The following is a 57,149-nucleotide window of genomic DNA, read 5'->3' on the forward strand; positions in this document are numbered from 1 at the left end:
ACGCGACCTGATCTGCACGATCCCGGGTATCTCCACCACCACCGCCGATGTGATCATCGCCGAGACCGGCGGCCAGATGGCCCAGTTCCCCACCCCAGGCCATTTGGCCTCGTGGGCGGGGGTCTGTCCCGGCCAGCACCAATCCGCCGGCCGGGTCAAGAACGTCAAAACCCGCCCCGGTAACCGTCACCTCAAAGGTGCTCTCGGTGCTACAGCGTTGTCGATCGCCAGCCACAAAGGCACGTTCCTCAACGCCAAGTACCGGCGCCTGGTCCGCTCTCGCGGCAAACCCAAAGCGATCGTCGCCCTCGAGCACACCCTGCTCACCGTGGTCTGGATCATGCTCACCGACAACGTCGTCTACGACGAACCCGGCCCCGACTACCACCAGCAACGCCACCCCGAACGCACCAAGAACCGCGCCATTTACGACCTACACAAACTCGGATACGACGTCACCATCACACCCCACGGAGCGGCCTGAGCAGCCACCTCACCTAACTCTTCGGATTAGGGAGCGGGGGGCGGCGCTATCGCTCCTCGCACCTCAAGGACCATTGGGGCTGTCGTTCTCTCGGATCAGGGGACGGGGGTGCCCGGAAGGTCAGGAAAGGTTCTCGAGGCGAGCGCGTTTCGACAGCGAGGCGCGCAACTGACTGAACCGGAACAGTGCGGGCTCGCCGACGACGTCGGTGTAGCGATCGATGACCGCATCGACGAAATCGTCGACCGCGCTGTCCGGTAGGCGGCTCGTCCAATCCGACGCCCCGACCGCGAACCATGCCCGGAAGTCGTCGACCGAATCGAACTGCCAGTTCAGATCCTTCACCGTCAGGTCGTCCACGATGAACCCGGCGTCGGTGGCGAGTTGCCCGAACCGCGACGGTTCCACGTGGACGTAGGGCGCGTCGAAGCCGTCGAAGTAGCGCTTCCGCTCCGGTTGCGCCGCGACCTCCATCGCCACGTCTTCGATACTCGGTCTCTCGGTGGCGCACACCATCTGCAGCACCGCCCGACCGCCGTCGACGAGACTGCGCGCGATTCCTTGCAGCGCCGCCCCTTGGTCGTGCACCCAGTGCAGCGCGTTGAACGACACCGCGATGTCGAAGTCGTCGTCGAAGGGCAGGGCAAGCACGTCGTCGACGTGGAACTGGACGCGCAACAGGTCCGCCGGGACCCGGAGCAGCGCGCGTTCGATCATCCGGCGCGAGGCATCGACGCCGACGACCGAGCCCGACGGCAGCCGGTCGGCGAGCAGCATCGTGATGAAGCCGTCGCCGCACCCGATGTCCAGCAGGCGTTCGGTCCCGGCGAGTTCGAGGTCGCCGATCGACTCCTCGGCGACCATGCGCTGCAAGGCGCTCACGTCCGCGTACCGGTCACCGTCCCAATCGACCATCGCTCACTCCTCGGTTGTGTACCGACCCCGGGTCATTGTCCCGGCAAGCGCGCACGGTCGCCGGACGTTCGGCGTATCCGGGCCGCCGCAGTCCTACCGCCCCGCCGCGCGTTCCACCATGAGCGAGGCCTCCCGGTAGTGCGCGTACACCTCGGGCGTGGGCGTCCCGGTGAGCGTCTGGGTCGATGTCTCCCACGCGGGCAGTTCACCGGTCAGGGCCCACGCGGCCTGTCGCGCCGCACCGAGCGCCACGTGTTCGCCGTCGGCGGGGACGACGACCTCGCCGCCGAACAGACCCGGTGCGATGTGGCGTACCGCAGCCGACTTCGCGCCACCGCCGGTGAGCAGCACACGCTCGACGTCGATGCCCTGCTGTTCGATTCGTTCGCGGCAGAACACCAGAGACGAGACCAGGCCTTCGACGGCCGCGCGGGCGATCGCGGCCGGGGTGAAGTTGGCCGCGGTCAGCCCCGTCAGCGTGCCGGTCGCGTCGGGGAGGTTCGGCGAGCGCTCGCCGGCGAAGTAGGGCACCATCGTGACGCCACCCGCGCCGGGCTCAGCCGACATGGCCAACGGCGCGAACTCGGCCAGGTCCACGCCGAGCATCGACGCGGTCGACGCCAGCACCGGGGCGCCGTTCAGGGTGCAGACCAGTGGCAGGTGACGCCCGGTCGCGTCCGCGAACCCGGCCACCAGACCCGACGGATCATTCGGCGCCACGTCGCCGACGGCGCTGACCACGCCCGACGTGCCCAGGGAGACAACGGCATCCCCGGGGCCGGCGTGCAGTCCCAGTGCGGCTGCGGCGTTGTCGCCCGCGCCGGCGCCCACGACGACGCCGGTCGGCGTGACGCCGGCCCGTTCCGCGGGGCCGAGGACCCGGGGCAGAAGTGGTCGACGGCCGCGGAACGCGGCTTCGAGCAGATCGGTTCGGTACTCGCCGGTCGCCGCGCTGAAATAGCCGGTGCCGGAGGCGTCGCTGCGGTCGGTCGTCAGCTCGGCGAGGTCGTGACTGTCGCGCAGTCGCCAGGTCAGCCAATCGTGCGGAAGGCAGATCGCAGCCGTGGCGTCGGCGTGCGCCGGCTCGTGGTCGGCCAGCCAGCGGAGTTTGGTCGCGGTGATGGAAGCCACCGGCACCACCCCGACAGAGCGTGCCCACTGCTCGGATCCGCCGAACTCGTCGACGAGAGCAGCAGCGCTCGGTGCGGATCGGGTGTCGTTCCACAGCAATGCTTCCCGGACCACCCGGCCGTTCCCGTCCAGACAGACCATGCCGTGCTGCTGGCCCGCCACGGACACCGCGGAGACGTCGTCGAAGCCGCCCGCGGCGGCGACCGCAGTGCACAGTGCGTCCCACCAGTGATCCGGGTGTACCTCGGTACCGGCGGGGTGCGCAGCGTGCCCGGTGCGCACCACCTGCCCGGTGTCGGCGTCACAGACGACCACCTTGCATGACTGGGTCGACGAATCGATCCCGGCGACCAGCGTCGTCATGCGAGCAGGTCGATCAGTGTCGCGCGGGTTCCCTTGCTGCGCAACGACTCCAGCGCCGACAGATACGGAGTGGTGAACAGCGGATCCTGGGCGAGGGTACCGAACAGCTCGGGGTCGGCGACGAAGGCCAGCGGGTCGGTGCGGGACCGTTGCGCTCGCGGAACGAGTTCGGCCGCAAGGGGGTCGACGACGTCGATCGGTTCCCCTGCCTCGTCGGTGCCCTCGGCGTAGCGGGTCCAGCTCGCCACGACCGCAGCGGCGAGGTCGCTTCGCCGGCCCTGTTCGAGGCGCTCGCGGATCACCGGGACCAGCCACTTCGGGATGCGGTCGGAGGAGTCCTGGCACAGTCGCGCGATGGTGTCACCGATCGCCGGGTTGGCGAAACGTTCGAGGAGGGTGTCGATGTACTCCTCGACGTCGACGCCGGGAAGCGGACGGAGGGTGGTTGCGCCTTCTTCGGTCATGTAGCGGTGCAGCAGGTTCCGGATGTCCGGGTCGGACGACGCGTCGTGGACGTAGCGGTACCCGAGCAGATATCCGAAGTAGCACAGCGCCTGGTGACCGGCGTTGAGCAGTCGCAACTTCATGAGCTCGTACGGGGTGACGTCGTCGACGACCTGGACTCCCACCTGCTCCAGTGCGGGGCGTCCCATCGAGAACTCGTCCTCGAGCACCCACTGCGTGAAGGGCTCGGCGACCACCGGCCAGTTGTCGTCGACACCGGTGCGATCGGCGACCTCGGCGGCCAACTCGGGCGGTGTGGCCGGGGTGATGCGGTCCACCATCGAGTTCGGGAACCGGGTGTTGGTCTCGATCCACGCGGCCAGTTCCGGATCGCGTAGCTGCGCATAGGCGAGGAAGGTCGATCGTGCCATGTGGCCGTTGCCCTGGATGTTGTCGCACGACATGACCGTGAACGACGGGACACCGCGGTCCCGGCGCCGCGCGAGTGCCTCGGTCACCAGTCCGAAGACGGTGCGCGGCGGCGCACTGGCCTCGAGGTCGGCGACGATGTCCGGGTTCGTGGCGTCGAACTCGCCGGTCGACGGTGAGAAGTTGTAGCCGCCCTCGGTCACCGTCAGCGAGACGATGCGTGTCGCCGGGTCGCTGAGCCGCTCGATTACTTTCTCAGGATCGTCTGGAGCGTAGAGGTATTCGACGATCGATCCGATCACCGAGGTCTCGACGGCGCCGTCGGGGTGTTTGAGGGTGAGTGTGAACAGTCCGTCCTGCGGCCCCAGGGCGTCGCGCATCGCGGCGTCGGCCGTACGGACGCCGACCCCGCAGATGCCCCACCCGCTCGCCGACGCGTCGGTGGCGAGGAGATGGTCGAGGTACATAGCCTGGTGTGCACGGTGGAACGCGCCCACACCGAAGTGCACGATCCCGGGGGTGACGCCCGAACGGTCGTAGGTCGGGACGTCCACGCCGGCGAGGCCCGACATCGTCTCGTTGTTCAGGGGTGTGCTCATCGACGAGTTCCTTCCGTCTCGTTCGGGGCGGTATCGGCGGGCCCGGGCAGGTATCTAGAAATAGACGGGTAGACCACAGCTTTGATGGTGCCGGGTGTGCGATCGGAGTCGAGCGCGTCGGCGAGTTGGTCGAGTCCGAACCGGGCGGTGACCATCGCATCGAGGTCGACGGCGCCGCTCCGGACCAGCGCGAGAGCCGTCGGCCAGGTGTTGGCATAGCGGAACACCCCGGTCAGCACCAGTTCGCGGTTCTGAATGAGCGACACCGGCAGTTCCATCGAGTCGGCGCCCATCCCGACGAGGACGACGCGCCCGCCGGGACGCACCCGGGCCAGTCCATCCCGGACCGCACCCGCGACACCGCTGGCATCGACGAAGGCATCGACGGGTTCGCTCCCGGTTCCGGGCTCGATCACCGTGGTGGCACCGAATTCGATTGCGCGAGAACGTCGCTGCTCATCGGGCTCACTGACGACGATGCGCGCGAGACCGGACGCCCGGGCGACCTGCGCCACCATCAGGCCGATCGGACCCGCGCCGGCGATCAGGACCGAGCCGCCCACCGACACCTCGGCTTTGCGCATCGCGGCGATGCCCACGGAGAGCGGCTCGAACAAGGCGGCGGCCTCGTCGGAGACCTCGGGTGGCACGGGATGCGCGAAATCGGCTCCGATGGTCACGAACTCGGCGAAGGCGCCGTCCACCGGAGGCGTCGCGTAGAACCGCATGTGTGGGCACAGGTGGTAGTCACCGCGTCTGCTCTCCGCTGTGGTCGGGTCGGGACGCTGCGGTTCGATGGACACCCGCTCGCCGACCCGGCCCGGGTCCACCCCTTCCCCGACGGCGACGACGACCCCGGCCGCCTCGTGACCGAGGACGAGCGGTTCGCGGACCACGTACTCGCCGATCCGTCCGTGCCGGAAGTAGTGGGTGTCGGACCCGCAGACCCCCACCGCGCGTACGGCCACCGTGACGTCACCGGGCTCCGGGTGCGGAGACCTGCGACTTTCGGTGGTCACCGAGAGATCGGGATGCAGGACGGCGGCGCGCATGGCGTCGGGAACGTCCGCTATGGGGCGATCGGTTGTTGCGTGGGTCACACCCGGATGCTAGCTTATTGAGCACATTGACCGCCAGTGAGCAGATGCTCACCGTCGTTGGCTCAACGGGCGACGGCGACGACAGGGACGGGGCACGCGACCATGGCACCTCGGAAGTCGACGAGCGACGACGGCGAGCCGTCCGTCTCGACAGTCCGCGCGGCCTCGCGCGGAACTCCCGACTCCGGCCAGGACCTGCGTCTTCTCGTCCGCGCCGCGACGATGTACCACCTCGAGGGGCTCACCCAGGCCGAGATCGCATCACGCCTGGGCGTTTCGCGGCCGACCGCCGGTCGGCTGGTGGCGCGAGCCCGGGCGCAAGGCCTCGTCCGCGTGTCCGTGGCTGCGCCGGCGCACCTCTCGGCCTCGATCCACACCGATCTCGAGCGCGCGGTGGAGGAGACCCTCGGTCTCGACGAGGTGCTCGTCATCGACGAGGTGGCCGACGGCACCACCACCGGCAACGCCGCGCTCGGCCGCGCCGGGGCCTCGGTGCTCACCCGCCGCATCCAGGCGACCGACACCTTCGGATTTACCTGGGGGCCGGAGCAGGTGGCTGTCGCCGACGCCATGGCCGCATCGGCGTCATGTCAGCGGGTCGTGCAGATGGACGGCTCGATGACCTCGGTGGAGTACCACACCGGCGTCGACCATGCACTGTCCCGGTTCTCCGAACGTCTTCATGCCCGTCCGCTGCGGCTGGTCGCACCGCTCTATGTCGACCCGGAGACGGTCACCGCCGTGAACCGTGATTCGATTCTGTCGCAGGCGCTCTCGGCGGCGCGCGGTGCGCAGGTGATGCTCTTCGGCGTCGGGTCGGTGTCGACGTCGACCACATTGTTCGAGGGCTCGTTCATCGATGCCGTCGTCCTCGACGAACTCCTGGAACTCGGCGCGGTCGGAGAGATCGGCGGACGCTTCTACGACGCGCACGGCGTCGCGGTGCCCTCCAGTCTCGTCGATCGGACCGTCTCGGTGTCGCTCGACGCGGTCCGGGCCTGCCCGACATCGATCCTCGTGTCCGGTGGCACACACCGTCGCGAGTCCATCCTCGGTGCACTGCGCGGTGGCTACGCCACCATTCTCGTCACCGACCTCGCCACCGCCGAATGGCTTGTGGTGCAAGAGAAAGGCGAACAATGATGTTCTCCCGACACCGAGTGCGATGGGCGCTGGGTGCGATCATCGCGACCGTGACGCTGGTGCTGACCGGCTGCTCCGGCGCCGGTTCACTCACCGGCGGCGGTGGTCGCGAGATCACCGTCGCGATGGTCTCCAACTCGCAGATGCAGGACGCGGTCAAGCTGTCCACGCAGTTCGAGGAGCAGAATCCCGGCGTCACGGTGCGATTCGTGACCCTCTCCGAGAACGAGGCGCGGGCCAAGATCACCGCATCGGTGGCCACCAGCGGCGGTGAGTTCGACGTCGTGATGATCAGCAACTACGAGACCCCGATGTGGGGCGAGTACGGCTGGCTCGTGAATCTGAGCCCGTACATGGATGCGGATCCCGAGTACGACGCCGACGACTTCATCCCGACGCTGAAAACGGCTCTGTCTCACGATGGTTCGATGTACTCGGCGCCCTTCTACGGCGAGTCGTCGTTCCTGATGTACAACAAGAAGCTCTTCGCCGAGGCGGGGGTGTCGTTGCCGGCCCAACCGACGTGGCCACAGGTCGCGGAGGCGGCGGCCAAGCTCGACAACGAGCGCACCGCGGGCATCTGCTTGCGCGGCAAGCCCGGCTGGGGTGAGGTGCTCGCCCCACTCAACACGGTGATCAACGCCTTCGGCGGCCGCTGGTACGACGAGGACTGGAACGCGCAGCTCGACAGTCCGGAGGTCGCCGCGGCGGTGAAGTTCTACGTCGACACCGTCCGGAACCACGGCGAGGCCGGTGCCGCGTCGTCGGGCTTCCAGGAGTGCGGAAACCTGTTGTCGCAGGGCCAGGTCGCGATGTGGTACGACGCGACCTCGGCGGTGTCGGTGCTCGAGAGCCCGGACACCTCGTCGATCGCCGGGGACGTCGGCTACCTGCCGGCGCCCAGTATGGCCAAGGGAGACAACGGCTGGCTCTACACCTGGTCGCTCGGCATCCCCACCAGCAGCGAGCACCAGGACGAGGCGTGGAAGTTCATCCGGTGGATGACCAGCAAGAGCTACATCGAGTACGTCTCGGAGTCCCTGGGGCCCAGTCACGTCCCACCGGGCAGCCGCCTGTCCACGTATGAACTGCCGGCCTACAAGGAACTCGCCGCGCCGTTCGCCGAGCAGACACTGAGCGCGATGCGCGCAGCGAACCAGTTGAAGCCGACCCTCGAGCCGGTGCCCTACACCGGCGTCCAGTTCCTCGCGATCCCGGAGTTCCAAGACCTCGGAACCCGGGTGAGTCAACAGATCTCGGCAGCCATCGCCGGTCAGATCAGTGTCGACGACGCGCTCGCCCAGGCACAGGAGTACGCCCAGGTCGTCGGCAAGTCCTACCAAAGGGAGCAGTGATCATGGCCACCGCAGTCTCCACTCCACCACCCGACACGACCCCGAAGGCACCGCTGACGTCCTCGCGTGATCACGTCACGCGCGCCGAGGGCTGGCGGCGTCGCGGCCCGCTCCTGCCGGCCCTGATCTTCTTGATCGTGGTCACGCAGATCCCGTTCGTGTTCACGCTGTACTACTCCACCCAGTCATGGAACCTGGTACGTCCGGATTCGCGTGCGTTCGTCGGTCTCGACAACTATGTCGCGGTCTTCGGCGACAGTCAGTTCTGGCGGGTGACGGTCAACACGATCCTGCTGATCGTCGGCACGGTGCTCATCTCGGTGCTCCTCGGTCTGATGTTCGCCCTTCTGCTCGACCGGAAGTTTCTGGGCCGGGGCGTGGTTCGGACACTGCTCATCACGCCGTTCCTGGTGACCCCGGTGGCGGCTGCGCTGCTGTGGAAGACGAGCTTGCTCTCGCCGACCAACGGACTCGTCAACTGGGCGCTGAGTCCGTTCGGTATCGAGACCGACTGGCTGTCGGAGTTCCCGCTGATGAGCGTGATGGCCGAATTGGTCTGGCAGTGGACGCCGTTCATGATGCTGCTGATCCTCGCGGGCCTGCAATCGATGCCCCGTGACATCCAGGAAGCGGCACGCGTCGACGGCGCCACGAGCTTCCGGCTCTTCCGGGAACTCACACTCCCGCATCTGCGCCGGTTCATCGAACTGGGTGCGGTGCTCGGGGCCATCTACCTGGTGAACACCTTCGACGCGGTGTACATGATGACCTCCGGTGGTCCGGGTGTCTCCAGTTCGAATCTGTCGTACTACATCTACCAGCGCGCGTTCCTCGGCTTCGACATCGGCCAGGCCGCTGCGATGGGTGTCGTGACGGTGATCGGCACGATCGTCGTCGCCACGCTCGCCCTGCGACTGATCTTCAAATCATTCTCCGGAACAGAGGAGCCGGCCTGATGACCACCGACATTCGCTCCGACCGCACGCCGGCCGGGGAGGCAGACGCGCAGTCCGGCACCGAGATCCGCCGTCGTCGACAACCGCGCCAGGCAGCCCTCACCGCCGTCACCTGGATCCTCGCGATCGGGTTCTTCTTCCCGGTGCTCTGGATGGTGCTGACGGCGTTCAAGCAGGAGAGCGACGCCGCGACGAACCCGCCGACCTTCTTCTTCGAGCCCACGCTGCAGCAGTTCCGCGACGTCTTCGACGCGGGAATCGCCACACCCCTGTTGAATTCCTTGTTCGCGACGATCGTGTCGACGATCCTGGTGCTGTTGCTCGGCGTGCCGGCTGCGTTCGCGCTGTCGCTGCGCCCGGTACGCAAGACCAAGGATGCGCTGTTCTTCTTCATCAGCACCAAGATGCTGCCGATCGTCGCCGCAATCATCCCGCTCTATGTGATCGTCGGCGAGATCGGGATGCTCGACAACATCTGGACGCTGGTCATCCTCTACACCGCGATGAACCTACCGATAGCGGTGTGGATGATGCGGTCGTTCTTCCTCGAGGTCCCCGGCGAACTCCTCGAGGCCGCCAGCATCGACGGCGCCAGTCTGTGGACCTCGGTGCGTGAAGTCATCCTCCCGCTCATCTCGCCGGGAATCGCAGCGACAGCACTGATCTGCGTGATCTTCTCGTGGAACGAGTTCTTCTTCGCCGTCAACATGACCGCGGTCAACGCGCAGACGATGCCGGTGTTCCTGACCGGTTTCATGTCCGGCCAGGGCCTGTACTGGGCGCAGCTGTCCGCCGCATCCGTGCTCGCCGCGCTGCCGGTCGTCATCTGCGGCTGGATCGCCCAGAACAAGCTCGTCCGCGGCCTCTCATTCGGCGCAATCAAGTGATCCACTCCCTCTGACACGCACTCGCACAACACCTTTGTAGAAACCGGAGAACATCATGGCTTCCATCACCTACGACAAGGCCTGCTGCGTCTACCCCGGCGCGGACAAACTCGCCGTCGACTCACTGAACCTGGACATCGACGACGGTGAGTTCGTGGTCCTCGTCGGACCGTCGGGCTCGGGCAAGTCCACCGCCCTGCGCATGCTCGCCGGGCTCGAAGAGATCGACTCGGGTCAGATCCGGATCGGTGGCGACAACATGGTCGGCGTCGCGCCCAAGGACCGCGACATCGCGATGGTCTTCCAGAACTACGCGCTGTACCCCAACAAGACCGTCGGGGAGAACATGGGTTTCGCGTTGAAGATGCGGGGCGTGCCCGCCGACGAGCGCAAGCGCAAGGTCGCCGAGGCCGCGCGGTTGCTCGACCTGACCGACTTCCTCGACCGCAAGCCGGCGAAGCTGTCGGGTGGCCAGCGGCAGCGTGTCGCCATGGGGCGAGCCATCGTTCGCGAACCGCAGGTCTTCTGCATGGACGAACCGCTGTCGAACCTCGACGCCAAACTCCGCGTCCAGACCCGTACCCAGATCGCGGCCCTGCAGCGGCGTCTGGGCACCACGACCGTCTACGTCACCCACGACCAGGTCGAGGCGATGACGATGGGGGATCGTGTCGCTGTCCTGAAAAACGGGGTGCTGCAGCAGTTCTCCACGCCGACGGAACTGTACGACCGCCCGGTCAACGCATTCGTCGCCGGGTTCATCGGCTCGCCGGGGATGAACCTCTTCGTGGCGCCGGTCGTCGACGGCGTGATCACCGTGTCAGGTGCTGCCGTGGACATCGACGCCGAAGCGCAGGCCGCGCTGCGTCGTTCCGGTCTGGAGTCCGTGGTCGTGGGCATCCGTCCGGAGCACCTCGCGTTGTCCGACAGTGGCACCGGACTCAACGCCGACGTCGCTCTCCTCGAGGAACTCGGTAGCGAGACCTACATCTACGCCAACCTCGCCGACGACTCGGTCCGCAACCTCGACGGCGATCCGATGGTGATGGTCGCGCGGTCTGCCGACCGGGCCCCGGCCAAGCGCGGTGAGGGTATCCGCCTGCGCCAGTCCGACAGTGCGGTGCACCTCTTCGACCCGTCCACCGGAGACCGGATCAACTGATCGACCCGTCGACTGGGCGTCGTCTCGCGACGCGAGGTTCTCCGCTGGTTGAGCCCTGTTCTCCGCTGGTTGAGCCCTGTCGAAACCACCCCGGTGCAGCCGCTGTAGATCTCGGAGGGCACCCTCGGAGACTGTGACCATCTGGGAACTAGTCGTCGTACTCGTCGCCGGCGTCGGGGCGGGCGCGATCAACGCCCTCGTGGGCAGCGGAACCCTCATCACGTTCCCGACGCTGGTCGCGTTCGGCGTCCCGCCGGTCACCGCGACGATGTCCAACGCGATCGGCCTCGTCGCCGGCGGGGTGTCCGGAACGTGGGGATACCGGCGTGAACTCGAGGGCCAGTGGCCGCGACTCCGGTGGCAGATTCCGGCGTCGTTCACCGGTGCGATCGCCGGCTGCTGGCTTCTGCTCCATCTGCCGGAGACGGTGTTCGAGACCGTGGTCCCGATTCTGCTCGTCGCCGCGCTGATCCTCGTCGTCGCCCAGCCCTACATCCAGAGATGGGTGGGCACTCGCACGTCCCCCGGCGGAGACCTCACGCCATCGCACCTCGGTCCCCTGCGGATCGCGGCGATGACCCTCGGCACATTCGCCGTCGGTGTCTACGGCGGCTACTTCACCGCCGCGCAGGGCATCCTCTTGATGGGCATCCTGGGGGTGGTCGTCCCCGACCACCTGCAACGGCTGAACGCGGCTAAGAACCTGCTGTCCCTGGTGGTCAACGTCGTCGCCGCCGTCACGTACACGCTGGTCGCGTTCGACCGGATCGATTGGTGGGCCGCGGCGGCCATCGCCGTCGGCTCGCTCATCGGCGGTTTCCTCGGCGCCAGGTACGGGCGGCGCCTCTCCCCCCGCGCGCTTCGCGGGGTGATCGTCGTCGTCGGGCTCATCGGCCTCTGGCGACTGCTCGCGTGATCCCGGGGTGCACGGTCGACGTGAATCGACGCCCAGTCGACGGGCCTCGGGTCAGTGCGCGGCGGCGGTGTCCTTCTTGCGCCGCGGGATGACGTGCAGGATCGCCACGATGATGGCACCGACCACGAGGCCGACGACGGCGGAGAGCACGGTGCCGGCCGTCCAGGACAGCACGGCGCCGAAGCCGCCGTGGACCAGCTCTTCGAACCAGTGCTCGACGTCGTGGAGCCGATCGGCGGGCCAATGGAAGCCGGCCTCGCCGACGTTGACGATCAGGATGTGGCCGCCCACCCAGAGCATGGCCGCGATACCGACGACCGTCAGCGTCGACATGATCTTGGGCATGGCGCGGACCAGACCGCGGCCGATCTTCTGCACCGTCGGCGACTCGCGCTGCGCCAGTGCCAGCCCGACGTCGTCCATCTTCACGATGACGGCGACGACGCCGTAGACGAGCGCGGTGATCAGGAAGGCGACGACCACGAGGACCGCGAGACGGGTCCAGAACGGTTCGGACTCGACGGAGGACAACGAGATGACCATGATCTCGGCGGACAGGATCAGGTCGGTGCGGATCGCGCCGCTGACCATCGTCTTCTCGAACTCCGGACCGGCTTGGCCAGCGGTCTGCTCTTCGGCGTGGTGGCCGCCGCCGATCGCCTCCCAGACCTTCTCGGCGCCCTCGAAGCAGAGGAACAGGCCGCCGGCGATCAGCAGGTAGGGAAGCGCCTGTGGGAGGAACTGGCTGAGAATCATCGCCACCGGCAGGATGATCAGCAACTTGTTGCGGATCGAGCCCAGGGCGATCTTGCGCACGATCGGCAACTCGCGGTCGGGCGTGAACCCGTGGACATAGCGAGGTGTGACCGCGGTGTCGTCGACCACGACTCCCGCCGCCTTGACGCTGGCCTTACCGGCCGCCGCGCCGATGTCGTCGAGAGATGCGGCGGCCGCCCGGGTGAGGGTCACGATGTCATCGAGCAGGGCGACGAGACCACTGGCCACGTGAACCTCCGGGATTCGAGGAACTGAGTTCTCGAACAGTATGCCGAAACGGACGCGGACCACACCGTGCAGAGCGGTCCGCGTCCGTTTCGTCGGATTCGGTTGTCGGGCGCCGGATGACGCCGGGTCGGGTCAGGTACGCGCGGGAACGGCCGGGGTGTCGTCGGCAGCGCCGCCGGCGTCGCCGAGTCCGCCGCGCTTCCGCCGGATCGTCATCAGCGTGAGCAGACCGATCGCGCTCGAACCGATGAGGAAGTAGGCGGGGGAGAGCGAGTTGCCGGTGCGGTCGATGAGCCACGTGGCGATGTAGGCGGCGGTCCCGCCGGCCAAGACCGTCGAGAGGTTGAAGCCGAGCGCGACGCCGGTCAAGCGAACCTTCGTGTCGAACAACGACGGGAACAGCGGTGCGGTGGCGACCTGGATCAGCGGGGTACACAATGCGAACACCGCGAAGGCGATGGCGGCCACCGCCAGACCGTGCCCGGTCATCAGAGCCATCGCGGGGTAGGCGAGGGTGGCGGCGGTGAGCAGGCCGGCGATGAGGACGGGCCGACTTCCGAAGCGGTCCACCAGGATTCCAGCCAATGGCATACACGATGCGATGAAGACGATCACGCCGGCGGCGGTCCAGGTGACCGCGGTCTGACTGTATCCACCCTCGCGGACGAGGTGGATGCCGATGTAGGTGAGCACCATGTACCCGGTCGCGTTCTGAGCGATACCCAACCCGAGGACCTGCAGGACCTGGGCGGGCTGACTGCGCAACAGCTCTCGGAGCGGCGCCTTCGGCAGTTCGCGCCGTTCGGCGGTCTTGGTGAACTCGGGCGAGTCCTCGATGCGGGTTCGCAGCCACAGGCAGAGCACCAGCAGCGGCAGGCCGGCGACGAACGGGATGCGCCAGCCCCAACTGTCCATCTGGGCCTCGGAGGTCAGTGCCGAGGTGGTCGCGACGACGATCGCAGCCAGGGCGAAGCCACTGTTCGAGCCCAGTGCAACGATCGATCCGCCCAGACCGCGACGCTTCGGTCCGACGATCTCGTAGACGTAGGTCAGCGCGCCGCCGAGCTCACCGCCCGCCGAGAAGCCCTGGAGCAACCGGGCGATGACCAGCAGGATCGGCGCGAGGACCCCGACCGCGGCGTAAGTGGGCAGCAGGGCCATGAGCGTGGTGCCCACACCCATCAGGATCACCGACACCAGGAGCGCTCGTTTGCGGCCGAAGCGGTCGCCGAGACGTCCGAAGAAGATGCCGCCGATCGGCCGCATCAGATATGCCGACGCAAAGACGGCGAGGCTGGACAACAACGAGGCGGTCGGGTCATCGCTGGGGAAGAACAGCGGGCTGACCACGACCGCGAGGTACGCGTACACCGTCAGGTCGTAGTACTCGACCACCGTTCCGATGCCGGCCGCGACGACCGCTCGCCGGCTCCGTCGATCCTGGGATGCCATGAGGTCTCTTTCTGGGAATGGACTCGGGGAGCACTAATATGTACATATTTAGTGAGACGTGGGTTACTGTAGAACGCGTCACGAGCAATCGGCAAGAGCATCCGGAGGAATCACCATGCGTCCCACGCACTCTCCACGTCCCGATCTCGCCGTGCGCTACCGGGCGGCGGGGCATTGGCGCGACCAGACGGTCGACCACTTCCTCGAGCGGGCCGCCGCGCTGTATCCCGACACGGTCGCGGTCATCGACGGCGACCGGCGGCTGACCTTCGCCGATGTGGAACAGCAATCCCTGCGCCTGGCCGCGGCGCTCCACGACCGCGGTGTGCAGCCGGGCGACGTGGTGTCGTTCCAGCTCCCCAACTCGGCCGAGGCGGTCGTCGTCTTCCATGCGATCCATCGGGTCCGTGGTGTCGCCAACCCGATCGTGCCGATCTACCGGGAACGCGAGGTCGGGTTCATTCTCGGCCAGGCGGGCACCAAGGTCGCCTTCGTTCCCGGAACACACCGAGGATTCGATCACGTCGCGATGTATGCAACTCTCCGACAACGACTTCCGGAACTGGACCTGGTCGTCACGACCGACGGCCAGGCAACCGACGGCCAGACCGTCGGACTCGCCGATCTGATCGCGTCCGCGACGCCGGAGATGATCGAGGCGGTGCGCGCGCTGCCGCCCGCCGATCCCGACGACGTGTGCCTGCTGCTGTACACATCGGGGACCACCGCGGATCCGAAGGGCGCGTTGCACAGTCACAACACCCTCGTGTTCGAGAACATGTCGATGATCGACACGTTCGGACTCAACGAGCGCGACGTCGTGTTCAACCCGTCGCCGGTGACGCATGTGACGGGCGTGAACTGCGCCCTCACCCTGCCCTTCCTCCTCGGTGCGCCGGTGGTGCTCCAGGACGCGTGGGACCCGGAGGTCGCACTGACGAGGGTGCTCGAGGAGCGCGCCAGCTTCATGATCTTCGCGACCCCGTTCCTACGTGGCCTCTTGGACGCGGCCGTCGCGCGTGGCGTACGCACACCGTCGGTGCGCTACATCATCTGCGGGGGTGCCGACATCCCGGACTCGCTGGTGACCAGATCCACCGAGGTGCTGGGCACCGTGACGCGGATGTACGGCGCCACCGAGGGGCCGTCGGTGACGTCCGCCAATCGCTCCGACGAACCCCGCCTGCGTACCGGGACCGATGGCCGCGTGCTCGCCCCGACCGAGGTCATCGTGTCCGACGGCGCCGGGGGTATCGCTGCGACCGGCGTCGTCGGTGAGGTGCTGTGGCGCGGGCCCGACACCTTCCTCGGATACCTCGACGCATCGCTCAACGACGAGGCCTTCACCGCCGACGGGTTCTTCCGCAGCGGTGATCTCGCCTACTTCGATGCCGACGGTGGAATCCACATCGTCGGCCGGATCAAGGACATCATCAATCGGTCCGGCGAGAAGATCAGCACCCACGACGTGGAGAACGAACTGAGTGAGCATCCCGCGGTCGCCGAGATCGCGGTCGTCGCCGGGCCGGACGCCCGAACCGGGGAGCGGGGGTGCGCGTTCGTGGTCACCCGGGACGCCGTCGACCTCACCCTCGAAGAGGTTCGAGAGTTCCTCTCCGCGAGAGGAATCGCGATGCAGAAGGTCCCGGAGAGCGTGTTCGTCGTCGACTCCCTGCCGAAGACGGCCAGCGGGAAGATCCAGAAGTTCGCCCTCCGCGACTGGACCCGCGACCGCACGACCACACCGCCGCAGATGCAGGCCGTGACCATCTCCGCGGCGCACGAACGGTGAGAAATCCAGCAGGACAGCACGACCGAGCAGGACAGGAACGACGAGAATGACGACGACCGCACCGGGCGCGATCACGCTCGATGACTACGAAGAACAGGCGCGGGCCTGGCTCGACGCCGAACTGCCGGCCTGGGCTGCACAGGAGCACGACCCGACCTACGCCATCTTCCACAATCGGACGCACGACGAGGAGCGTGCGTTGATCGACGCGGCGCGAGCGTGGCAGGCCCGACGCGTCGACGCGGGCTTCGGCGCGATCACCTGGGGCCCGGAGTGGGGCGGACCGGGTCTCACCGCGGGCCACGAACGCGTTTACGTGAACCTCGAACGCGGATACCAGGCCCCCGAACGCCACGAGAACGTTTTGGTGACAGTCGAACTGGTGGCGCCGACCCTGCACGCACTCGGGACCGACGAGCAGCGGAAGCGGTTCGTCCGCCCCTTCCTGCGCGCGGACGAGCTGTGCTGCCAACTGTTCTCCGAGCCCGGGGCGGGTTCGGACCTGGCCGGCTTGTCGACGAAAGCCGTTCGGAGTGGGGACACCTGGCGGATCAACGGCCAGAAGGTGTGGAGTTCCGGCGCGCAGTTCTCCGAGTGGGGTCTGCTCATCGCCCGGTCCGACCGGTCGGCGCCGAAACACAAGGGCATGACCGCATTCATGGTCCCGATGGACACGCCCGGCGTGGAGGTGCGGCCGATCCGGCAGATGTCCGGTGGGTCGACGTTCAACGAGGTCTTCCTCTCCGACGTCGAACTACCGGACTCCCTGCGGGTCGGTGCCGAGGGCGACGGATGGAAGGTCGCGCTCACCACACTCGGTTTCGAGCGGAACTCCAGCGCCGGGATCGTCAGTGCCGGCGGTAACAGCGTCGACCTCGCCCGCCTGGCCGACCGTCTCGGACTGTCCGACGACCCGTTGGCCCGCCAGCAGCTCGGCGACGCCGCGATCTATGAACGGGCGGCGGCCCTCATGGTGGTGCGCTACGCCGAACGTGAACGGGCCGGTGCCGTCCCGGGTGTCGAGGGCTCCATCGGCAAACTCGTGTGGACGCAGAACCTGAAGCGCGTCGGCGACGCCGCGGCGTCGTTCCTCGGCGACCGGATCGTCGCCGACACCGGCGAGCCCGACACGTTCGCATGGTCGGAGCATCTGCTCGGCGCACCCGGGTACCGCATCGCGGGCGGCTCGGACGAGATCCAACGGAACATCATCGGCGAACGCGGCCTCGGACTGCCGCGCGAACCCCGCTAGGAGTACACATGCCCATCGAACTCACCGTGGAGCAGCGCGATCTGCAGGCCGCCCTCACCGATGCGTGGTCGGAACACGCTCCGGCGCAGGATGTCTGGCCGTCGATTCGGGAACTCGGACTGACCGAGATCCCGTTTCCGGAGGATCTGGGCGGGGCCGGGTACGGGGTGAAGGACGCGTCGGTCGTGATGACCGCCCACGGTCGCTGTCTCGGTTCCTCGCCGTACCTCTCGTCGGTGATCATGGCCGGCCTCACCCTGCTCCATGCCGCCGACGACGAGGGGCGACGGGCACACCTGCCGGCCATCGCGTCCGGGGAGCGGCGCGCCGCACTCGTCTGCGGCCCCGCCGTGGTCTCCTCGTCGATCGGTGCGGAGGTCACCGATGAGGGAACGCTCGTCCTGAACGGACGGCAGGACGTCGTCCTCGACGCGGCGTCGGCCGACGTGCTCGTGGTCGTCGCGCACACCGCGTCCGGTGTGGAACTCGCCGTCGTCGACGGCAGCTCTGCCGGTGTCGGCCGCCACCAGCGTGAAAGCCTGGATCTCACAAGAGAGTTCGCGACTGTCGAGTTCACCGGTGTCGAGGCGACCCGGGTGTCGGGGCCGGAACTCGAGGCGCGGCTGCGCCGGGTGCGGTCGCTGCTGATGATCGCCCTGGCTGCCGAGCAGGTGGGTATCGCCCGCCGGTGCCTCGAGATGACGTTGGACTACGCGAAGACGCGGCAGCAGTTCGGTCGCACGATCGGATCGTTCCAGGCGCTCAAGCACCGCCTCGTCGACATGCTCGTGGCCACTGAGCTCGCCGAGGCGACGGTCCTCGACGCCGCGGACGTCGACCGCTTCGACGACGCGGATCTCGCCGAGCGGGCCGCGTCGGCTCGGGTGCTGGCCTCGCGAGCCGCCATGTATGCCGCGGAGGAGGCCATCCAGATCCACGGGGGGATCGGGTTCACGTGGGAGCACCCGCTGCATCACCACTTCCGGCGGGCCAAGACCGACCAGTTGTTGTTCCAGGACGACGACGTGCACGTCGACACCGTCGCCCGCGCCATGCTCGGACGGGCCCGCGCGGCGTCGGTGTGAGCGCCGGCGGAGTGGTTCCGGATCGGCGCGTTCGACCTACTCGTCGTCGCTGACCTGCGGAGCGCTCGTCGCGCAGCCGCGAAATCCGTCGCTGGTCGAGCCGGCCCCGAGCGGAGCGAGGCGCCCCTCCCCGCGCTGGTTGAGCTGGCACACCTCCGCCGGTTGAGCCGGCAACGAGCCGCTAGGCGAGTCGCCCACCCCCGCTGGTTGAGCCGGCAACGAGCCGCTAGGCGAGTCGCCGTGTCGAAACCACCTGGCAACCCGACGAACTCAGCCATCGCCAACCCGGACGGCACCATACCGCAACGCCCAGAGCCCATTTCGTCGACAACGATGTCACTCCTGTGGAGACTCAACCGGAATTGTCGGTGGCCGGGTTTACATTGTTTTTCAACGGATCACCTGGTCGCAGCGGGTGAGTGGACAGGCGTCGGGGGGCGTGGTGAAGGCGTGGACCGATCTGCCGGGCGAGTACATCGCCGGGGTCGATCCTGCCCACGCGGCCGAGACCGACATGGTCATGTTGATGGCCGGCCTCGACGCCACCCGGCGCGGCGAGTCCTACCTCGCCTGGCACCAGTATCAGACGATCGCAGCAATGACCGACCGCCTGATCACCACCAGCGCGTCCGGGTTCGTCATGGACGGCCATGCTGACTGCGCGGCCCGCATCGCCCGCCAAGCCGGGGTGTCCCGCCGGCACGCCGAAACCCTCATCGACGAGGCCATCGCACTACGCGACCGGCTCCCCGAGGTTGCCGACACCCTGCGTGACGGGGTCCTGTCGCAGTGGCAGATCCGGCTCATCATCTCCCGCACCGAACTGATCCCCACCGACGACCCGATCACCCCCGCGTTGGATGCCGAGATCGCCGACACGGTGCGCCGCCGAAAAGGGGTGTGGGATCGGGCCCGCCTGCGCGACATGGTCGACCGCCTCGTCTTTCGCCACGACCCCGACGCGGTACGCCAACGCCGCAAAGACGCCATGGACCAACGTGGGGTATGGAGCCACGAACTGCCCGACGGCACCGCCGAACTCACCGCCGTCATGTCGGCGGAAAACGTGCGGATCTCGGCCAAAGCCGTCGCCATCCTCGCCGACACGGTCTGTAAGCGAGATGGCCGCACCCAGGGGATTCGACGATCCGATGCGATGTTCGCGCTGTTGACCCGCACCAGCTTCGACTGCCAGTGCGACGATGAACAGCCGTGCACTGCCGACATCCCGGACCCGCAAAGCGTCCTCGACGCGGTCCGCGCCGAGATCGTGATCCATGTGGTCACCGATGCCGCGACCCTGGCCGGGGCACCCGGGGTCGGGTTCCTCGACGAACACGGCATCATCAGCGACGAACACGTCCGTGACCTCGCCGCCCGCCCGGACGCCACGCTGTCCCCGGTCACCCCCGCCCGCACCCAACCCACCTACGTCGCCCCCAGCACCAATGACGATGACCAGCGGCGGACCGCCCAACGCCCGGCACCAGCCGAGGACACCCGAGCCGACAGCGAGAAGCATTCCACCGCAACCCACTTCGGCGACTCGACCGATGTCACCGCCGCGGGTGTGGCGGTGGTGTATCCGGCGACCCATCCCGGCAACGGGTATCGGCCCACCGCGTCGTGTGCTGATTTCGTGCGGGTGCGGGACGGGTATTGCACCGAACCCGGCTGTACCCGTTCGGCATTCGCGTGCGATCTCGACCATGTCACCGAGTACGACCACACCGACCCCGCCCGGGGTGGGGCGACGTCGAGTGAGAACCTCAACACCAAATGCCGCCCCAGTCACCTCTTCAAGACCCACGGGGACTGGGTTGATGTGCAGTACCGCGACGACGACGGTCGCCTGGTCACCGAATACGAAACGCCCGAAGGGGTCACTCTGCCCGGCGACGCCGAGACGCTGGAAGACACCTTCCCGAACCTTCGGCGGATCCGGTTCGAGCAAGCCGCCCAAGCCCCACCCACACCACGGGTCATCGCCTCCGACAACCCGGAGCGCACACACAGCCGACTGGACGCCAAACTGGCCCGCCGGCGACAAGAACGCGCCCGAAACAAACGAGCCCGCGAAGAACTCGACCGCATCGACCCACCGCCGTACTGACCCGAGAGCACGTGGGGCTCCAATCTGATGACGCGAGTTGTCAGACTTGGTAGCCTGTCGCCACGAGATCGCCGTTCGGTCGACCCCATCGGGACGGCGAACGGTGACCTGAGTGCGAAATGCGGTGAACTGATCAGTGTGACAACCGATTCGGGTGAAACGGACATCGGTCGGCATGGTCGGCATATCCTGCACCTGTGGCACGGCTGGTGACGACGGTGACCAGGGTGCGTCGGGCGCGCAGCGAACCGGAAGAGAGCGACGACGCGGCCCAGCCGCGGAAGGTGGGGTGGACATGGTCTCGGTGACCGGTGCGGTCGGCACGGTGGTGGAATCGGCGCAGGATGCCTTTGGGGCGTTCAAGGTCCTGCGGCGATCGGGTCTCGTGGATCCGACGAAACCCAAGGAGCTGCTGACCACGGTCAAGCGGGCCAAGATCATCGGTCCGTGTGCGGCGGCTGTGGCACACGGTGCCGACGAGTATCCCGAGGCCGGAGCCGTCGCCGACGAGCACGGCGAGCTCACCTTCGGTGAACTCAATGCGCACGCCAACGCACTCGCCAACCACCTGCTCGCGTCCGGCATCAAGCCGGGATCGGTCATCGGCGTCATCGCGCGGGACCACCGGGGTCTGCTCACCACCATGAGCGCCGCGGGCAAGGCCGGGTTCCGCCTGGCCATGATGAACACCGGCTTCGGCAAGACCCAGTTCGCCGAGGTCGCCGAACGCGAGAAGATCGTGGCGATGCTCTACGACGAGGAGTTCACCGACCTCGCCGACTCCCTCCCCGCCGACACCCTGCGCATCGTCACCTGGATCGACGGCAACCGCCCCGTCGGCGACGGCGTCCAGACCCTCGACGACATCGCAGCCACCGGCGATACGTCGACTCCGCCCGAACCAGCCGCGTGGGGTGGACTCGTCATCCTCACCAGCGGCACGACCGGACTGCCCAAGGGCGCCCAGCGATCCAAGATGTCACCGTTCGCCAGTGCGCTTCTGCTGGACCGGATCTCGTTGCCGCAGCGCAGCGCCATGGTGATCGTCTCGCCGATCTTCCACTCCACCGGTTTCGCATTGTGGGGGGTGGGGACGGCGCTGGGCAACAAGACCGTGGTGATGCGTCGGTTCGACGCGGAGAAGACCCTCGCCGCGATCGCCGAGCACAAGGCGGAGGTGCTGGTCGCCGTCCCGACCATGCTGCACCGCATGGTCGCCCTGGGTCCCGACGTCATCGGCAAGTACGACGTGTCGTCGCTGAAGATCGTCGTGCTCGCGGGTTCGGCTCTGTCGCCGACACTTTCGGAAGCCATTCAGGACACGTTCGGTGACGTGCTCTACAACCTCTACGGCTCCACCGAGGTCGCGATCGCCACGGTCGCGCAACCGAAGGAGCTGCGTCTGGCACCGGGGACGGTGGGCCGCGCACCGGTCACGAGCCGACTCGCGCTCTTCGACGACAAGGGCAACCGGATCTCCGGGACCAACGTGCGCGGCAGGCTGTTCGTGCGCAACGGCGCCCCGTTCGAGGGGTACACCGACGGCCGCAACAAGGAGATCATCGACGGTTACATGTCCACCGGCGACATGGCCCGGTTCGACGAGCACGGGCTCCTCCACATCGACGGCCGCGACGACGACATGATCGTCTCCGGCGGCGAGAACGTCTACCCGCTCGAGGTGGAGAACCTGCTCGGCGAGCATCCCGACATCGACGACGTGGCGGTCATCGGCGTCGACGACGACGAATACGGAAAACGTCTGCGCGCCTTCATCGTCGCCGCCGAACATGCGAACCCCACGCCTGAGGACATCAAGGCGCACGCCAAGAAGCACCTCGCCCGGTACAAGGTGCCCCGCGACGTCGTCTTCGTCGAAGACCTGCCTCGCAACCCCACCGGCAAGCTCGTCCGCCGGCACCTCCCGACCGGCCCGCTCTGACCCGCAGCGGTTACAGCCGCGGGTCCACGGCCTCCGACTCCATCGCGAGGACGCCGAACACGCATTGGTGAATGCGCCACGTCGGCTCTCCTGCCACTGCTCGACGCAGCGCCTCGAGCCCTAGGGCGTACTCGCGCAGCGCCATCGACCGTTTCAATCGGAGGTTGCGGTTCTTGAGCCGGGCGAGGGTCGCCGCTTCGGTGTAGTCGGGGCCGTAGATGATTCGCAGATACTCACGACCGCGGACTTTGAGCCCCGGCTGGACGAGGCCCTTCGGTCCGCGGACGAGATTGTCGAGCGGCTTGACGACCATTCCCTCGCCGCCGCTCGCGGTGAGGTCCTCCCACCAGCTGACGCCTGCTGCGCGCGACGATGCATCGGCTGTCTCCACGACGAGGCGTCGGGTGGGCCGGAACAACTCCGGGTCGGAGGCGACCAGGCGATCCGCAATGCCGAGGTGCCACTCGTGATCGCGGGTCTCATACGTCGCGGCATCCGTGGCGAGAAGTTGGAAGGGCGCCACCTGGATTCCCAACGGAGTGTCGATCGGTTGCACGTGGTGACGATAGGAGTCGACGAAGCGGTCGGCGTTGGCGGCGCGCGACCGCACCCTGGTGAGCAGATCATCGACATCGATTCCGCGCGCGGCTGCGACCGCCAGTACGTCGACCGCCGCCGGCAGTGCGTGCGTCGCCGCGGCGCCGACCCGGGCGTACTGGCTGCGAATCATGGCCTCCGCCTTCGCAGTCCACGGCAGCAGTTCAGCGTCGACGAGTATCCAGGTCGCGTCGAGGTCCGTCCACACACCGGCGCGGGTCACGGCATCGGCGATCCGCGACAGCAGTTCCGTCTGCCGTTCGTCGGAGAAGAAGGCGCGTCCGGTCCGCGAATGGATGCAGCCGGACCCGTCGCGCGCCACCCGGACGATCCCACGGGACCCCATGTGCTTCTCTTCGCAGACCACCCGGCCGATCGAGTGCTTCGCGTAGAATCCGAACGCCTCATCCGGGTGCTCCAGCAGTCCATCGCGCGACGAGCTGTCCACCGGCGACATCGTCGGCGGCAAGTAGAGCAGCTCGGCCGGCGGAATCGCGAATCTGCTCATCACCTCCAAGGCGCCGGCGGCGGTCTCGTCTCGCAAGGACACCCGACCCATGTGATGGGTGTCGACCACGCGCTGACCGAGGACGTCGGTCAGGGTCAGCACCTCGGGGCGGCGCGGCGGCGGGACCAGCGGACGGACGGGTTCGTAATACGTCGCTCGTGCCTGTTCGGACACCACCTCGCGCTCGGGGTAGCGCAGTGCCGTGAGGCTGCCGCCGAAGACACATCCCGTGTCCAGGCACATGGTGTTGTTGACCCACTCGGTCTCGGGCACCGGAGTATGTCCATACAACACTGTTGCCGCGCCTCGATATTCAGTCGCCCACGGGTAACGGATCGGCAGACCGAACTCGTCGGTCTCGCCGCTCGTGTCGCCGTATAGTGCGAACGCCCGCACCCGCCCGGACGCCCGGCCGTGATACTTCTCGGCCAATCCCGCGTGCGCGACCACCAGCCTGCCGTCGTCGAGTACGTAGTGCGCGACGAGACCATCGCAGAATCGCCGCACCTCGGCGACGAACTCAGTGTCCTCTGCGGCCAGCTGATCCAGTGTCTCCTGCAGGCCGTGTGTGGGCTTGACGTCTTTACGGCCAAGAGCACGCACGAGTTTCGCCTCGTGATTGCCCGACACACACAGCGCATTGCCGGCAGCCACCATGCCCATCACCAGGCGCAGCACGCCCGCGGAGTCCGGACCGCGGTCGACGAGATCGCCGACGAAGACTGCTCGGCGGCCATCCCGGTGCGCGGCGTCCACGCAGCGTCCCTCGTCGTCGCGGACGACCGCATATCCCAATCGCTCGAGCAACGCCACGAGCTCGTCGCGGCAACCATGTACGTCGCCGATCACATCGAACGGGCCGCGCTCGTCTCGGCGGTCGTTGAACAGACGCGTCCGCACGATCGACGCCGATGAAACGGCTTCGACAGAATCCAGGACGTGGATCGTGCGGAACCCTTCCCGTTTGAGGCTGCGTAGCGACCTTCGTAGCTGGTCATGCTGACGCTTCACGACGTGCGCGCCGAAGTCCCGATCCGGCCGAGCGGCGTTGCGCTCCAGCGCCAGTGCGACCGGAACGTCGAGGACGATCGCCACCGGGAGGACATCGTGCTCCTTGGCCAGCGCCAACAACGACTTACGCGCGGACGCCTGCACATTGGTGGCATCGACGACGGTGAGCCGGCCGCGGTCGAGTCGCTTGCCGACGATGTACTCGAGCACATCGAACGCATCCGACGTCGCGCCCTGTTCATTGGGGTCATCCGAGACCATCGCTCGGCAGTCGTCACTGGACACGACTTCCGTCGGAAGAAAGTGGCCGGCCGCGAAGGTCGACTTGCCGGAACCCGTCGTACCGATCAGGACGACCAGGGACAGTTCCGGAATACTGAGCTCGGTCATGCGTTTGCCCGTCCCGTCGACAGTTGTGCAAACACAGCCATCTGCGTCGGCGGCCCGATCGCGTCGTCGTGCTCGCCCACCGGTCTGAAATCGACGACATAGCCGTAGGATTCACACACCGCACCGGCCCAGGTCTCGAATTCCCGGCGCGTCCACTCGAAACGGTGGTCCGGGTGTCGAAAGCCGCCGTCGACCAGAGCCGGGTACCGCACGTTGTACTCGCTGTTGGGTGTCGTGACGACGATGCGGCGGGGCCGCATCGTCCCGAAGACGTTGTCGACGACCGCCGGGAGCCGTGCTGGATCGATGTGTTCGATGACCTCCATGAGAATTGCCAGATCGAGGCCTTCGAGGCGATCGTCCTCATACTGCAGCGACGACAGCAACAATGTGAGGCGCTCGGATTGACGCTCGGTCATCCGGTCGACATGCAGCCGATTGGCCGCCTTCGACAGGGACGAGTCGGACACATCTGTGCCGATCACCCGTGTCACGCCGCGCAATTCGAGCAACGCACCGAGCAGAGCTCCCGACCCACATCCGAGGTCGACGATCGTCGCCGGTCGGTACTCGCGCACGACGTCCAGAACCGCGTCGTGCCTTGTCCGCACCAGCGGGCGCGAGACATCGGGATCGTCGTCTTCCGCGGCGTCCTCGACCGGCCGGTCGTCCAGTTCGACCAACCGTTGTGTGGCAGCATCTTTCAGCCCGCGCTGGTGGGCCAGGTAGCGATGGGTGATCAGCTCCCGCTCCGGATGGCCGGCCAACCATCCCGATCCGGCGCGGACGAGCTTGTCCACCTCGTCGTCACCGACCCAATAATGTTTGGCATCGTCGAGTACCGGCAGCAAGACGTAGAGGTGATTGAGTGCCGCGGCCAGACGAAGCGATCCGACGAGGGCCAGGGACACGAGCGGCGCATCACCCCAATCGGGTCGCGTGGCATCCAGCTCGATGGCCTCGGCGGTGACAGTCCAACCCATGGGTTCGAAAAGGCGGCACAACAGGGAGGGATCGCCCGGGACCACCGGTAGGGTGATCGTCAGATCCAACTTCGAGTCCGCAAGCTCTTGGCGACTCGCGCAGCGCCCATGGAGCGCAGACCGGAAGACCTTTCCCATCGCCACTGCCAGCAACGACGAGGCGACGTAGGGCCGATCGTTCACGTACTGGCCCAACGCGAACCCGTCGCGCGTCCCGGATCGTCCTCGCACCAACGCAACCGGGTCGACCTCCACCAGGAGCGCGGCTGTGCAGCGAACATCGGTGACCTCGGGGTAGAAGACGTGCGCCGTTCCGCCGTACACGTCGAAGGGCTGCACCTTCTCCGGATGCTTGTGCAGCAGAAAGCCCAGATCGCTCGGGGTCTCGAGCGTGGATGAACGTTCGGCCGAGATGGCCAACAGCATCAGGACAGTCTGACCTACTGCGCATTGCCGGGAAACAGATTTCTGGGCGGCGGCCCTTCGAGGCTCGTCGCTTGCGCTCCTCGCACCTCAGGGAGCAATGGAGCGTCGCCTCTTGCGGGTTTGAGGAGCCGAGGATCGCTGCACTAAACCACCGCAGGGTCGTGTCAGGCGGAGGCGTCGCTGAGCGCGCGTACGACGAGATGCAGTGCGGCAGTGGTGGTCAGCGACCGGACACGCTCGCGGTCACCGGGGAACTTGCGCGTGACGGTGACCGTGGGCCGGTCGCGTAGAGCCACACCGAAGCACACGGTGCCGACCGGTTTCGTCTCGGTGCCGCCACCGGGGCCGGCCACTCCGGTGGTCGACACCGCGACATCGGTACCGAACCGTGCGAGCGCACCCTCGGCCATCGCGGCGGCGACCTCCTCGCTGACGGCTCCGTGCGTGGCGATGAGCTCGGCCGGGACGTCGAGCAGATCCGACTTGGCGTCGTTGGAGTACGACACGACGCCACCCATCACATAGGCCGACGAGCCGGGCCGGTCGGTGAGCCGCGCCGCGACGAGTCCGCCGGTGCACGACTCGGCGGTCGCGATCAGTCGCCCGTCCAAGGCGGCGACCAGGAGATCGTCGATCGTGGAACCGTCGGTCGAGAAGATCTGCCGCCCATGATGTTCGACGAGGAGGTCGAGGAGGGAGTCGTAGACCGACGCATCAGCTGCGGCGAATCGGGTGACCATGTCGAGTTCGCCTCGCCGCAGGCAGGTGGTGATCTCGAGTTGCCCGAAGGCGGGGATCGCGGTCTCCGCCGATCGCAGCGTCTCGGCGAGTTCCGCTTCGAGGAGACCGTAGGCGCGGATGGTCGCCTGACGCAGGTCGTCGGCGCGTGACAGGACGTCGGCGACGGCAGCCGTGGCGATCGCGGTCGGCCACATCGCCTGGAGCTCCGAGGGCGGGCCGGGCAGGACGACGATCGTCGGCACGCCGGCGGCCGCGGGGATGACGACACCCGGCGCGGTGCCGGTCGGTGGTACCGGAACCGCCCCCACCGGTACCAGGGCCTGCTTGCGGATACCGGCCCTCGTCGGTCCGGAATAGACGTCGAATCCGATCCCGCGCCAGCGCTGGATGATCGCGGCGATGTGCTCCTCGAGTCCGGGATCGAGGAGCAGTTCGCGGCCGCAGAACTCGGCGACGGTGGCGACGGTGAGGTCGTCGGCGGTGGGGCCGAGCCCGCCGCTGGTGACGATCAGATCCACCTGCTGCTCGGCGAGGAAGCGCAGTTGCGCGGTGAGGTCGGCGGGCCGGTCGCCACAGATCGTGATGTGGGCGACGTCCACCCCGAGTTCGAGGAGTTCCTCGGACAGCCAGGGCCCGTTCTGGTCAGTGATCCGGCCGGTGAGGACTTCGGTTCCGGTGACCACGATGCCTGCGCGCACACTCACGCCATCGAGCCTAGTAGGCCACCGACGCAGAACGCGCCCCCGTCAGAGGGCGCGTTCCACGGTTCGGTGCGAACTGCGCGGAGAATGTCAGGCCTTCTCGGCCTTGGCCTTCTCCTGGGCGGACGACCGGGCGGGGTTGGCCTGGTCATCGGCCTTCGGATCGGATTCGTCCTGCTTCTCGGTCACACCGGACTTGATCCGCGCACCGATGTCGGGGTCGACGCGATGCCAGTATTCGAACGCCCGCTGGAGGATCGGTTCGGAGACACCGTTGAGGAGGTGCCCGACGACGTTGTCCACGAAGCGTTCACGCTGCTCGTCGTCGAAGACCTCCCGGACCATCGTCCCCGCTTGACCCCAGTCGTCGTCCTCGGGATGGTCGACATATGCGCTGCGCAGGATCTCCCCGTTCGCCGCCCACTGCGGTTCGCCCTGGCCGGGATACAGCGCCGACGGGCCGCCCTTGGAGTTGGGTGCGTAGACCGGGTCGGGGACGTTGTGGATGCGCATCGCCCCGTCCTTCGAGTACGAATGCACTTCGTTCTTCGGCGCGTTCACCGGGATCTGCCTGTAGTTGCCGCCGATCCGGTGGCGATGGGCGTCGGCATAGGAGAACACGCGCGCGAGCAGCATGCGGTCGGGGCTGAATCCGATACCCGGCACGACGTTGTTCGGCTCGAACGCGGCCTGCTCGATCTGCGTGTGGTGATCGACCGGATTGGTGTGCAGGGTCATCGTGCCGACCTCGATCAGCGGATAGTCGCTGTGCGGCCACACCTTGGTGAGATCGAACGGGTTGAAGCGGTAGCTGACCGCATCGTCGAACGGCATCAGCTGCACCTTGAGCGTCCAGCTGGGATGGTTGCCCGCCGCGATGTTCTCGAACAGGTCGCGGGTGTGGAAATCGGTGTCCGCAGAAGCCATCTGGTCGGCCTCGTGCTGGGTGAGGTTCTCGACGCCCTGGTCGGTCTTGAAATGGTACTTGACCCAGTGCTTGACACCTTCGGCATTGACCCACAGGTAGGTGTGCGAGCTGTATCCGTTCATGTGGCGCCAGGTTTTCGGGATTCCGCGGTCGCCCATCAGCCAGGTGACCTGGTGCGCCGACTCCGGCGAGAGCGTCCAGAAGTCCCACTGCATGTCGTGGTCGCGAAGGTTGTTGTCCTGGCGGCGTTTCTGCGAACGGATGAAGTGCTGGAACTTCATCGGGTCCTTGACGAAGAAGACCGGCGTGTTGTTGCCGACCATGTCGTAGATGCCTTCGTCGGTGTAGAACTTCAGTGCGAAACCACGCGGGTCACGCCAGGTGTCGGGGCTGCCGCGCTCGCCGGCAACGGTCGAGAACCGGGCCACCATCTCGGTTTTCACGCCGGGTTGGAACAGTGCGGCACAGGTGTAGGCCGAGACGTCTTGCGTCGTCTCGAAAGTGCCGAAAGCGCCGCTGCCCTTGGCATGCGGCTGGCGCTCGGGGATGCGCTCGCGATTGAACTGGGCCATCTGCTCGATCAGGTAGTGATCGTGCAGGACGATTGGGCCGCCGGCGCCAACCGTCAGGGAGTGTTCGTCACTCCCCGCGGGTGCTCCCGAATCCCGGGTGGTGAACAGAGAATCGTCGGACATATCGCCTCCGAGAGGTCGTCGTATCCGTGCATGACAAGCGGACCCGAGGGCTGCAGGTCCGTTCCGCCGATCCTACGCCGACGGCGTCGGTGGGACGCCGATCCCGAATTCCCGCAACACCGCCTCGGTGTGCTGTCCGAGAGCCGGTACCGGACCCATCGCGAGCTCGACGTCGTCGAAGGTCAGCGGCGGAAGCAGCGCCCGTACCGGGCCGACCTCGGTGTCCACCTCGCGCCAGCGGTCGCGCTCACTCAGCTGCGGATGCGCGACGACGCCTTCGAGGTCGCGGATCTCGGCCGCGGGAATGCCCGCGTCGGCGAGGCGACGGTCGAGCTCGTCGGTGGTGAAGCGTTTGGTCTCGGCGCCGATCGCGGCGTCGACCTCGGCTCGCCGGGCGACCCGCTCGATGTTGGTGCGATAGCGGGGGTCGTCGGCCAGATCCGGGCGCTCGAGGGCCACGCGGGTGAGCGTGTCCCAGCCGCGGTCGTTCTGGACGCCGATGAGGATGTCGCCGTCGGCGGTCGGGTACTTGTCGTAGGGCACGATCGCCGCATGGCCGAGCCCGGCACGGGCGATCTGCCGGCCACCGTACAGGCGCATGTACATCGGGTGGCCCATCCATTCGACCGTGGCGTCGAACATGGCCACCGAGACGCGCGCGCCGACTCCGGTGGTGGCGCGTCGGAACAGCGCCGACAGTACGGAGGTCAGTGCGTACATACCGGCTGCGATGTCGGAGGTCGGGATACCCGTCTTGGACATCTCGTCGGGCGTCCCGGTCACCGAGATCAGCCCGGCCTCGGCCTGCACCAGCATGTCGTAGGCCTTGCGGTCGCGATACGGTCCGGCGTCGCCGTATCCGGACATGTCGACGACGACGAGCTCGGGATGGTCGGCGCGCAGATCGTCGGCGGCGAGGCCGAGCCGGGCGGCCGCCCCGGGAGCGAGGTTCTGGATGAAGACGTCCGCGCCGGCGATCAGGGTTCGGATCGCGTGGCGTCCGTCCTCGCTCTTGAGGTCGAGCGCGACCGACTCCTTGCCGCGGTTGAGCCACACGAAGTGCGAGGCGGCGCCGCCGCGCACCGCCGCGTCGTACTGCCTAGCGAAGTCCCCGTCACCGACCCGTTCCACCTTGATGACCCGGGCGCCGAGATCGGCGAGGTGTCGGGTGGCCAGCGGTGCGGCGACGGCCTGTTCGAGCGCCACCACGGTGATGCCCTCGAGGGGCAGAAGTCCTTCGTCCGGAGTCACCGGCCAAGGATCGCCGACGGTGCCACGCCCGGTCAACGAGACCCCTCGCCGGCCTCGGGATCGTTGGTGGCCTCGGTGAGGCGATGCAGCAGATACGTGAGCGTCCGGATGTCGTCGGGGTCCCATTGGGCCAGCCGAGCACGCCAATCGGTGACCGCCGAGGCGAGCACGGCGTCGACACGTTCGCGACCGTGATCGGTGAGGGTGACCACGCGGGCGCGGGCATCGCGCGGGTCCGGGTGCCGCTCGGCGAGCCCGAGCCGCACGATCGCGTCGATCTGCCGCGTCACCGTCGACTTCTCCATGCCGACGGCGGTGACCAGATCCGACATCGGCATCGAATGGTGCCGGGCCAGCACGGTGATGAGCGGGTAGCACGACGGGTCCAGCCGCGGGTCGATGGCGCGGGCGCGCAACCGGGTGCGCACCCGGCCCCGTCGCCAGAAATCGGTGAGTTCGGCCTCGAGGCCGCTGATCGGATCCGGGCCGGTGGGGTCGTCGGCCGACGCGGTCATCTCCGAACCCATGCCGGTCAGGTTACCCAGCCGGGGTGGGGGAGGCGACGTCGGACGACTCCCGCACGTGGTGCACGATCGACAGGTGACCTCTGCACCGCGCACCAAGCCGAATGCCTGGGAGTACGTGAAGTACGCCTACTGGGCGCGTCTGCCGAAATCGATGCTCGGCTGGGTGACCAACGACCTGGCCGGCCCGGGTGCGTCGGTACGCATGGTGGTCCGCTGGGCGGTGCCGTGCATCATCGTGCTGACCCCGATGCTCTTCGTCCCGGCCGACTGGGGCGTCCGGATCACGATGACCATGCCGATCCTGCTGGCCTACCTCTTCTTCTCGATCGCGTTGAACCGGGTCTACCGCCGTCACCGGCTCGTCCAGCACGGACTCGATCCCGACCTGGTGAACAAGCTCGAACGAGAGAAGAACTCGGACCTCTACGACGAGTACCACCGCAAGTACCGCGGTGAACGACGCCGCCCGTCGAACTAGGCCGAGACGGCGCCGGCGTTCAGTACAGGTAGTCCTCGCCGCTGGCCCGGACCGTCACGTCGGACAGACTGATGCCCCACGGCTGGTCGATGACATGCACGACCGCCCGGGCGAGATCCTCCGGGGTGATCAGCCAGTACTTCACCGAGTCGACGTCGACGAGCTCGTCGGGCAGCGTGCCCTGCATCAGCTCCGTGATGTGCTCGCGGTACGACGCCGCACGTTGCCCGACGATCCCGCGGATCGCGCGGTCGTTGACGATCCAGCTCGCCAGGTTGGTGCCGGCCACGCCGGTCGGTTTGACCGTCGTCACCTTGATCTTGCCCTTGGCCTCGATGCGTAAGGAGTCCGACAGCATCGTCACGGCGGCCTTGGTCGCGCTGTAGACACCCGAGCCCTCGAAGCCGCCGTTGCCGTAGATCGACGCGATGTTGACCACCTGACCCCGGCCCTGCGCGACCATCTGGTCGTACACCGCCGAGATGCCGTTCACGACGCCCTTGATGTTGATGTCGATGGCCCGGTGCCACTTCTCCCAGGCCCGCTCGTGGTCGGCGAAGAACGCCAGCGGCATCACCCCGGCGTTGTTGACGATCACGTCGATCGCACCGAACCGGTCGACGGCCGCCGCCGCGGCGCCCTTCATCTGGTTCATGTCGGTGACGTCGGCGACGTGTGCGACAGCCGACCCGCCGGTGGCGGTGATGCCGTCGGCGACCGCGGTGAGCCCGTCGGCGTCGATGTCCACACCGACGATGTGAGCGCCCTGTGCCGCGCACATCTCCGCGATCACCTTGCCGAAACCGCCTCCGGCGCCGGTGATGATGATGGTCTTGCCCTGCAGATGATCAGACATGCAACTCCCCGCCCGCGACAAAAGGTCGCGTCATCCTAGCGTTCCGTTGCCGCCTGCTCGGCGAACTCCCCGTCCTCTCTGCGCTCTTCGGCACTCGGCCACGATCCCGACCAGGTCCACGCGAGCGCGGCGCGCCGCACTCACGCCCGCGCATCGGCCGTACACCGATGGCGGCCCTACCCACGCCCGCGACGATTCAGTCACATGACTGAAGGGCTTGTCAAGGGTTGCGTCGGCGATGTCCCCGATCACCACTGGTCACCGAAGTGGCCCTTGACACACAGGTCGTCCATGACAAATCCTGTGTCGCGACGGCCACGCCCCGGTCCGTCCCACGCGGCGTCCTCGACCCGCGACCACGGTCTCCACCGTCTCTCGAGCTGCCGAATCACCAAGCACCCGGCGCCATCTCGCGCCGAACGACAGGAGAACCATGACCGGGGTATCACCGACCAGACGTACCTTCCTGCGAGCGGCGGCGATGACCGCGGCGGGTTCGGCGGCCGCGGCCGTCACCGGAGCCGGACCGGCGTCAGGAGATCCATCGCGACGGATCCGGCGGACACGCGAAGAGCATCGGGTGGTGATCGTCGGCTCGGGATTCGGCGGTGGCGTCGCGGCGCTCCGGCTCGCGCAGGCCGGCGTGCCGGTCCTGTTGCTCGAGCGGGGCCGGCGGTGGCCGACGGGTCCGAACTCGGAGACCTTCCCGCGTGCGTCGAGTCCGGACAAGCGGATCCTGTGGCACGAGTCGACCCCGAACCTCTTCGGCAAGCCGCTGAGCGTCGAACCCTATGTGGGACTGTTCGAGTCGGTCGCGGGCGTCAACATGACCGCACTCTGCCCGGCCGGCCTCGGCGGTGGTTCCCTCGTCTACCAGGGCATGACACTGCAACCGAGCGAGGCGGTGTTCAACGAGCACTTCCCGAACGCACTCGACTGGCAACTGATGAACCGTGTGCACTACCCGCGGGTCGCGCGGATGCTGAAGGTCGCGGTGGCGCCCGACTCGGTGGTGCGTTCCCCGCAATACCTGGCACCGCGACAGTTCGCGAAACGAGTTCGGGCCGAGGGCCTTCCGCTGCAGAAGATCCCGATGCCGATCGACTGGGGGTATGCCGCGGCCGAGCTGCGTGGCGAGACGAAGCCCGCCTACACCAACGGCGACGGCGCCATCGGCGTGAACAACGGTGGCAAGCACAGTGTCGACGTCACCTATATCCGCGAGGCCGAGGCGACCGGGCGGGTTCAGGTCCGAACCCTGCACACCGTGCGGCAGGTCGCCCGCCGACCCGACGGCCGATGGTCCCTCGAGGTCGAACGCACCGACGAGTCCGGGAAAGTGTTGGAGCACAACGAACTGATCGCAGGGACACTCATCCTGTCGGCGGGCAGCGTGAACACGACCAAGCTGTTGGTGAAGGCGCGCGCGACCGGAACCGTGCCGGGCCTGCCCGACGGGGTGGGGCACGGATGGGGCACCAACGCCGACCGGATCTACACCTGGACCAGCCCCAGTATCGACTTCGGGACGGTACAGGGCGGACCGGTGGTCTTCGGCAGCCCCAACTGGAGCGATCCGAAGTGCGCGTTCACCGTCATCCAGGCATCGCTGCCGCCACTACCCGTGTACGCCGGCACCACGATGATGGTCGGCTTCGGGGTGAGCTCGGGACGTGGCGTCATCTCCTACGACTCGGCGATCGGAGATTCGGTGATCCGCTGGCCACACGAGGGCGATTCGGAGATCCAGACCAAGCACATCGACCGGACCGTGCGCCGGATCGCCGGACCCGACGCCGTCCTGACGGACACCAATGCGGTGTTCCCCTCGACCTGGCACGCGCTCGGCGGGGCCAACATGGGTGCGGTGTGCGACCTCGAGGGACGCGTTCACGGCCAGCGCGGGCTCTACGTCATCGACGGCGCACTCATGCCGGGCAATACGGCGGCCTGCAATCCGTCGATGACCATCGCAGCGGTCGCCGAGCGCGCTCTCGACCGGATCGTCGCCCGGGATGTCGGCACGGTCATCTGATCACCGGGAGGCGGCCGGCGCGAGCCACATCCCGGTCAGCGCATCGACGACCAGGTCGCGCTCGTGCTCCCATGGGGCTGTTCGAGTCCCGCCGTCCTCGGCGGCCCGTTCGATGTCGGCGAGCGCGTTGACGATCATGTGGCGCGTCAGGTTGTTGCGCACTTCGAGCACGTCGTCGGGAAAGGTCGGCAAGGTGGCGTAGAACCGGTCGAGGATCGTCATGAGGACCTCCGATCGCGCGGTCTCCTCGTAGAGCAGGGCGGTCGCGGACGGATCGCTCGACACCTGGGCGAAGAACCGGGCGAAGTAGCTCGGCGCACCGATCTGTGCGAGGTACTCGACCTCGGGTCCGACGAGGCAGCGGAGCCAGTCGCGGACCCCGGGGTCGGGTCCGACCTCCGACAGACATCTCTGGCGAAGCCGCTCGATCGGGACGTTGTGCGACGTCAGGGTGGCGCGGAGGAGATCGTCCTTGGAACCGAAGTGATGGCCGACGGCATAGTTGTTGCCCTGACCGGCCGCCTTGCTGATCTGGCGACTGGACACGGCCGCGACCCCGTTCAGGGCGATCAGTTTCTCGGCCGCCTCGATGAGCAGCGCACGGGTGCGGGCAGACTGCTCCGTCTTCCCTTCGCTCATGGATCGATGATGCCCTACCGTCGCCGATCGACACGCCGCGATGGTGGCCGTGTCCGACTCGCCGAAACACCGCAAAGCGGTCAGTGCCGTACGGAGGTGCGTCGGCGCGACACGCGAACCGACCCCGGCCGCACGGGAAGTCGCAGCGCGAGTGGCCATCCGGGCCTATGGTGGATCGACGAATGCCCGGATGATCCACCGTCCGACCGACCGCCGGTCGCAGGACCCGACTGTTGGGAGGGACCAGATGGCGACTGCGCCTCCGGCCACGGCGAACCTGCGAGAACTGACGCTCCGAGGTGCCGTCCTCGGTGGCATCATCACGCTGGTCTTCACAGCCGCCAACGTGTACCTCGGACTCAAGGTGGGCCTCACGTTCGCCACCGCGATCCCGGCCGCCGTCATCTCGATGAGCATTCTGCGGTACTTCGCCAACCACTCGGTGGTCGAGAACAACATCGTCCAGACGATCGCGTCCGCCGCCGGCACGCTGTCGGCGATCATCTTCGTCATACCCGGTCTGGTCATCATCGGATGGTGGACGGGCTTCCCGTACTGGATCACGGTGGCGGTGTGCGCGATCGGCGGAATCCTCGGCGTCATGTACTCGATCCCGCTACGGCGCGCGCTGGTCACCGGCTCCGACCTGCCCTACCCGGAAGGCGTTGCGGCAGCAGAGGTATTGAAGGTCGGCGATTCCGCGGGCGGCGCCGCGGAGAACAAGGCCGGCCTGCGCACGATCGTCATCGGTTCGCTCGCGTCGGCCGGTTTCGCCCTGCTCACCAAACTCCAGGTCCTCAGCGATTCGATCTCGACGACGATCAGGATCGGCACGGGCGGAACGTTGTTCAGTGCCGGGTTGTCGATGTCGCTGATCGGCATCGGCCATCTCGTCGGGATCACCGTGGGCATCGCCATGCTCGTCGGGGTGGTGATCTCCTACGTCGTACTGCTGCCCATCGAGACCCAGGGGCGCACGGCGGGGGAGGATTTCGGCGACGCCGTCAGCTCGATCTTCGCCAATGACGTGCGACTCATCGGGGCCGGGGCGATCGCCATCGCGGCCGTCTGGACGCTGATCAAGGTCATCGGTCCGATCGTGCGGGGAATCCGGGCGGCCATGGTCTCCTCGCGATCGCGTCGGGAGGGGGTCACGGTCGACATCACCGAGCGGGACATGCCGATCAACATCGTCGGCGGCAGCATCCTCGTGCTGCTCATCCCGATCGGAATCCTGTTGTGGGACTTCGTGCGCGACACGGTTCTGGAGGGCAGTGCCACCGGGATCATCGTGGTCAGCATCGTCTTCGTGTTCGTCATCGGACTGGCGGTCGCGTCGGTGTGCGGGTACATGGCGGGCCTGATCGGGTCGTCGAACAGCCCCATCTCCGGCGTGGGCATCCTGGTGGTTCTCATCGCCGCACTGCTCGTGAAGCTGACCTTCGGGCCGGCGGACGACTCGCAGACCGACGCGCTCATCGCGTACACGTTGTTCACGGCCGCGGTCGTCTTCGGCGTCGCGACCATCTCCAATGACAACCTGCAGGACCTCAAGACCGGTCAACTCGTCGGGGCGACACCGTGGAAACAGCAGGTGGCGCTGATCATCGGCGTGCTGTTCGGGTCGGCCGTGATCCCGCCGATCCTGCAGCTGATGTACGAGGCCTTCGGGTTCGTCGGCGCGCCGGGTGCCACCGAGGACGCGCTCGCGGCGCCGCAGGCGGGTCTGCTGACGACCCTCGCGCAAGGGGTACTGGGGGCGGACCTGAACTGGGGACTCGTCGGAATCGGTGCCCTGATCGGCGCGGTGGTGATCGTGATAGACGAACTCCTCGATCGCGCAGGGCGTTTCCGGCTGCCGCCGCTGGCTGTCGGGATGGGCATGTACCTTCCGATGTCGGTGGTCCTGATCATCCCGATCGGCGCCTTCATCGGTCACTACTACAACCGCTGGGCCGAACGCAGCGGCGGCGCAGTGGAACACAAGAAGAGGATGGGTGTCCTGCTGGCCACCGGCCTGATCGTCGGCGAGGCGCTCTTCGGCGTGGTCTTCGCCGGCATCGTGGCGGCCACGGGCGACGACTCGGCGCTGGCGATCGTCGGCGACGGCTTCGGGACCTGGGCACAGATCCTCGGCGTCATCGTGTTCGCCGCGACCATCGCCCTCCTCTACGACCGTGTCCGCAAGATAGCGACCGCGAGCGGGACGTCGTCGACGACCGCCGGCACTCCGAAGGACTGAGATGGCAGAGGGAACACTGGCACGTGCGATCGACGACTTCACGGCCGGTGCCGAGCATCTGACGCGGTTGGTGGACCTGATCGCCGACGATCGCTGGGACGGACCCGGTCTCGGCGAATGGTCGTTGCGATCGCTCGTCGGACACGCGAGCAGATCGCTGACGACGGTCGTCACCTACCTGGCCGAGCCCGGTGGTGATGTCGAATTGACCTCGACCGCGGCCTATTTCGCATCGATCCGCGGTTACGGAGACCCCGCGTCGGTCCGACAGCGAGGAGTGGACGCCGGGCTGTCCCTGGGGAACGATCCGCGCGCCGGGGTCCGGGAGCGGCGCGCACAGGCCGTCGACGCCCTTGCGGGAACGGGGGATCGGCCCCTGACGACGCCGTTCGGCGGCATCATGCTGTCCGATTACCTGCCCACCCGGACCTTCGAACTCGCGGTGCACGGTCTCGACATCTCGCGGGCGATCGGTTCCGATCTCCCGCTGCCGGCCGAGGTGCTGGCGTCAGCGCTGTCGACGGCGGCCGCCACCGCACTGCTCACCGGTCAGGGCGAGCAGGCGTTGCTCACCCTGACCGGCAGGGAATCTGCACCGTTGTCCGTCGTTTGACGTCCCCGACGGGGCGGTCAGCTCGCGACGTTCGTGCGCGCGAACTCGGCGACGATCGCGGCGTTGAAGGCGGCGAGGTCGTCGGGCTTGCGGCTGGTGATCAGCACGTTGTCCCCGTCGCGGCATGTCACGACCTCCTCGTCGACCCAGGTGCCGCCGGCGTTGATGACGTCGGTGCGCACACTCGGGAACGACGTGAGGGTGCGGCCGCGGACAACGTCGGCCTCGATCAGGGTCCAGGGCGCGTGGCAGATGGCCGCGACCGGCTTGCCGGCATCGAAGAAGCTGCGCACGAAGCGGACGGCGGGCTCCGAGGTTCGCAGGAAATCCGGGTTCGCGACACCGCCCGGCAGGACCAGCGCGTCGAAGTCCATCACGCGGGCGTCCTCGAGAGGGGTGTCGACGGGGAAGGTGTCGGCCTTGTCGAGGTGGTTGAACGCCTGCACCGTGCCGGAGTCGGTGGACACCAGGACGGGCTTGCCGCCGCACGCCTCGACCGACTTCCACGGTTCGGTGAGTTCGACCTGCTCGGCGCCCTCCTGGGCGACCAGGAAAGCGATGGTGGTGCCGTTCAGTTCTTCGGCCATGGCCGTGTACCTCCTTGTACGCGCCGACTACGGCATCGGCGCCTCGTCGGATCCGGTACCCGCGGGCGTCGTGCACCAAACGGTCACACCCCGCCCGGGCATGACCCGGGCGGGGTGTGTTGAATGTCCCCGGACGACGGCTGGGAGGTAGTGGTGGGTGGTTTCGACGGCGTCGCGACGCTGGTCCATCTGGCACGTGGTGGACAGATCGGCGAGTCCCACGAGACGCCGCACACGGTGATCGCCGACGTACCGCACCGCACGCTGCGGCGGTACGGCACCGACGACGAGGTGATCGCAGCCGTCGGCACGGGACGGCGGCCGGTGCTGCTGATCCCGCCGCTCGCGGTGTCCACATCGTGCTACGACCTCGCCGACGGGCTGTCGGTGGTGCAGTTTCTCCTGTCGACCGGCCGGGTTCCGTACGTGCTCGACTTCGGCGACATGACCCGCGCCGACCGGCACCTCGGGTTCGCCGACTTCTTCGACGACATCGTCCCCGGGGCCGTCGCTGCGACCGTCGCAGACTTCTACGGCAGCGCCGACGACCCGGCCGCCGGAACGTCGCGGGATTCCTCAGCAGTCGATCTGCTCGCGTGGAGTATCGGCGGGACGATCAGCCTGTTGACCGCTGCCGCGAACCCAGACCTGCCGGTGGCGTCGGTCGTCGCGGTCGGGACGCCTCTCGATTACTCCAAAGTCCCGCCGTATCCGCTGGTCAAGACGCTGATGAAACCGGTCGGCACCGCGCCGGTGACGATGGCGCTGCGAGCGCTCGGCGGGATCCCCGCGCCGCTGGTCCGCCTCGCCTATCGGGGCACGGCCTGGCAGCGCGAACTCAAGAAGCCGGGCTACATCCTGCGCAACGCCGACGACACCGACGCGCTGACCCGGATGAAGGCCATCGACCGTTTCCAGGAGACGATGCCCGGCTATCCAGGCAAGGTGTCCGAGCAGATGTGGGAGAACTTCATCATGCGCGGGGAACTCGCCGACGGGGTGCTCGACTTCGGCGGACGGGTTGTCGACCTCGCCGAGGTCGCGGTACCGGTCGCGCTGTTCGGCAGTCACCGCGACGCGATCGTCAGCTGGGCCGCCGCCCACCACGGGGTGGGGCTGCTCTCCGGGGCGCCGCGCGTCGAGTTCACCACGGTGGAGACCAGCCATCTGGGATTGATCGCCGGGTCCGCTGCGGTCGAGCAGACGTGGCCCCGCATCGACGAGTTCTTGACGTCGGTGCACGCAGTTCGTAGATGAAAAAACCTTCATCTTCGACTCATGGACGGCTCACCGGCGTCCGCCAGAGTCGTTGACATGAACTTCTCACGAGTACTCGCCACCATCGCCCTCGGTGCGCTCGCGGTTGCCGTCGTGACCGCCAGCTTCTTCCTCATCCGTTCGCCCGAGCCCAGCCTGGCCTCCGACGCCGTGTCCGTGGATGTGTCGTCGCAGACACCCCAGATTCCGACGCCTCAGGCCCAGACCCCGCCTGCCCCGGCGCCGGTTCCCCAGATCCCGGCCGGGGCTCCGGTGCAGCGGGCCGTCCCGCCGAACCTGAACTCCGATGACGACGACTGGTGTGACCCGCGCGCGGCCCATCGTGACGACGACTGCGACGACGACTGGGATGACGCCTGGGACGATCAGAACGACGACTGGGACGACCAGGGCGACGACTGGGACGATGACATCGATGACGACCAGGACGACTGACGACGCGAAACCGGAGGCAGCCGGCGCCGGGAGCGGAGCGAGCGGGCCGAATCCAGCCGAGAGTGCGGGTGTGCGCCAGCGTCCCGCGCTCTCGGCGCGTTGGCGTATCACGGCCTGGATCATGCTCACCACGTTCCTGCTGCTGGTGGTGGTGTTCGTGGTGACGCGCAACCTGCTGCTCCGCGACGTGGACACCCGCGTGAACAACTACGTCGCGCAGGAGGCCAGTGAGTTCCGGACGTTCGCGGCCGAGGGGGTCGACCCGACGACCACCGAACCGTTCACCTCGGTGTCACGGTTGCTCGAGGTGTTCCTGTCGCGGCAATCGGCCGGCGAGGGGGAGGTCATGGCCGGCGTCGTCGGCGACACCGAGATCCTCGAACTGCCGGGTAATGCCTGGCCGGAGCCGGGCGAAGGACGCCGTGTGCTCGACGAACTGCGCGCCCAGAGCGGGGCGGCCGGGGTGCTGATGACCGCTCATGGAGAAATTCGTTGGGGCAAGGTCGATCTGGAGCCGGCCGGTGGTGGGTCGGCCGATCCGGCGTCCGAGGCGGCGCAACCGGGGACGTTCATCGTGGGCATCTACACCGACCCGGGGCGGGAACTGGTGGACCGCACGATGCGAGTCCTCGCGATGGTCGGGTTGGGCGGGATGATCGTCACCACCGGTGTGGCCTATCTCGTCGCGGGACGGATCCTTGCTCCGGTCCGGAGCGTGCGGATGGTCGCCGCGGAGATCAGCGAGAACGACCTCACCGCGCGCGTGCCGGTCATCGGCCGTGATGACGTGGCCGCGCTGGCCCAGACCTTCAACGCGATGCTGGACCGGATCGAGGACGCGTACACGACGCAGCGGCAGTTCGTCGACGACGCCGGGCACGAGCTACGGACGCCGATCACGGTGGTGCGCGGTCATCTCGAGTTGTTGCCCGACGATCCGGCAGAACGGCGTAAGACCCTCGATCTCGTGGACAGCGAGCTGGTACGGATGGGACGCATCGTCGCCGATCTGCTCATGCTGGCGAAGTCCGAGCAACCCGACTTCGTGGTGGCCAGGCCGACCGACGCGGCGCAGTTGATGCTCGACATCGAGTCCAAGGTGCAACCGCTCGGTGATCGGCAGTGGTTGCTCATGGAGGTCGCCGAGGGGCCGTGCACCGTCGATCACGAGCGGATCACCCAGGCGATGCTGCAGTACGCGTCCAATGCGGTCCGGCACACCCGCGAGGGATCCGTCATCCAGCTGGGTTCACGCTTCGCCGGCGTCGGAGAGCAGCGGCATCTGTCCATCTGGATCACCGACGACGGCCCGGGCGTCGAGCAGCAGGACGCGGCGCGGATCTTCGAGCGCTTTCAGCGCGGGCGGTCGGCGTCGTCGCCGCAACACTCGTCCGGGGCCGGCCTGGGCCTCGCGATCGTGCGGGCCATCGCCGACGCCCACCACGGAATCGCTTGGGTACGCAGTGTTCCCGGCCACGGTGCAACGTTCGGCATCGATGTCCCGGCCCCCGACATGACCACCTACGTCGATACAGCGTCGTCGGTATCAGGAGAAGGAGAGCGGCGATGAGCCGGGTTCTGATCGCCGAGGACGATGCGCGGATCGCGTCGTTCATCGGCAACGGATTGCGGGCGGCGGGTTACAGCACCGAGCACGTGTCCGACGGCTTGTCCGCGCTCGAAGCCGTGCGCAGCGGTGCTTTCGACATGGTGGTCCTCGACATCGGACTTCCGGCAATGGACGGTTTCGACGTGCTGTATTCGATGCGCGGCGAGGGGATCTCGACGCCGGTCGTCGTTCTCACCGCCCGGGACAGCGTGAGCGACACGGTCAACGGCCTCGAGGGCGGTGCCAACGACTACATGACCAAGCCCTTCCAATTCGCCGAACTGCTCGCCCGCATCCGGCTACGACTCGTCGACGACTCGGCCGTCGCGTCGGAGAACCTGTTGTCCGCCGGGGATCTTCGGTTGGATCTGAAGTCCAGGCGCGCCCGAGTGGGTGCGGAGACGTTCGACCTCACCGCGCGCGAGTTCGCACTACTGGAGGTGTTCCTGCGTCACCCCGATCAGGTGCTGTCGCGCGAACAGATCCTCGGCCACGTCTGGGGTTACGACTTCGACCCGGCATCGAATGTGGTCGACGTCTACGTGCGCGCCCTGCGGAACAAGATCGGTTCTCACCGATTGGAGACGGTGCGCGGCATGGGGTATCGGCTACGCGCGTCGAACTAGTCGCTCCTCACTCCGGTGCGACACTGAGCCAGTCGGCGAACCCGGACGGATCGTGCCGGCCGAGCGCCCCGTGCTCGAAGAGTCCCCAGCCGGTGCGGGTGGTGCCGTCGGACTCCCGGCATTCGGCGCGTCCGACATGATCGATCACGCCGAACGGCATACGGCCGACGATCCCGGCACTCGTCATGTCGTAGGTGCGTCGTTCGGTGAAGTCCGTTCCGCGCCAGACGCCGTGGGTCCAGTCGGGGTCACCGCCGTAACCGCCGCCCACGTGGATGGGCACGGGCAGCAGTGACTCCACCTCCAGCGTCACGGATGAACCCCCCGCACCGGTCGTGGAAATCGTTGCCCCGGTGGGCACCCGGGTGCCCGGTGCGTAATGGACCGAGACGTTCGGCCAGCCCAGTTGTTCGACGCGGCCGTCTTTCCACACGCGCGAGCAGTCGTTGAGTGTGCGGTAACCGTCGGGGTCCTCCTGGATGATGAGGACGAGCTGGAAGTCGTCGAAGGCCATCGGGACGTACAGCCACCACATGCCCTCGAACGGTGGATCCGCCGGTCGCCCCGCCGGCTCGGGCTCGCCGACCGGCCGGATTCCCCACGAACGGTCGCGGGTGCCGATCCAGGTCGACGGCTCGACGACGATGTCCTCACCGTCGACGGTGATCGATCCCCGCCAGCTGCCGACCTGCGCGAACCGCTGCGCGTCGAGGGTGACCTTCGCGCCCTGGCGCATCACGTGCGGCTGTTCGAGCAGTGCGTCGAACAGGCCCTCCCAGTGGAGATCCAGGGCGATGCCCTCGGTCTCGTCCAGCGTCAGGTGCAGCGCGCGCAGCGGGTTCTCGATGCTCAGCCGATAGTTGCCGACGCGCTGCTCGAGCCGGTTGTCGTCGATCGCGTCGCTGAGGTGCACCGCGGTCTGGGTGTCGGTGCCGTCCGGGTTCCGCCGCCGGATCAGCACGAACGCGTCCTTCACACCCAGGTTGGGGTAGTAACCGATGCCGGTGATGAGGAAGATGGTGCCGCTGCGGTCGTGGGCGTTGAGGTACGCGCGGTCGTAGAAGTTGCGATCGCTGTTGCCCGGCCAGGCGATCGGCTGTGGCAGTTGGTGAATGGGATACTCGTCCATCGGCCCCAGGCCGCGTCGGCTCATGTGGTCAGTCCTCCTCGAGGAGTCGTTCGAGTAGTGGTCGGTGGTAGAACAGGGTGCCGTCGACGTCGTCGGGACGTTCGAGTTCGCCGAAGTGCACGCGGCGGGCGCCGGTCCGCATGAAGACACAGCACCACTGGACCGCGGCATGGACGTAGAACCAGCGCAGGTCGCCCAACTCGTCTCCGGTGAGCTCGCGGTAGGTGTCGCGGACGTCGTTCTCGCGGAGCAGGTCCGGCAATCCGGGAAGGCCGGCCATCGTCGCGAGCTCTTGGAAGACCCGGTGTGCGAAGATCACCCAGGCGATGTCCAGTTCGCGGGGGCCGGTGCGCGCCATCTCCCAGTCGAGTACTGCCGTCGGGGTGAAGTCGACGAACATCATGTTCCCGATGCGCGAATCTCCCCAGGACAGCACCGGTTCGGCGTTCGCGGCACCGTCGGGGAAGTTGTCGGCGAGCCAGGCGAGCGCCCGCTCGACGAGAGGTGAGCGCCCGATCCCCTCGACCGAGAAGTCGTACCAGTCCCGCAACCAGGCGAGCAGACGAGCGAGGGGAGTGTCACCGGCGGGTAGGTCGTCGGAGAGGAAGTCGAACTGCCGGGCCGCGTCGGGGATCGAGTGCAGGGCGGCGATCACGCCGACCGCGGACTCCTGGGCCCGCCGGCGATCGTACTCGGCGGCGTCCCCGAACCAGTTGTCGCCGAACGTGTACGGCATGACATCGGGTGGGACTTCGCCCTCGCACCGGTCCATGAGAAAGAACGGGGCTCCCAGCAGCGAGCCGGTCGGCTCGAGGTGGTGCACTGCCGGGACCGGGACGTCGCTGAGCCGGGCGATCAGACGCATCGTCTCGTACTGGTGATCCATTCGGTAGGAACGGAACACGGGGACGTCGGCGGTCGAGGGTGCCATCCGCATCACCCAGTGCCGGGTCGGTTCGCCGGGCCAGGTCACCGATACCGGGATGGTCTCCGACGACATGCCGTTGCTGTCTCCGGAGGCTGCGACCGTGACCTCCGGTACGACCTCGGATGTGTCGTCCTGCTCGGACAGCCAGCGCGCGAGCGTCTCGGGGACCGAGGCGTTGTCGCGGCTGGAACGTTGCAGATGGTCGATCTGCTCGACGGCTGGCTCGGTGGCCATGGCACCCCCTGTGATCGATACCGGCGGATTCGCTACGGTGAGTAGCGTTATGACAGCAGAACGGTCGTGCGGTCCGCAGCGACTTGGCGAAAATTTTCGAAGGGAAGTCGGCGAGTGATGAGTGCTGGGACGGGGGAGTCGGTCTCGGGCCGACCGCGCGACCTGCGGATCGACTCCGCGGTGCTCGACGCCGCCGCCGAACTGCTCGTCGATGTCGGATACCGCAAGCTCACCATGGCCGCGATCGCCGAACGCGCGGGCACCACGAAGACCGCGCTCTACCGTCGCTGGACGGGTAAGGCAGAGCTGGTGCATGACGTCGCGTTCTCCCGGATGATGCGGCTGCCACCGTCCAGCGGTGAGGTCGCCGCCGATATCCGCATCATGGTCGCGGCGGCGCGTGACCTGTTCGCCAGTCCCGTGACCCGCGCGGCGTTGCCCGGTCTCATCTCGGACATGGCTGCCGAACCCGAGCTGGCGGCGCGTGTGCACGCCGGGTTCGCGGAGGTGTTCGGCGCATTGCGCGACCGGTTGGTGATCGCGGTCGATCGCGGCGAGGTGCATCCCGATGTCGATCCGGATCGGCTCATCGAGGTCGTCGGCGGCGCGGCGATGCTGCATGCGCTGCTGCTCGACAATCGCGACTTCGAGGCCGGGTGGGCCGATCAGATGAGCGCGATCGTCGTGCACGGAGTTCTCCGATGACTCGCCCGCACCCACCTACACTCGTGGGATGACCGCCCCGAGCAACACCGACGATGTCGTCGAGCAGATCCTGTCCACCTACAACGCGATCACCGTGGTCGGTGCCAGCGCCAATCCGTCGAAGGCCGCCAACGAGGTGCCGGCGTACATGAAGAACCGTGGCTGGCGGATCATCCCGGTGAATCCCGCGGCCGACGAGATCGTCGGGGAGAAGGTGTACCGCACCCTGGCCGACATCCCGGAACAGGTCGGCCTCGTCGACGTGTTCCGCCCGGGACCCGAGTGCGCCGACGTCGCCCGGGCGGCCGTCGCCGCCGGCGCGACCGCACTCTGGCTGCAGCTCGGGATCATCTCGGCGGAGGCGCGGGCGATCGCCGAGGATGCGGGTCTGCTGTACGTCGAGGACCGCTGCCTGATCATCGAGCAGCGCCGCACCGGTATCGTCCCCGGCTGACGCCGACGGTGACCCGGTGAACTTCCTCGATGAGCTCACGCATCAGCGACTGCCGCTGTTCCTGCTGTTCGCGTCGTTCGTCATCACGTTCATCGTCACGCGGGTGATCACCCGACTCATCCGGGCGGGCAAGGGCCCCTTCCGCAACAACGTCTCAGACGGCGTGCACGTGCACCACATGGTGCCCGGTCTGATCCTGACGATCGTCGGCGCCTTCCTCTCGGTGGGTGTCAACGGGGCGTCGCCCGGTGCGGAGATCAGTGCGGTGTTGATCGGTGTCGGCGCCTCACTGGTGCTCGACGAGTTCGCACTGATCCTGCGCCTTCAGGACGTGTATTGGTCACCGGAGGGCCAGCTCTCGGTTCAGGTGGTGGCGCTGACGGTGGCCGCGCTGGGCATGGCGGTCCTCGGGTTCAACCCGCTCGACGACGCGGACGTGGAGATCGGTCCCGTCGCGCTGGTGGCCACCGTGCCGATCAATGTCGCCTGCGCGATCCTGTGCGTGCTCAAGGGCAAGTTCTCCACCGCCATCGTCGGCGTCTTCATCCCGGTGTTCGCCTGGGCCGGTGTCATCCGGCTGGCCCGGCCACACTCGGCGTGGGCGCGCCGGCGGTACGCACCGGCGAAGACGGAGAAAGCGCGGGCCCGCGCGAAGAGATTCGACGACCGTTGGGGCCGTTGGGGTCTGAGCATCGGCGACCTCATCGCGGGCAAGCCCACCGACCCCGCGAGCGTGGTCGCCCCGTCGCTGGAGGCCTCGGCCGCCGCCGATCCCGGGCCGACGCACCCGACCGACGAACGTCAACTCGACTGATGGACTTCGATCGAAGTCCATCAGTCGAGTTCGAGTTCATCAGTCACCAACCGCGAACGCGTCTCGGGCAATTTCGACGAACCGTGCTGCAGCAGCGGAGTTCCCCGACCTCCAGAGCAATCCCAGATGTGCGGTGGCATCGACATCCCGGATCGGCACCGCGACCACGCGGTCGTCGGCCGCGGCGATCGACTCGCTGAGAATGCCGACTCCCATTCCGCTGCAGACCAACTCGATGATGGCGTCCGGCGACGAGGCCTCGATCGCGGGTCGGATGGCTCCTCCGGCGACCGAGGCCGCCGCGTCGAACACGCTTCGGATACCCGCGCCGCGGGGCAGGCAGATGAGCGATCGGTCGCGCAGCGAGGCGAGATCGACGGTGCGGCCCCGGGGCCGGCGCGGTGAGGTCGCGCGCGGACGGGCCGCGATCCGGGATCTCTGGGCATCGGTCTTGGCGCACCGGCCGACCTTCGCGCCGGAACCGCCGTTGCCGACCCTGGTATTCGGGGACGATCTCGCACTCACGTCGACTCCACCCCGTGATGGTGCAGGCGCCCGCGCGCAGGTGGTGGCGCGGCAGGCCGACGGATCGTGGGTGCGGATCATCGACCAACCGGAGTTCCAGGCACCGAAGTCCTGAGACTCCGGGCCTGGATTTCTGAGGCCGGATTCAGATCCCGTGCTAGCTTCGCTGTGGTGGCGGTTACATCCGCCGGGCGACGGTGCGAAGGGACGGATCGGGCGTGGGAGTACCGGAAGCGGACGGTGTCGCCGCGAAGATCGCGTCCCGCCTCGGCGAGGAGCGTGGTGGCACGCTCTCGGTCGAGGGCGCGAGACTCCTGCCGGCGGGCGCGAGCAGGGCGACGTACGCGGCCACCCTCGTCGACGGAACCGGGCAGGTCGAGCCGATCATCATCCGCGCGGTTCCCGCTGCAACCGACGACGGCGGACTGCGGGCCGAGGCGCAGGTCCTGCGTGCCGCCGCCGACGCCGGGGTGCCGGTGCCGGAGATCCTCGACGCCGGATTCGACGAGGACGACAACGCGCTGGGATTCCCCTATCTGGCAATGAATTTCATCGACGGAGAATCCATCCCGCGGCGCATTCTGCGAGACGATGCCTACGAGGGTGCGCGCGCCGGATTCGTCGATCAGTGCGGCGAGATCCTCGCACGTATCCACCGGATAGACGTCGCACAGACGCCCGGTCTCGGTGATCTCGGCGATCCGATCGACGGTTTGCGGGACCTGTTCCCACGCGAGTTCGATGCGATGCCGGCCGGCCTGGTGCTGGCCACCCAGTGGCTCACGGACAACCGACCCGAACCGTCACCACGGCACACGCTCGTGCATGGCGACTTCCGGCTGGGCAATCTGCTCGTCGACGCCGAAGGAGTTGCGGCGGTTCTGGATTGGGAACTGGTGCACCTCGGCGATCCCGTCGAGGACCTCGGTTGGCTATGTGCGAAGGCGTGGCGTTTCGGAGGGTCGACGCCCGTGGCCGGGATGGGTGACCGGACCTCGCTCCTCGACGCCTATGCGCGCGAGGCGGGTTGGCGTCCCACCGAACAAGCCCTGCGCTGGTGGGAGCTCTACGCCACCGTCAAGTGGGGACTGATCTGCGCGGTGCAGGCCGCCCGGCACCTCGACGGCGTCGAACGATCCGTCGAACTGGCCGCGATCGGACGCCGAAGTGCCGAGCAGGAATTCGACGCACTGCTCGACCTCGGTCTCGTGACGCCGGGACCGGTACCCGATCCGCTGGCCGAGGCGCCGGGCGAGGAACCGAACAACGATCTCTACGGTTCACCGACTGCAGTCGAACTACTCGAGGCGCTCACCGAATTCCTGCGGTCCGACGCGGTACAGGCAGACCTGTCGCCGCAGGTGCGTTTCCATACGAGAGTGGCCGGCAATGTCGTCGACGTCGTGCGTCGACAGATGCTCACCGGCGCACGGGACGCCGAAGCGAGCGCGCAACGGCTGAGCGCGCTCGGCGTCGCTGATCAGCACGCGCTGTGCGAGGCCCTGCGTTCCGGCGAACTCGACGGCACCGACCCGAAGGTCCGTGACGCCGTTGTCGCCGACGTGCGGGCGCGACTCCTGGTCGCCAACCCCAAGTACTTCGCGGTCCCTCACCCGTGACCGCCGGACATCCGATCCCAACCGAGAGGGGTTCATCGTGGACTTCGCACTGCCCGAGTCGCTGACCGACTACCTTGCCGAACTCGACGCCTTCATCGAGGCGGAGATCATTCCCCTCGAGCAGACCGACGACAACATCCGCTTCTTCGACCATCGGCGCGAGGACTCCCGAACAGACTGGGAGCGTGGTGGTTTGCCGAACAAGGAGTGGGAAGCTCTTCTGGGAGAGTCGAGACGACGCGCGGATGCGGCCGGCCACTTCCGCTACCCCTTCCCGTCCGAGTTCGGTGGTCGGGACGGATCGAACCTGGCGATGGCGATCATCCGCGAGCACCTGGCGTCGAAAGGTCTGGGGCTGCACTGCGATCTGCAGAACGAGCACGCCATCGTCGGCAACAACATCGGGCTGCTCCTCATGCTCGAGTACGGCACCCCCGAGCAGCGGGAGGAATGGGTGGAGGGCCTGGCCGCGGGTACGAAGTTCTTCGCCTTCGGCATCACCGAACCCGACCACGGCTCCGACGCCACGTGGATGGAGACGACCGCCGTCCGCGACGGCGACGACTGGATCATCAACGGCGAGAAGACGTGGAACACCGGTATCCACGCCGCCCATCGCGACATCATCTTCGCGCGCACCAGCGGCGAACCGGGCGAGGCCCGCGGCATCACGGCCTTCCTGGTCGACCCGCAGGATCCGGGTTTCGCCGTGGAGGAATATCTCTGGACGTTCAACATGCCCACCGACCACGCGCACATCACGCTGCGGGACGTTCGGGTGCCGAACTCCGCGGCGTTCGGGGCGGAGGGAGCCGGCCTGCAGGTCGTGCAGCACTTCTTCAACGAGAACCGCATCCGGCAGGCGGCCTCCAGTCTCGGTGCCGCCCAGTACTGTGTCGACCGTGCGGTGGCCTACGCCAACGAGCGCGCACCGTTCGGCAAGAAGCTCTCGACGAACCAGGCGATCCAGTTCCCGCTCGTCGACCTGCACACCCGGTGCGCGATGATCCGGGCGCTGATCCGCGAAACCGCCTGGAAGATGGATACCTACGGGCCGTTCGCCGCGTCGGCCGAGGTCTCCATGTGCAACTACCAGGCGAACCGGCTGTGCTGCGATGCCGCCGACCAGGCGATGCAGGTGTTCGGCGGACGCGGATACTCGCGGCACGAGCCGTTCGAGCACATCTACCGGCACCATCGGCGCTACCGGATCACCGAAGGCGCCGACGAGATCCAGATGCGACGCGTCGCCGGATACCTGTTCGGTTTCATGTCGGGAAAGGCACCCAAGGGAGTGCAGTCGTCCTGAGTAGGCTGACCACATGATCGCGGTCATCATCATCGTGGCCACCGTGGTGGTTGCCCTGTTCATCCTCGGCGGTGCCGCCTGGTTCGCGTACGACTCGGACAAACGGGTGCGCACCTTCGCCCGATCCACCGACCTGATTCCCGGCCGACCGGGTCGGGCGCCGGAGAGCTGGGCCACCGACAACACCCGGGAAGCACTGCTGCATCGGCGCATTCGGTACGCGATCGCCGACGTGCATGCCAACCCGGCGATCCCGCACGACGACGAACTCGTCGCGGCACGCAACCGCCTCGACGACGCGGTCTTCGAACTCGACGACCGGCTCATCGCATCGGTGGACCTCGGTGGCGAGGAGGCGACCGAAACCCTCGACCGAGCCGAAGCCGGGATCAAGGACCTCGAGAAGCTGCCGAAGAAGCTGTGGGAGGCCCCCCGCGAGGAACAGCTCGCCGACCTGGACCGCGTCGCCCGAGTGCTGTCGCGCGGCTGACGATCAGATCACCGTCGGCCGTGGCGGCGGGTCCGGCTGCGGGGGAGCCGGCTGTGGGTCGGGAGCCGGCGGTGGGGTGGGAACGGGAATCGGCGGCTCCGGTGGCGGCTTTGGGATGGGCTCGGGCGCCGGCACGGGCTCGGGCGGAGGTGGGGGCGGCGGGACCGGTTGACTCATGTGCGGACTCCTCTCGACGCGAATGTCTCGTTCGCGGTTCGCTTGGTTCGTCCTGAAGACTTCTCCGACGCTACGCCCGTGCCGGGAGCCCGGCCACCGAGCGACACTCAGGGGCCGGCGAGTTCCAGCAGTGTACGCACGGTCCGCAGGTTACGGCCGGTGCCCTGTACACCCAGGCCGCGCGCGATGACCGGTGCTGTCAGGGTCGATCGTCCGGCCCCGTCGGCGTAGCGGATGTGCAGGTCGGACCCGAGGACGCGGACCACATCGTCGCCGAAGTCCTTGCGTTCGAACGCGGCCACCTTGTCGCGCGCCGGTTCGCCGGTCAGGAAGTAGACGTAGGAGTATTTGTCGTCGACGACGTCGAACGGATGCGCCTCGAGCGCGGCCCGGACCTGTTCGGGCGAGCGGCTGATGACCTCCCGGAACCAGCCGTAGCGATCCTGCAGCGCGGTTTCGAGCGCGCGGTCGAACCGCTCGGGGTCGGCGGGCGGCGAACAGATCAGGTTCCCCGACGCGATGTAGGTCGAGATTTCCGTTGCCCCGAGATCGGCTGCCAGATCACGTAATTCGGCCATGGGGAGTTTCGCGCCGCCGACGTTCACCGCGCGGATCAGCACGATGCGCCGGCTCACGAACGTACCTTCGACAGGTCGGTCCGAATCAGCATCACGTTGTAGTCGTCCCACCGGGAGACGACGAAGTAGAGGTCCCTACCCGACGATCGAGGGTGGATGTAGGGCGTGTACAGACCGCTGGACTGCTTGTGCGAGACGAGCACCCGCTCGCCGCTCCACGGACCCACGGGTGACGGCGACGTGCGCATCACGATCGTCCCCGATCGCTCGGTCAGCATGATGAACCGGCCGAGGAATGCGTTGTACGCCACGGACATCTCGCTGACCGGGCCGGCGACGATCGGCGTGGCCTCGGCCGGATTCGACGACCAGCCCGTGCCGCCGCGAAAGTACTGGTATCGATCGAGGTTCAGGATGTCGGCGGGGCGGAAACGGGCCACGTGAGCAGAGCCGAAACGCCCGTTCGGAGTGCCGTACTGATAGATGTACTCGCCACTTCGCAGAAAGGCGCCCATCTGGAACCGGTTGTGGCCACGCGTCACCTGGGGGACGCCCGGGATCGTCAGGTCGGCATTCCAGCGAAGGGTGTTGTTGTCGACGGTCCAGGTCTGACCGTTGTTGTGCGACACGGCGATTCCCGAATAGTTGGTGTTCCAGCGGCCTGGGCCAAGCCACCGGTGGATCGACATGAAACTGACGAACTGCGTGCCGTTGATCGAGATCCCGCCGGTGGGAATCCGCCCGACCTCGATGTTGCGCACCCCGACCGCGTTGAACATGGGTTGCGCCCACGTCGGGTGGGCCGGTGTCACCGACGCGCCCGACCGGACCGATCCGGGTACGGCGTTCGGAAATCGGATTCCCCTGACGAGGTCGGAAGTCGCGTCGCTGCGCAGCATCGTGTTGTGCTTCCAGGTCATCTGTCCCGCGCATCTGCCCCAGGTGTCGCCGAAGGCCATCAGGATCTGACCGGAGCCGTTGTCCCACGGCACGCCGACGTCGGTCGCGGTGATGCCGAAACGGGTGTCGGTGCGGGCGGGACTGCGGGGACCGGTCACCCAGGAGATGGCCTTGCTGGCGCCGGTGAGCTTCGGGAGCGGGCCCTGCGGCTTCTTCCCACCCGCCCGATAGCTGCCGAAGTCGAGACTGCCCCACCCGAGCTCGCTGGACCCCGAACTGCCGGTGCTGCCGACATCGCCCCCGGTGATGCCGGTGGCGTTGCAGACCGCGGCTTCGGCGGGTGCGGACACAGCGGCGAGCAGGCCGCCCGTGAGGGCGGCGATCGCGACGGCTGCGAGCACGCGGCGGACCGGGCGCAGACGAATCCGGCTGCGTCGAGGCATGGATGTACCCCCTGGGAGATGACAGGTGGTGTCAGTGTTGCAGAAGTGTCAGCTGGGAGAAGCGTCGACGCCAAAGCGAAGCCGGTGCGTGACCCGGGAGGAGCGAGCTTGCGAGCCTTCCTCCTGCTCCCTGAGGAGCGAGCTTGCGAGCCCTCCTCCTGCTCCCTGAGGAGCGAGCTTGCGAGCGTCACGAAGGGTCTTGCAACCTCCGTCACCGGACCCTTCGTGACGCACCCTCCGCAAGCTCCGGGCGCTCCTCAGGGAGCAGTGGGGGAGTTGCTTCTCTGGGATCTGGATCGCGGCGCCCAGCGGATCAGCGGCGGGTGGCCACCGCGAACGTACGGCGGAAGGGCAGGACCGTGCCCCATTCGCGTCGAGGATAGGCCTCGGCGAGGCGTTGCTTGAGATCGGCGACGAACTGCACCCGGAGTTCGTCGGACAGCGCCTGCATGTACGGGCGGGCGCCGGTGCCGGACATCCAGTCGAACACCGGGTCCTGGCCGTCGAGCACGTGGAAGTAGGTCGTCTCCCAGGCGTCGGCGTGGTAACCGCGGCCGGCGAAGAACTCGAGGTACATCTCGGCGTCGAGTCGGGGCAGTGCCCGCAGGTCGCCGAAAGCTCCCAGATACGGCTCGGTCGCGGCGAGATCGGCGAGGACAGAGTGGGTGGGGGAGTCCGTGTTGTTGGGCACCTGCAGCGCGAACGCGCCCCCGTCGGTGAGGTGGCCGAGTAGTCGGTCGATGACGTCGAGGTGGTCGGGCACCCACTGGAACATCGCGTTGGAGATCATCAGGTCGACCGGCCGGTGAGGCGTCCACTGCGAGACGTCGGCGGCGTCGTAGTTGGCATGCGGATCGGTGTTGTCGCGGATCGCGCGATCGACCATCTCCGCCGAATCGTCGATGCCCAGGATCTCCGCCGACGGCCAGCGTGCCCGAAGGTGCTTGGTGAGATGACCCGGTCCGCAACCCAGGTCGATCACCGACAGCGGGTTGGTCGGGATCTGTGCGATGAGGTCGAGAAACGGACGCGCACGGACGTCGGCGAACTGCAGATAGCGTGTCGGGTCCCACACAACCATGACTCCACCCTAGCCGTGAGCCTGCGATCGGGGGTCGCGGCTGCCGTAGGCTTCGCTGCGTGACAGCTTCCGCGAACCAGGTAACCGATGGCTCCTCCGCAGATCCGGCGGCCGGCTCGGCCGTCGTCGAGATCTCGACCGACGGTGCCTGCCTGGGCAACCCGGGCCCGGGTGGCTGGGGCGCGGTGCTCCGCTACAAGGGCACCGAGAAGCGGATCTCCGGGTCCGAGCCGGACACGACGAACAACAAGATGGAGCTCACGGCCGCCATCGAGGGTCTGGCGGCACTGACCAGGCCGTCGACCGTCATCATCTACACCGATTCGACCTACGTGCGCAACGGCATCATGAAGTGGGTCAACGGTTGGCAGGCGAACGGCTGGAAGACCAAGGACCGCAAGCCGGTCAAGAACGCGGATCTCTGGCGTCGTCTGGTCGAGGAGGAGAAGCGTCACAAGGTGGAGTGGCGCTGGGTCAAGGGGCATGCCGGCGATCACTTCAACGAGATCGCCGACGAACTCGCGACCACCGCGGCCCGATCGGTGGCCCGATGACGCCGGTGGCGGTGGCCGTCGAACCCGTCCGCGACGAGCACCTGGTCGCGGCGATCGAAGGTGCGGGCGGCCGGATCGTCGGTCTCGACGACGCCCGGGTGCTGGTGTGGATCGGGCCGCCCGGGGAGTTCCCGGAGCTGCCGGACGCCGTCGAATGGGTGGCGCTCAAGACCGCGGGGATCGAGGATTTCGTCGCCGACGACGTCCTCGACGACCGTCGGATCTGGACCAATGCGTCCGGCTTCTATGCGGAGAACGTCGCCGAACACGCACTGGCTCTGCTCCTCGCCGGGCTCCGGCAGATCAATACCGCCGTCCTGCGCCACTGGGACAAGGAGCGGATCGACACCGCGGTCCGGTCGCTGCACGGCTCCACGGTCGCCATCGTCGGAGCCGGCGGGATCGGCGCCTCCCTCGCTCCGCGTCTTCGGGCATGTGGCGCTCGCGTCGTCGCGGTGAACCGGTCCGGGCGCGAGGTGCCCGGCGCGCACGAGGTCCGGCAGTCGAATGAGTTGGATCAGCTGTGGGGGACGTTCGACCACGTCGTGCTGGCCGCGCCGTCGACCCCGGAGACTCGGCACATGATCAACGCCGAGAGCCTCGCCGCACTACCCGCGCACGCGTGGGTGGTGAACGTCGCGCGCGGGCCCCTCGTCGACGAGGGGGCGCTACACCGCGCGCTGGTCGACGGGCAGATCGCGGGGGCGGCGCTCGACGTGACCGATCCGGAACCGCCCGCCGACGACCATCCGCTCTGGTCGCTTCCGAACGTGATCATCACCCCGCACGTCGCCAACCCGGCATCGGGGCTGACGCGTGAGCTCGCACCGTGGGTCGCCGAGAACCTGCGCCGGTTCGTCGCGGATGAGGAACTCCTGTCCGTGGTGACCACGAACCGCGACTACTGAGACGGTGTGACCTCGGGATTTCCCCCATTTTCTAGAACACGTTCTCGTTTCGTGCGTCGACGTGGCATGGTCGACGGGTGATTCTCGACAGATTCCGGATAGACGACCAGGTGGCCATCGTGACCGGCGCGAGCCGGGGACTCGGGGCGGCGATCGCGGTCGCCTTCGCCGAGGCAGGTGGGGACGTGGTGATCGCGGCCCGCAGTGAGGCCGACCTCGAACAGGTCGCGGAGCGGGTCCGTGCGGTGGGCCGACGGGCGCACGCCGTCGCCGTGGATCTCGCCGATCCCGACGCCGCGGCGGCACTCGCCCAGACCGCGGTCGACGAGTTCGGTCGTCTCGACACCGTGGTCAACAACGTCGGCGGTGCGATGCCGCGGCCGCTGTTCGACACCAGTCCCAAGCACCTGCGGGACGCCTTCGACTTCAACGTCGGCAACGCGCACGCGCTGGTCGTCGCCGGCGCCAAGCAGATCCTCGCGACCACCGGCCAGGGGTCGATCATCAACATCACCTCCGCGGTCGGCCGCGTGCCCGGACGCGCCTATGCCGCCTACGGCACCGCGAAAGCCGCCCTCGCGCACTACACCCGCATCGCGGCGATGGATCTGAACCCGAAGATCAGGGTCAACGGCATCGCGCCGGGTGCCATCCTGACCTCGGCTTTGGAGATCGTCGCCGGCGACGAAGGGATGCGCACCGAGGTCGAGACCTCCACGCCGTTGCACCGCCTCGGTGATCCGGAGGACATCGCCGCGGCGGCCCTCTACCTGGCGTCGCCCGCCGGTGCGTACGTCACCGGCAAGATCCTCGAGGTCGACGGCGGAATCATCGCGCCCAACCTGGATCTCCCGATCCCGGACCTCTGATCGACCCCGGAACGTTCAGTCCGAGCCGCGCTCCAGCGCGCCGGCGATCTGCTGTTCGAGATGTGCGGCCGCCACCCGGGGAACGTCGATGATGCCGTCGAGCTCGGCACGGACCTTCTTGAAGGCGGCCTGCCTCTCGGCCGGCGTGGCGCCGGTGTCGGCGGCGACGTTGATGAGTTTGCGCGCCCGATCGAGCGCCTCGCGTTCGATGGGGGAGAACCCGGTCTGCTTGCGACGCCGCGCCTCTCGCTCGGCCGCATCGAAGGCGGCGGCGTAGTCGCCGACCGCATCGCGGTACTCGGCGAAGTCGGCTGGCGACATGGAGGTCTCGGCCGTGCCGACGGCGGCGGAATCCGATTCGGGCCGTAGATCATCCGCGCGGACCCGGGCCCGGTGGAAGGCCAGCGTCAACGGTTCGCGCATGTCGGTCATCAGCGGGAACTCGATCAGAGTCGCGAGATCGAGTTCGTAGGCGAACCACTTCTCGTTGAGCGCGTCGTGCTGCTTGCGGACCCGGCGTAACTGGTCGGCCGAGGTCGTCGTGAGCTTCAGCTGCTCGGTCTGGGCGTTCGCCTTGATCCGGGCGAGCTCGATCTTGTCCTTGCGTCGCTTCTCGTTGTACTTGCCGATCGAACCGGCCCACCCGCCGACGACCGCGCCGACCGGGAAGATCAGCCACCAGTAGCTCTCGGCGAAGTTGACGATCTCGTTCACGGCTCAACTGTACCGAGAGAAGGCCGAGGTCATTAGG

General features: G+C 67.6%; 51 protein-coding genes and 1 pseudogene. 30 read left to right on the top strand and 22 right to left on the bottom strand.

Annotated features, from left to right (window positions below; translation table 11 throughout):
• Positions 1 to 484, top strand: a 484-nt coding sequence (locus Q9R39_RS20250) for a transposase (protein ID WP_311278047.1), incomplete at its 5' end; no start/stop codon positions are given.
• Positions 485 to 604: 120 nt separating this feature from the next.
• Here Q9R39_RS20250 and Q9R39_RS20255 read toward each other — a convergent pair.
• From Q9R39_RS20255 to Q9R39_RS20270, 4 genes are all read right to left on the bottom strand, one after another.
• Positions 605 to 1,399: a methyltransferase domain-containing protein gene (locus tag Q9R39_RS20255; RefSeq protein WP_311278048.1), complete on the bottom strand. Its 795-nt coding sequence runs from the start codon at positions 1,397 to 1,399 to the stop codon at positions 605 to 607.
• A 93-nt stretch (positions 1,400 to 1,492) separates the two neighbouring features.
• Positions 1,493 to 2,893 carry a xylulokinase gene (gene xylB, locus Q9R39_RS20260; protein WP_311278049.1) on the bottom strand — a complete coding sequence of 467 codons (1,401 nt, stop codon included), beginning with the start codon at positions 2,891 to 2,893 and terminating at the stop codon, positions 1,493 to 1,495.
• Positions 2,890 to 4,365: a mannitol dehydrogenase family protein gene (locus tag Q9R39_RS20265; RefSeq protein WP_311278050.1), complete on the bottom strand. Its 1,476-nt coding sequence runs from the start codon at positions 4,363 to 4,365 to the stop codon at positions 2,890 to 2,892. The genes xylB and Q9R39_RS20265 overlap by 4 nt, the downstream gene beginning before the upstream one ends.
• A complete protein-coding gene (locus Q9R39_RS20270) occupies positions 4,362 to 5,417 on the bottom strand; it encodes an NAD(P)-dependent alcohol dehydrogenase (RefSeq protein ID WP_058252816.1) in 1,056 nt (351 codons plus the stop codon). Before Q9R39_RS20270 ends, Q9R39_RS20265 begins: the two co-directional genes overlap by 4 nt.
• A gap of 150 nt (positions 5,418 to 5,567) precedes the next feature.
• Between Q9R39_RS20270 and Q9R39_RS20275 the strand changes: the two genes are divergently transcribed.
• From Q9R39_RS20275 to Q9R39_RS20300, 6 genes are all read left to right on the top strand, one after another.
• Entirely contained in the window at positions 5,568 to 6,608 is a 1,041-nt protein-coding gene (locus Q9R39_RS20275) for a sugar-binding transcriptional regulator (RefSeq protein WP_058252815.1), read from the top strand.
• On the top strand, positions 6,605 to 7,963 hold the full coding sequence (locus tag Q9R39_RS20280; RefSeq protein ID WP_058252814.1) for a sugar ABC transporter substrate-binding protein: 1,359 nt from the start codon (positions 6,605 to 6,607) through the stop codon (positions 7,961 to 7,963). The genes Q9R39_RS20275 and Q9R39_RS20280 overlap by 4 nt, the downstream gene beginning before the upstream one ends.
• A 2-nt stretch (positions 7,964 to 7,965) precedes the next feature.
• Complete coding sequence (locus tag Q9R39_RS20285; protein ID WP_058252870.1) at positions 7,966 to 8,919, top strand: carbohydrate ABC transporter permease; 954 nt, start codon at positions 7,966 to 7,968, stop codon at positions 8,917 to 8,919.
• Entirely contained in the window at positions 8,919 to 9,806 is an 888-nt protein-coding gene (locus tag Q9R39_RS20290) for a carbohydrate ABC transporter permease (RefSeq protein ID WP_078112570.1), read from the top strand. The genes Q9R39_RS20285 and Q9R39_RS20290 overlap by 1 nt, the downstream gene beginning before the upstream one ends.
• A 55-nt stretch (positions 9,807 to 9,861) precedes the next feature.
• Complete coding sequence (locus Q9R39_RS20295) at positions 9,862 to 10,968, top strand: ABC transporter ATP-binding protein (RefSeq protein ID WP_078112571.1); 1,107 nt, start codon at positions 9,862 to 9,864, stop codon at positions 10,966 to 10,968.
• A gap of 133 nt (positions 10,969 to 11,101) precedes the next feature.
• On the top strand, positions 11,102 to 11,884 hold the full coding sequence (locus tag Q9R39_RS20300) for a sulfite exporter TauE/SafE family protein (protein WP_058252811.1): 783 nt from the start codon (positions 11,102 to 11,104) through the stop codon (positions 11,882 to 11,884).
• Positions 11,885 to 11,935: 51 nt separating this feature from the next.
• On the opposite strand, the gene Q9R39_RS20305 is transcribed toward Q9R39_RS20300, so the two are convergent.
• Complete coding sequence (locus Q9R39_RS20305; RefSeq protein WP_058252869.1) at positions 11,936 to 12,889, bottom strand: DUF808 domain-containing protein; 954 nt, start codon at positions 12,887 to 12,889, stop codon at positions 11,936 to 11,938.
• A gap of 132 nt (positions 12,890 to 13,021) precedes the next feature.
• Positions 13,022 to 14,341, bottom strand: coding sequence for an MFS transporter (locus Q9R39_RS20310; RefSeq protein WP_311278051.1), 1,320 nt, complete (start codon positions 14,339 to 14,341; stop codon positions 13,022 to 13,024).
• Between the two features lie 115 nt (positions 14,342 to 14,456).
• On the opposite strand from Q9R39_RS20310, the gene Q9R39_RS20315 reads away from it, so the two are divergent.
• The 5 genes from Q9R39_RS20315 (at position 14,457) to Q9R39_RS20335 (ending at position 22,525) form a co-directional block, all read left to right on the top strand.
• Complete coding sequence (locus Q9R39_RS20315; protein WP_058252809.1) at positions 14,457 to 16,133, top strand: AMP-binding protein; 1,677 nt, start codon at positions 14,457 to 14,459, stop codon at positions 16,131 to 16,133.
• A gap of 46 nt (positions 16,134 to 16,179) precedes the next feature.
• Positions 16,180 to 17,385: an acyl-CoA dehydrogenase family protein gene (locus Q9R39_RS20320; RefSeq protein ID WP_311278052.1), complete on the top strand. Its 1,206-nt coding sequence runs from the start codon at positions 16,180 to 16,182 to the stop codon at positions 17,383 to 17,385.
• An 8-nt stretch (positions 17,386 to 17,393) separates the two neighbouring features.
• Positions 17,394 to 18,470 (top strand): acyl-CoA dehydrogenase family protein, encoded by a 1,077-nt coding sequence (locus tag Q9R39_RS20325; RefSeq protein WP_311278053.1) that lies wholly within the window; start codon positions 17,394 to 17,396, stop codon positions 18,468 to 18,470.
• Between the two features lie 415 nt (positions 18,471 to 18,885).
• Positions 18,886 to 20,583 (top strand): DUF222 domain-containing protein, encoded by a 1,698-nt coding sequence (locus Q9R39_RS20330; protein WP_311278054.1) that lies wholly within the window; start codon positions 18,886 to 18,888, stop codon positions 20,581 to 20,583.
• 295 nt (positions 20,584 to 20,878) lie between these two features.
• Entirely contained in the window at positions 20,879 to 22,525 is a 1,647-nt protein-coding gene (locus Q9R39_RS20335) for an acyl-CoA synthetase (protein ID WP_058252868.1), read from the top strand.
• Between the two features lie 10 nt (positions 22,526 to 22,535).
• On the opposite strand, the gene Q9R39_RS20340 is transcribed toward Q9R39_RS20335, so the two are convergent.
• From Q9R39_RS20340 to Q9R39_RS20365, 6 genes are all read right to left on the bottom strand, one after another.
• Complete coding sequence (locus Q9R39_RS20340; protein ID WP_058252805.1) at positions 22,536 to 25,031, bottom strand: polynucleotide kinase-phosphatase; 2,496 nt, start codon at positions 25,029 to 25,031, stop codon at positions 22,536 to 22,538.
• Entirely contained in the window at positions 25,028 to 26,440 is a 1,413-nt protein-coding gene (locus Q9R39_RS20345) for a 3' terminal RNA ribose 2'-O-methyltransferase Hen1 (RefSeq protein WP_058252804.1), read from the bottom strand. The genes Q9R39_RS20340 and Q9R39_RS20345 overlap by 4 nt, the downstream gene beginning before the upstream one ends.
• A 164-nt stretch (positions 26,441 to 26,604) precedes the next feature.
• The gene (locus tag Q9R39_RS20350) at positions 26,605 to 27,885 is read right to left on the bottom strand and encodes a competence/damage-inducible protein A (RefSeq protein WP_311278055.1); all 1,281 of its coding nucleotides are present in this window, start codon (positions 27,883 to 27,885) and stop codon (positions 26,605 to 26,607) included.
• An 87-nt stretch (positions 27,886 to 27,972) separates the two neighbouring features.
• A complete protein-coding gene (locus Q9R39_RS20355; RefSeq protein ID WP_311278056.1) occupies positions 27,973 to 29,505 on the bottom strand; it encodes a catalase in 1,533 nt (510 codons plus the stop codon).
• A 72-nt stretch (positions 29,506 to 29,577) separates the two neighbouring features.
• Positions 29,578 to 30,756, bottom strand: a complete 1,179-nt coding sequence (locus Q9R39_RS20360) for a CaiB/BaiF CoA-transferase family protein (protein ID WP_068970413.1) — start codon at positions 30,754 to 30,756, stop codon at positions 29,578 to 29,580.
• 32 nt (positions 30,757 to 30,788) lie between these two features.
• Positions 30,789 to 31,283: a MarR family winged helix-turn-helix transcriptional regulator gene (locus Q9R39_RS20365; protein WP_065629451.1), complete on the bottom strand. Its 495-nt coding sequence runs from the start codon at positions 31,281 to 31,283 to the stop codon at positions 30,789 to 30,791.
• Positions 31,284 to 31,338: 55 nt separating this feature from the next.
• On the opposite strand from Q9R39_RS20365, the gene Q9R39_RS20370 reads away from it, so the two are divergent.
• Complete coding sequence (locus tag Q9R39_RS20370; protein WP_058252867.1) at positions 31,339 to 31,761, top strand: DUF5313 domain-containing protein; 423 nt, start codon at positions 31,339 to 31,341, stop codon at positions 31,759 to 31,761.
• Positions 31,762 to 31,780: 19 nt separating this feature from the next.
• On the opposite strand, the gene Q9R39_RS20375 is transcribed toward Q9R39_RS20370, so the two are convergent.
• Positions 31,781 to 32,617: an SDR family oxidoreductase gene (locus Q9R39_RS20375; RefSeq protein WP_068970414.1), complete on the bottom strand. Its 837-nt coding sequence runs from the start codon at positions 32,615 to 32,617 to the stop codon at positions 31,781 to 31,783.
• Between the two features lie 433 nt (positions 32,618 to 33,050).
• On the opposite strand from Q9R39_RS20375, the gene Q9R39_RS20380 reads away from it, so the two are divergent.
• A complete protein-coding gene (locus tag Q9R39_RS20380; protein WP_068970415.1) occupies positions 33,051 to 34,652 on the top strand; it encodes a GMC oxidoreductase in 1,602 nt (533 codons plus the stop codon).
• Here Q9R39_RS20380 and Q9R39_RS20385 read toward each other — a convergent pair whose 3' ends face one another.
• Positions 34,653 to 35,291, bottom strand: coding sequence for a TetR/AcrR family transcriptional regulator (locus Q9R39_RS20385; protein ID WP_068970416.1), 639 nt, complete (start codon positions 35,289 to 35,291; stop codon positions 34,653 to 34,655).
• A 247-nt stretch (positions 35,292 to 35,538) separates the two neighbouring features.
• Here Q9R39_RS20385 and Q9R39_RS20390 point away from each other — a divergent pair, with 247 nt between their 5' ends.
• Entirely contained in the window at positions 35,539 to 37,533 is a 1,995-nt protein-coding gene (locus Q9R39_RS20390; protein ID WP_137810256.1) for an OPT family oligopeptide transporter, read from the top strand.
• Between the two features lies 1 nt (position 37,534).
• Positions 37,535 to 38,146, top strand: a complete 612-nt coding sequence (locus Q9R39_RS20395; RefSeq protein WP_068970417.1) for a maleylpyruvate isomerase family mycothiol-dependent enzyme — start codon at positions 37,535 to 37,537, stop codon at positions 38,144 to 38,146.
• Between the two features lie 17 nt (positions 38,147 to 38,163).
• Here Q9R39_RS20395 and Q9R39_RS20400 read toward each other — a convergent pair whose 3' ends face one another.
• A complete protein-coding gene (locus Q9R39_RS20400) occupies positions 38,164 to 38,733 on the bottom strand; it encodes a type 1 glutamine amidotransferase domain-containing protein (RefSeq protein WP_058252794.1) in 570 nt (189 codons plus the stop codon).
• A gap of 153 nt (positions 38,734 to 38,886) precedes the next feature.
• Here Q9R39_RS20400 and Q9R39_RS20405 point away from each other — a divergent pair, with 153 nt between their 5' ends.
• Genes Q9R39_RS20405 through Q9R39_RS20420 form a run of 4 tightly spaced genes read left to right on the top strand, consistent with a single transcriptional unit; the run spans position 38,887 to position 42,681 of the window.
• Entirely contained in the window at positions 38,887 to 39,990 is a 1,104-nt protein-coding gene (locus Q9R39_RS20405) for an alpha/beta hydrolase (RefSeq protein WP_137810262.1), read from the top strand.
• Positions 39,991 to 40,047: 57 nt separating this feature from the next.
• Positions 40,048 to 40,446, top strand: a complete 399-nt coding sequence (locus Q9R39_RS20410) for a hypothetical protein (RefSeq protein ID WP_231742521.1) — start codon at positions 40,048 to 40,050, stop codon at positions 40,444 to 40,446.
• On the top strand, positions 40,427 to 42,016 hold the full coding sequence (locus tag Q9R39_RS20415) for an ATP-binding protein (RefSeq protein ID WP_238994966.1): 1,590 nt from the start codon (positions 40,427 to 40,429) through the stop codon (positions 42,014 to 42,016). The genes Q9R39_RS20410 and Q9R39_RS20415 overlap by 20 nt, the downstream gene beginning before the upstream one ends.
• A complete protein-coding gene (locus Q9R39_RS20420; RefSeq protein WP_078112586.1) occupies positions 42,013 to 42,681 on the top strand; it encodes a response regulator transcription factor in 669 nt (222 codons plus the stop codon). The genes Q9R39_RS20415 and Q9R39_RS20420 overlap by 4 nt, the downstream gene beginning before the upstream one ends.
• Before the next feature lie 7 nt (positions 42,682 to 42,688).
• Here the strand turns inward: Q9R39_RS20420 and Q9R39_RS20425 are convergent, their stop codons facing one another.
• Positions 42,689 to 43,834: a hypothetical protein gene (locus Q9R39_RS20425; RefSeq protein WP_211540727.1), complete on the bottom strand. Its 1,146-nt coding sequence runs from the start codon at positions 43,832 to 43,834 to the stop codon at positions 42,689 to 42,691.
• 4 nt (positions 43,835 to 43,838) lie between these two features.
• Positions 43,839 to 44,972 carry a phosphotransferase family protein gene (locus Q9R39_RS20430; protein ID WP_311278057.1) on the bottom strand — a complete coding sequence of 378 codons (1,134 nt, stop codon included), beginning with the start codon at positions 44,970 to 44,972 and terminating at the stop codon, positions 43,839 to 43,841.
• Between the two features lie 117 nt (positions 44,973 to 45,089).
• On the opposite strand from Q9R39_RS20430, the gene Q9R39_RS20435 reads away from it, so the two are divergent.
• Genes Q9R39_RS20435 through Q9R39_RS20445 form a run of 3 tightly spaced genes read left to right on the top strand, consistent with a single transcriptional unit; the run spans position 45,090 to position 46,945 of the window.
• On the top strand, positions 45,090 to 45,677 hold the full coding sequence (locus Q9R39_RS20435; RefSeq protein WP_211540723.1) for a TetR/AcrR family transcriptional regulator: 588 nt from the start codon (positions 45,090 to 45,092) through the stop codon (positions 45,675 to 45,677).
• Between the two features lie 28 nt (positions 45,678 to 45,705).
• Positions 45,706 to 46,131 carry a CoA-binding protein gene (locus tag Q9R39_RS20440; RefSeq protein ID WP_211540721.1) on the top strand — a complete coding sequence of 142 codons (426 nt, stop codon included), beginning with the start codon at positions 45,706 to 45,708 and terminating at the stop codon, positions 46,129 to 46,131.
• Positions 46,132 to 46,147: 16 nt separating this feature from the next.
• Positions 46,148 to 46,945 carry a hypothetical protein gene (locus tag Q9R39_RS20445; RefSeq protein WP_311278058.1) on the top strand — a complete coding sequence of 266 codons (798 nt, stop codon included), beginning with the start codon at positions 46,148 to 46,150 and terminating at the stop codon, positions 46,943 to 46,945.
• 39 nt (positions 46,946 to 46,984) lie between these two features.
• On the opposite strand, the gene Q9R39_RS20450 is transcribed toward Q9R39_RS20445, so the two are convergent.
• Positions 46,985 to 47,374: a LysR family transcriptional regulator substrate-binding protein gene (locus Q9R39_RS20450; RefSeq protein ID WP_311278066.1), complete on the bottom strand. Its 390-nt coding sequence runs from the start codon at positions 47,372 to 47,374 to the stop codon at positions 46,985 to 46,987.
• On the opposite strand from Q9R39_RS20450, the pseudogene Q9R39_RS20455 reads away from it, so the two are divergent.
• From Q9R39_RS20455 to Q9R39_RS20470, 4 genes and pseudogenes are all read left to right on the top strand, one after another.
• Positions 47,346 to 47,585 (top strand): annotated as a pseudogene (locus Q9R39_RS20455) (DUF4440 domain-containing protein); the annotation flags it as partial. The gene Q9R39_RS20450 and the pseudogene Q9R39_RS20455 sit on opposite strands and share 29 nt — an antisense overlap.
• 103 nt (positions 47,586 to 47,688) lie before the next feature.
• On the top strand, positions 47,689 to 49,089 hold the full coding sequence (locus Q9R39_RS20460) for a phosphotransferase family protein (protein WP_311278059.1): 1,401 nt from the start codon (positions 47,689 to 47,691) through the stop codon (positions 49,087 to 49,089).
• Between the two features lie 37 nt (positions 49,090 to 49,126).
• On the top strand, positions 49,127 to 50,398 hold the full coding sequence (locus Q9R39_RS20465) for an acyl-CoA dehydrogenase family protein (protein ID WP_311278060.1): 1,272 nt from the start codon (positions 49,127 to 49,129) through the stop codon (positions 50,396 to 50,398).
• Positions 50,399 to 50,411: 13 nt separating this feature from the next.
• On the top strand, positions 50,412 to 50,888 hold the full coding sequence (locus Q9R39_RS20470; protein ID WP_065629435.1) for a hypothetical protein: 477 nt from the start codon (positions 50,412 to 50,414) through the stop codon (positions 50,886 to 50,888).
• A 284-nt stretch (positions 50,889 to 51,172) separates the two neighbouring features.
• On the opposite strand, the gene Q9R39_RS20475 is transcribed toward Q9R39_RS20470, so the two are convergent.
• The 3 genes from Q9R39_RS20475 to Q9R39_RS20485 form a co-directional block, all read right to left on the bottom strand.
• Positions 51,173 to 51,700, bottom strand: a complete 528-nt coding sequence (locus Q9R39_RS20475; protein WP_259936614.1) for a DUF1697 domain-containing protein — start codon at positions 51,698 to 51,700, stop codon at positions 51,173 to 51,175.
• Complete coding sequence (locus Q9R39_RS20480) at positions 51,697 to 52,986, bottom strand: DUF4185 domain-containing protein (RefSeq protein ID WP_311278061.1); 1,290 nt, start codon at positions 52,984 to 52,986, stop codon at positions 51,697 to 51,699. The genes Q9R39_RS20475 and Q9R39_RS20480 overlap by 4 nt, the downstream gene beginning before the upstream one ends.
• 313 nt (positions 52,987 to 53,299) lie before the next feature.
• Entirely contained in the window at positions 53,300 to 54,067 is a 768-nt protein-coding gene (locus Q9R39_RS20485) for a methyltransferase domain-containing protein (protein WP_226511846.1), read from the bottom strand.
• A gap of 59 nt (positions 54,068 to 54,126) precedes the next feature.
• Between Q9R39_RS20485 and rnhA the strand changes: the two genes are divergently transcribed.
• From rnhA to Q9R39_RS20500, 3 genes are all read left to right on the top strand, one after another.
• Positions 54,127 to 54,621 carry a ribonuclease HI gene (gene rnhA / locus Q9R39_RS20490; RefSeq protein ID WP_311278062.1) on the top strand — a complete coding sequence of 165 codons (495 nt, stop codon included), beginning with the start codon at positions 54,127 to 54,129 and terminating at the stop codon, positions 54,619 to 54,621.
• Entirely contained in the window at positions 54,618 to 55,529 is a 912-nt protein-coding gene (locus Q9R39_RS20495) for a D-isomer specific 2-hydroxyacid dehydrogenase family protein (RefSeq protein ID WP_311278063.1), read from the top strand. The genes rnhA and Q9R39_RS20495 overlap by 4 nt, the downstream gene beginning before the upstream one ends.
• A gap of 77 nt (positions 55,530 to 55,606) precedes the next feature.
• Entirely contained in the window at positions 55,607 to 56,398 is a 792-nt protein-coding gene (locus Q9R39_RS20500; RefSeq protein WP_269554389.1) for an SDR family oxidoreductase, read from the top strand.
• A gap of 15 nt (positions 56,399 to 56,413) precedes the next feature.
• Here the strand turns inward: Q9R39_RS20500 and Q9R39_RS20505 are convergent, their stop codons facing one another.
• A complete protein-coding gene (locus Q9R39_RS20505) occupies positions 56,414 to 57,112 on the bottom strand; it encodes a hypothetical protein (RefSeq protein ID WP_311278064.1) in 699 nt (232 codons plus the stop codon).
• Positions 57,113 to 57,149: the final 37 nt, after the last annotated feature.

The sequence above is a fragment of the Gordonia sp. AC31 genome, from assembly GCF_031844505.1.
GTDB classification, from domain to species: Bacteria; Actinomycetota; Actinomycetes; order Mycobacteriales; family Mycobacteriaceae; genus Gordonia; species Gordonia hongkongensis.

What these genes read in the sequence shown, in the direction of transcription:
- Q9R39_RS20255 (WP_311278048.1), bottom strand. Translation starts at nt 1,399, where the DNA reads ATGGTCGATTGGGACGGTGACCGGTACGCGGACGTGAGCGCCTTGCAG.
- xylB (WP_311278049.1), bottom strand. Translation starts at nt 2,893, where the DNA reads ATGACGACGCTGGTCGCCGGGATCGATTCGTCGACCCAGTCATGCAAG.
- Q9R39_RS20265 (WP_311278050.1), bottom strand. Translation starts at nt 4,365, where the DNA reads ATGAGCACACCCCTGAACAACGAGACGATGTCGGGCCTCGCCGGCGTG.
- Q9R39_RS20270 (WP_058252816.1), bottom strand. Translation starts at nt 5,417, where the DNA reads ATGCGCGCCGCCGTCCTGCATCCCGATCTCTCGGTGACCACCGAAAGT.
- Q9R39_RS20275 (WP_058252815.1), top strand. Translation starts at nt 5,568, where the DNA reads ATGGCACCTCGGAAGTCGACGAGCGACGACGGCGAGCCGTCCGTCTCG.
- Q9R39_RS20280 (WP_058252814.1), top strand. Translation starts at nt 6,605, where the DNA reads ATGATGTTCTCCCGACACCGAGTGCGATGGGCGCTGGGTGCGATCATC.
- Q9R39_RS20285 (WP_058252870.1), top strand. Translation starts at nt 7,966, where the DNA reads ATGGCCACCGCAGTCTCCACTCCACCACCCGACACGACCCCGAAGGCA.
- Q9R39_RS20290 (WP_078112570.1), top strand. Translation starts at nt 8,919, where the DNA reads ATGACCACCGACATTCGCTCCGACCGCACGCCGGCCGGGGAGGCAGAC.
- Q9R39_RS20295 (WP_078112571.1), top strand. Translation starts at nt 9,862, where the DNA reads ATGGCTTCCATCACCTACGACAAGGCCTGCTGCGTCTACCCCGGCGCG.
- Q9R39_RS20310 (WP_311278051.1), bottom strand. Translation starts at nt 14,341, where the DNA reads ATGGCATCCCAGGATCGACGGAGCCGGCGAGCGGTCGTCGCGGCCGGC.
- Q9R39_RS20315 (WP_058252809.1), top strand. Translation starts at nt 14,457, where the DNA reads ATGCGTCCCACGCACTCTCCACGTCCCGATCTCGCCGTGCGCTACCGG.
- Q9R39_RS20320 (WP_311278052.1), top strand. Translation starts at nt 16,180, where the DNA reads ATGACGACGACCGCACCGGGCGCGATCACGCTCGATGACTACGAAGAA.
- Q9R39_RS20325 (WP_311278053.1), top strand. Translation starts at nt 17,394, where the DNA reads ATGCCCATCGAACTCACCGTGGAGCAGCGCGATCTGCAGGCCGCCCTC.
- Q9R39_RS20335 (WP_058252868.1), top strand. Translation starts at nt 20,879, where the DNA reads ATGGTCTCGGTGACCGGTGCGGTCGGCACGGTGGTGGAATCGGCGCAG.
- Q9R39_RS20340 (WP_058252805.1), bottom strand. Translation starts at nt 25,031, where the DNA reads ATGACCGAGCTCAGTATTCCGGAACTGTCCCTGGTCGTCCTGATCGGT.
- Q9R39_RS20345 (WP_058252804.1), bottom strand. Translation starts at nt 26,440, where the DNA reads ATGCTGTTGGCCATCTCGGCCGAACGTTCATCCACGCTCGAGACCCCG.
- Q9R39_RS20355 (WP_311278056.1), bottom strand. Translation starts at nt 29,505, where the DNA reads ATGTCCGACGATTCTCTGTTCACCACCCGGGATTCGGGAGCACCCGCG.
- Q9R39_RS20365 (WP_065629451.1), bottom strand. Translation starts at nt 31,283, where the DNA reads ATGGGTTCGGAGATGACCGCGTCGGCCGACGACCCCACCGGCCCGGAT.
- Q9R39_RS20375 (WP_068970414.1), bottom strand. Translation starts at nt 32,617, where the DNA reads ATGTCTGATCATCTGCAGGGCAAGACCATCATCATCACCGGCGCCGGA.
- Q9R39_RS20380 (WP_068970415.1), top strand. Translation starts at nt 33,051, where the DNA reads ATGACCGGGGTATCACCGACCAGACGTACCTTCCTGCGAGCGGCGGCG.
- Q9R39_RS20385 (WP_068970416.1), bottom strand. Translation starts at nt 35,291, where the DNA reads ATGAGCGAAGGGAAGACGGAGCAGTCTGCCCGCACCCGTGCGCTGCTC.
- Q9R39_RS20390 (WP_137810256.1), top strand. Translation starts at nt 35,539, where the DNA reads ATGGCGACTGCGCCTCCGGCCACGGCGAACCTGCGAGAACTGACGCTC.
- Q9R39_RS20395 (WP_068970417.1), top strand. Translation starts at nt 37,535, where the DNA reads ATGGCAGAGGGAACACTGGCACGTGCGATCGACGACTTCACGGCCGGT.
- Q9R39_RS20400 (WP_058252794.1), bottom strand. Translation starts at nt 38,733, where the DNA reads ATGGCCGAAGAACTGAACGGCACCACCATCGCTTTCCTGGTCGCCCAG.
- Q9R39_RS20410 (WP_231742521.1), top strand. Translation starts at nt 40,048, where the DNA reads ATGAACTTCTCACGAGTACTCGCCACCATCGCCCTCGGTGCGCTCGCG.
- Q9R39_RS20415 (WP_238994966.1), top strand. Translation starts at nt 40,427, where the DNA reads ATGACGACCAGGACGACTGACGACGCGAAACCGGAGGCAGCCGGCGCC.
- Q9R39_RS20420 (WP_078112586.1), top strand. Translation starts at nt 42,013, where the DNA reads ATGAGCCGGGTTCTGATCGCCGAGGACGATGCGCGGATCGCGTCGTTC.
- Q9R39_RS20425 (WP_211540727.1), bottom strand. Translation starts at nt 43,834, where the DNA reads ATGAGCCGACGCGGCCTGGGGCCGATGGACGAGTATCCCATTCACCAA.
- Q9R39_RS20430 (WP_311278057.1), bottom strand. Translation starts at nt 44,972, where the DNA reads ATGGCCACCGAGCCAGCCGTCGAGCAGATCGACCATCTGCAACGTTCC.
- Q9R39_RS20435 (WP_211540723.1), top strand. Translation starts at nt 45,090, where the DNA reads ATGAGTGCTGGGACGGGGGAGTCGGTCTCGGGCCGACCGCGCGACCTG.
- Q9R39_RS20440 (WP_211540721.1), top strand. Translation starts at nt 45,706, where the DNA reads ATGACCGCCCCGAGCAACACCGACGATGTCGTCGAGCAGATCCTGTCC.
- Q9R39_RS20470 (WP_065629435.1), top strand. Translation starts at nt 50,412, where the DNA reads ATGATCGCGGTCATCATCATCGTGGCCACCGTGGTGGTTGCCCTGTTC.
- Q9R39_RS20480 (WP_311278061.1), bottom strand. Translation starts at nt 52,986, where the DNA reads ATGCCTCGACGCAGCCGGATTCGTCTGCGCCCGGTCCGCCGCGTGCTC.
- Q9R39_RS20485 (WP_226511846.1), bottom strand. Translation starts at nt 54,067, where the DNA reads ATGGTTGTGTGGGACCCGACACGCTATCTGCAGTTCGCCGACGTCCGT.
- Q9R39_RS20495 (WP_311278063.1), top strand. Translation starts at nt 54,618, where the DNA reads ATGACGCCGGTGGCGGTGGCCGTCGAACCCGTCCGCGACGAGCACCTG.